51 protein-coding genes, 6 pseudogenes and 1 riboswitch (1 of these 58 running past the window's edge) are annotated in these 57,671 nt (G+C 40.3%); of the genes and pseudogenes, 30 read left to right on the forward strand and 27 right to left on the reverse strand.

Going from position 1 to position 57,671, the window contains the following annotated elements; genetic code table 11:
• Positions 1 to 158: 158 nt before the first annotated feature.
• From purC to FE392_RS12195, 3 genes are all read left to right on the forward strand, one after another.
• Positions 159 to 872: a phosphoribosylaminoimidazolesuccinocarboxamide synthase gene (gene purC / locus FE392_RS12185; protein ID WP_319930627.1), complete on the forward strand. Its 714-nt coding sequence runs from the start codon at positions 159 to 161 to the stop codon at positions 870 to 872.
• A gap of 1,038 nt (positions 873 to 1,910) precedes the next feature.
• A complete protein-coding gene (locus tag FE392_RS12190) occupies positions 1,911 to 2,363 on the forward strand; it encodes a DUF441 domain-containing protein (protein ID WP_319930500.1) in 453 nt (150 codons plus the stop codon).
• Positions 2,360 to 4,552, forward strand: a complete 2,193-nt coding sequence (locus FE392_RS12195) for a tRNA(Met) cytidine acetyltransferase TmcA (protein ID WP_319930501.1) — start codon at positions 2,360 to 2,362, stop codon at positions 4,550 to 4,552. Before FE392_RS12190 ends, FE392_RS12195 begins: the two co-directional genes overlap by 4 nt.
• On the opposite strand, the gene FE392_RS12200 is transcribed toward FE392_RS12195, so the two are convergent.
• The 5 genes from FE392_RS12200 to FE392_RS12220 form a co-directional block, all read right to left on the reverse strand.
• On the reverse strand, positions 4,497 to 4,691 hold the full coding sequence (locus FE392_RS12200; protein ID WP_319930628.1) for a YpfN family protein: 195 nt from the start codon (positions 4,689 to 4,691) through the stop codon (positions 4,497 to 4,499). The genes FE392_RS12195 and FE392_RS12200 overlap by 56 nt on opposite strands.
• 227 nt (positions 4,692 to 4,918) lie before the next feature.
• Entirely contained in the window at positions 4,919 to 5,587 is a 669-nt protein-coding gene (locus FE392_RS12205) for a M15 family metallopeptidase (RefSeq protein ID WP_319930502.1), read from the reverse strand.
• Positions 5,584 to 6,711: a succinyl-diaminopimelate desuccinylase gene (gene dapE / locus FE392_RS12210; protein WP_319930503.1), complete on the reverse strand. Its 1,128-nt coding sequence runs from the start codon at positions 6,709 to 6,711 to the stop codon at positions 5,584 to 5,586. Before dapE ends, FE392_RS12205 begins: the two co-directional genes overlap by 4 nt.
• Positions 6,712 to 6,725: 14 nt before the next feature.
• Positions 6,726 to 7,133, reverse strand: coding sequence for an ArsC family reductase (locus FE392_RS12215; RefSeq protein ID WP_319930504.1), 408 nt, complete (start codon positions 7,131 to 7,133; stop codon positions 6,726 to 6,728).
• Positions 7,134 to 7,509: 376 nt separating this feature from the next.
• Complete coding sequence (locus tag FE392_RS12220) at positions 7,510 to 8,145, reverse strand: response regulator (protein ID WP_092509195.1); 636 nt, start codon at positions 8,143 to 8,145, stop codon at positions 7,510 to 7,512.
• Between the two features lie 542 nt (positions 8,146 to 8,687).
• Between FE392_RS12220 and maeB the strand changes: the two genes are divergently transcribed.
• The 5 genes from maeB (at position 8,688) to FE392_RS12245 (ending at position 17,601) form a co-directional block, all read left to right on the forward strand.
• Entirely contained in the window at positions 8,688 to 10,967 is a 2,280-nt protein-coding gene (maeB, locus tag FE392_RS12225) for an NADP-dependent oxaloacetate-decarboxylating malate dehydrogenase (protein WP_319930505.1), read from the forward strand.
• Positions 10,968 to 11,119: 152 nt separating this feature from the next.
• Positions 11,120 to 12,037 (forward strand): ChaN family lipoprotein, encoded by a 918-nt coding sequence (locus FE392_RS12230; protein ID WP_319930506.1) that lies wholly within the window; start codon positions 11,120 to 11,122, stop codon positions 12,035 to 12,037.
• Positions 12,038 to 12,191: 154 nt separating this feature from the next.
• Positions 12,192 to 12,953 (forward strand): TonB family protein, encoded by a 762-nt coding sequence (locus tag FE392_RS12235; protein ID WP_319930507.1) that lies wholly within the window; start codon positions 12,192 to 12,194, stop codon positions 12,951 to 12,953.
• Between the two features lie 111 nt (positions 12,954 to 13,064).
• Complete coding sequence (locus FE392_RS12240) at positions 13,065 to 15,212, forward strand: S9 family peptidase (protein ID WP_319930508.1); 2,148 nt, start codon at positions 13,065 to 13,067, stop codon at positions 15,210 to 15,212.
• Between the two features lie 121 nt (positions 15,213 to 15,333).
• The gene (locus tag FE392_RS12245; protein WP_319930509.1) at positions 15,334 to 17,601 is read left to right on the forward strand and encodes a TonB-dependent receptor domain-containing protein; all 2,268 of its coding nucleotides are present in this window, start codon (positions 15,334 to 15,336) and stop codon (positions 17,599 to 17,601) included.
• A 54-nt stretch (positions 17,602 to 17,655) separates the two neighbouring features.
• On the opposite strand, the gene FE392_RS12250 is transcribed toward FE392_RS12245, so the two are convergent.
• The 4 genes from FE392_RS12250 to FE392_RS12265 all read right to left on the reverse strand — a co-directional run bounded on the left by FE392_RS12250 (position 17,656) and on the right by FE392_RS12265 (position 19,197).
• Positions 17,656 to 17,850 (reverse strand): hypothetical protein, encoded by a 195-nt coding sequence (locus FE392_RS12250; protein WP_319930510.1) that lies wholly within the window; start codon positions 17,848 to 17,850, stop codon positions 17,656 to 17,658.
• Positions 17,851 to 18,171: 321 nt separating this feature from the next.
• On the reverse strand, positions 18,172 to 18,396 hold the full coding sequence (locus tag FE392_RS12255) for a hypothetical protein (RefSeq protein ID WP_319930511.1): 225 nt from the start codon (positions 18,394 to 18,396) through the stop codon (positions 18,172 to 18,174).
• 265 nt (positions 18,397 to 18,661) lie between these two features.
• Complete coding sequence (locus FE392_RS12260) at positions 18,662 to 18,919, reverse strand: hypothetical protein (protein ID WP_319930512.1); 258 nt, start codon at positions 18,917 to 18,919, stop codon at positions 18,662 to 18,664.
• A gap of 68 nt (positions 18,920 to 18,987) precedes the next feature.
• Positions 18,988 to 19,197 (reverse strand): hypothetical protein, encoded by a 210-nt coding sequence (locus FE392_RS12265; protein ID WP_319930513.1) that lies wholly within the window; start codon positions 19,195 to 19,197, stop codon positions 18,988 to 18,990.
• 871 nt (positions 19,198 to 20,068) lie between these two features.
• Between FE392_RS12265 and FE392_RS12270 the strand changes: the two genes are divergently transcribed.
• The gene (locus FE392_RS12270) at positions 20,069 to 21,271 is read left to right on the forward strand and encodes a DUF1266 domain-containing protein (RefSeq protein ID WP_319930514.1); all 1,203 of its coding nucleotides are present in this window, start codon (positions 20,069 to 20,071) and stop codon (positions 21,269 to 21,271) included.
• Positions 21,272 to 21,327: 56 nt separating this feature from the next.
• Here the strand turns inward: FE392_RS12270 and xseA are convergent, their stop codons facing one another.
• On the reverse strand, positions 21,328 to 22,692 hold the full coding sequence (gene xseA / locus FE392_RS12275) for an exodeoxyribonuclease VII large subunit (RefSeq protein WP_319930515.1): 1,365 nt from the start codon (positions 22,690 to 22,692) through the stop codon (positions 21,328 to 21,330).
• A 173-nt stretch (positions 22,693 to 22,865) separates the two neighbouring features.
• On the opposite strand from xseA, the gene guaB reads away from it, so the two are divergent.
• From guaB to FE392_RS12295, 4 genes and pseudogenes are all read left to right on the forward strand, one after another.
• Positions 22,866 to 24,332, forward strand: coding sequence for an IMP dehydrogenase (gene guaB / locus FE392_RS12280; RefSeq protein WP_319930516.1), 1,467 nt, complete (start codon positions 22,866 to 22,868; stop codon positions 24,330 to 24,332).
• A gap of 77 nt (positions 24,333 to 24,409) precedes the next feature.
• Positions 24,410 to 25,987 (forward strand): glutamine-hydrolyzing GMP synthase, encoded by a 1,578-nt coding sequence (gene guaA / locus FE392_RS12285; RefSeq protein WP_319930517.1) that lies wholly within the window; start codon positions 24,410 to 24,412, stop codon positions 25,985 to 25,987.
• Between the two features lie 177 nt (positions 25,988 to 26,164).
• Positions 26,165 to 26,340, forward strand: a pseudogene (locus FE392_RS12290) (tyrosine-type recombinase/integrase); the annotation flags it as partial.
• Positions 26,341 to 26,631: 291 nt separating this feature from the next.
• Positions 26,632 to 27,110 (forward strand): annotated as a pseudogene (locus FE392_RS12295) (GNAT family N-acetyltransferase).
• 373 nt (positions 27,111 to 27,483) lie between these two features.
• On the opposite strand, the gene FE392_RS12300 reads toward FE392_RS12295, so the two are convergent.
• The 6 genes and pseudogenes from FE392_RS12300 to FE392_RS12325 all read right to left on the reverse strand — a co-directional run bounded on the left by FE392_RS12300 (position 27,484) and on the right by FE392_RS12325 (position 32,513).
• A complete protein-coding gene (locus tag FE392_RS12300; RefSeq protein WP_319930518.1) occupies positions 27,484 to 28,272 on the reverse strand; it encodes a sulfite exporter TauE/SafE family protein in 789 nt (262 codons plus the stop codon).
• Between the two features lie 3 nt (positions 28,273 to 28,275).
• Positions 28,276 to 28,815, reverse strand: coding sequence for a TauD/TfdA family dioxygenase (locus FE392_RS12305; protein ID WP_319930519.1), 540 nt, complete (start codon positions 28,813 to 28,815; stop codon positions 28,276 to 28,278).
• Positions 28,815 to 29,180 (reverse strand): hypothetical protein, encoded by a 366-nt coding sequence (locus FE392_RS12310; RefSeq protein WP_319930520.1) that lies wholly within the window; start codon positions 29,178 to 29,180, stop codon positions 28,815 to 28,817. Before FE392_RS12310 ends, FE392_RS12305 begins: the two co-directional genes overlap by 1 nt.
• 573 nt (positions 29,181 to 29,753) lie before the next feature.
• Positions 29,754 to 30,604: pseudogene (locus FE392_RS12315) on the reverse strand (IS5 family transposase).
• 63 nt (positions 30,605 to 30,667) lie between these two features.
• Positions 30,668 to 31,270 carry a hypothetical protein gene (locus FE392_RS12320; RefSeq protein WP_319930521.1) on the reverse strand — a complete coding sequence of 201 codons (603 nt, stop codon included), beginning with the start codon at positions 31,268 to 31,270 and terminating at the stop codon, positions 30,668 to 30,670.
• Positions 31,271 to 31,595: 325 nt separating this feature from the next.
• A complete protein-coding gene (locus FE392_RS12325) occupies positions 31,596 to 32,513 on the reverse strand; it encodes a hypothetical protein (protein WP_319930522.1) in 918 nt (305 codons plus the stop codon).
• Between the two features lie 421 nt (positions 32,514 to 32,934).
• Between FE392_RS12325 and FE392_RS12330 the strand changes: the two genes are divergently transcribed.
• The 6 genes and pseudogenes from FE392_RS12330 to FE392_RS21280 all read left to right on the forward strand — a co-directional run bounded on the left by FE392_RS12330 (position 32,935) and on the right by FE392_RS21280 (position 36,793).
• Positions 32,935 to 33,432, forward strand: coding sequence for a hypothetical protein (locus FE392_RS12330; RefSeq protein ID WP_319930523.1), 498 nt, complete (start codon positions 32,935 to 32,937; stop codon positions 33,430 to 33,432).
• A 378-nt stretch (positions 33,433 to 33,810) separates the two neighbouring features.
• On the forward strand, positions 33,811 to 35,196 hold the full coding sequence (uhpT, locus tag FE392_RS12335) for a hexose-6-phosphate:phosphate antiporter UhpT (protein ID WP_319930524.1): 1,386 nt from the start codon (positions 33,811 to 33,813) through the stop codon (positions 35,194 to 35,196).
• A gap of 130 nt (positions 35,197 to 35,326) precedes the next feature.
• A complete protein-coding gene (uhpA, locus tag FE392_RS12340; RefSeq protein WP_319930629.1) occupies positions 35,327 to 35,935 on the forward strand; it encodes a response regulator transcription factor UhpA in 609 nt (202 codons plus the stop codon).
• A 97-nt stretch (positions 35,936 to 36,032) separates the two neighbouring features.
• Positions 36,033 to 36,115 (forward strand): annotated as a pseudogene (locus FE392_RS12345) (DUF968 domain-containing protein); the annotation flags it as partial.
• Between the two features lie 16 nt (positions 36,116 to 36,131).
• Positions 36,132 to 36,287: pseudogene (locus tag FE392_RS12350) on the forward strand (site-specific DNA-methyltransferase); the annotation flags it as partial.
• A gap of 407 nt (positions 36,288 to 36,694) precedes the next feature.
• Positions 36,695 to 36,793 carry a Thoeris anti-defense Tad2 family protein gene (locus FE392_RS21280; protein WP_369292871.1) on the forward strand — a complete coding sequence of 33 codons (99 nt, stop codon included), beginning with the start codon at positions 36,695 to 36,697 and terminating at the stop codon, positions 36,791 to 36,793.
• A 97-nt stretch (positions 36,794 to 36,890) separates the two neighbouring features.
• On the opposite strand, the pseudogene FE392_RS12355 reads toward FE392_RS21280, so the two are convergent.
• Positions 36,891 to 37,049 (reverse strand): annotated as a pseudogene (locus FE392_RS12355) (IS256 family transposase); the annotation flags it as partial.
• Between the two features lie 140 nt (positions 37,050 to 37,189).
• Here FE392_RS12355 and FE392_RS12360 point away from each other — a divergent pair.
• The 6 genes from FE392_RS12360 (at position 37,190) to FE392_RS12385 (ending at position 43,227) form a co-directional block, all read left to right on the forward strand.
• Positions 37,190 to 37,771, forward strand: a complete 582-nt coding sequence (locus tag FE392_RS12360) for a TetR/AcrR family transcriptional regulator (RefSeq protein ID WP_319930525.1) — start codon at positions 37,190 to 37,192, stop codon at positions 37,769 to 37,771.
• 278 nt (positions 37,772 to 38,049) lie between these two features.
• Positions 38,050 to 39,219: an MFS transporter gene (locus FE392_RS12365; protein WP_319930526.1), complete on the forward strand. Its 1,170-nt coding sequence runs from the start codon at positions 38,050 to 38,052 to the stop codon at positions 39,217 to 39,219.
• Between the two features lie 54 nt (positions 39,220 to 39,273).
• The gene (locus tag FE392_RS12370; protein ID WP_319930527.1) at positions 39,274 to 39,534 is read left to right on the forward strand and encodes an SDR family NAD(P)-dependent oxidoreductase; all 261 of its coding nucleotides are present in this window, start codon (positions 39,274 to 39,276) and stop codon (positions 39,532 to 39,534) included.
• The gene (locus FE392_RS12375; RefSeq protein ID WP_319930528.1) at positions 39,515 to 40,213 is read left to right on the forward strand and encodes an SDR family NAD(P)-dependent oxidoreductase; all 699 of its coding nucleotides are present in this window, start codon (positions 39,515 to 39,517) and stop codon (positions 40,211 to 40,213) included. Before FE392_RS12370 ends, FE392_RS12375 begins: the two co-directional genes overlap by 20 nt.
• A 123-nt stretch (positions 40,214 to 40,336) precedes the next feature.
• Positions 40,337 to 41,890 (forward strand): signal transduction histidine-protein kinase/phosphatase UhpB, encoded by a 1,554-nt coding sequence (uhpB, locus tag FE392_RS12380; protein ID WP_319930529.1) that lies wholly within the window; start codon positions 40,337 to 40,339, stop codon positions 41,888 to 41,890.
• Positions 41,891 to 41,898: 8 nt separating this feature from the next.
• The gene (locus FE392_RS12385) at positions 41,899 to 43,227 is read left to right on the forward strand and encodes an MFS transporter (protein ID WP_319930530.1); all 1,329 of its coding nucleotides are present in this window, start codon (positions 41,899 to 41,901) and stop codon (positions 43,225 to 43,227) included.
• Between the two features lie 65 nt (positions 43,228 to 43,292).
• Here the strand turns inward: FE392_RS12385 and FE392_RS12390 are convergent, their stop codons facing one another.
• Complete coding sequence (locus FE392_RS12390) at positions 43,293 to 43,859, reverse strand: GNAT family N-acetyltransferase (RefSeq protein WP_319930531.1); 567 nt, start codon at positions 43,857 to 43,859, stop codon at positions 43,293 to 43,295.
• A 148-nt stretch (positions 43,860 to 44,007) separates the two neighbouring features.
• On the opposite strand from FE392_RS12390, the gene rlmA reads away from it, so the two are divergent.
• On the forward strand, positions 44,008 to 44,832 hold the full coding sequence (gene rlmA, locus FE392_RS12395) for a 23S rRNA (guanine(745)-N(1))-methyltransferase (RefSeq protein WP_319930532.1): 825 nt from the start codon (positions 44,008 to 44,010) through the stop codon (positions 44,830 to 44,832).
• 98 nt (positions 44,833 to 44,930) lie between these two features.
• On the opposite strand, the gene FE392_RS12400 is transcribed toward rlmA, so the two are convergent.
• On the reverse strand, positions 44,931 to 45,689 hold the full coding sequence (locus FE392_RS12400) for a hypothetical protein (protein WP_319930533.1): 759 nt from the start codon (positions 45,687 to 45,689) through the stop codon (positions 44,931 to 44,933).
• A gap of 323 nt (positions 45,690 to 46,012) precedes the next feature.
• Here FE392_RS12400 and gltS point away from each other — a divergent pair, with 323 nt between their 5' ends.
• From gltS to FE392_RS12420, 4 genes are all read left to right on the forward strand, one after another.
• The gene (gltS, locus tag FE392_RS12405) at positions 46,013 to 47,218 is read left to right on the forward strand and encodes a sodium/glutamate symporter (protein ID WP_319930534.1); all 1,206 of its coding nucleotides are present in this window, start codon (positions 46,013 to 46,015) and stop codon (positions 47,216 to 47,218) included.
• Between the two features lie 201 nt (positions 47,219 to 47,419).
• The gene (locus FE392_RS12410) at positions 47,420 to 48,325 is read left to right on the forward strand and encodes a LysR family transcriptional regulator (RefSeq protein WP_319930535.1); all 906 of its coding nucleotides are present in this window, start codon (positions 47,420 to 47,422) and stop codon (positions 48,323 to 48,325) included.
• Between the two features lie 56 nt (positions 48,326 to 48,381).
• The gene (locus FE392_RS12415; protein ID WP_319930536.1) at positions 48,382 to 49,623 is read left to right on the forward strand and encodes a D-amino acid dehydrogenase; all 1,242 of its coding nucleotides are present in this window, start codon (positions 48,382 to 48,384) and stop codon (positions 49,621 to 49,623) included.
• Positions 49,624 to 49,626: 3 nt separating this feature from the next.
• Positions 49,627 to 49,980 (forward strand): RidA family protein, encoded by a 354-nt coding sequence (locus FE392_RS12420; protein WP_319930630.1) that lies wholly within the window; start codon positions 49,627 to 49,629, stop codon positions 49,978 to 49,980.
• A 167-nt stretch (positions 49,981 to 50,147) separates the two neighbouring features.
• On the opposite strand, the gene mntP is transcribed toward FE392_RS12420, so the two are convergent.
• From mntP to pabB, 8 genes are all read right to left on the reverse strand, one after another.
• Positions 50,148 to 50,732, reverse strand: a complete 585-nt coding sequence (gene mntP, locus FE392_RS12425; RefSeq protein WP_319930537.1) for a manganese efflux pump MntP — start codon at positions 50,730 to 50,732, stop codon at positions 50,148 to 50,150.
• A gap of 112 nt (positions 50,733 to 50,844) precedes the next feature.
• Positions 50,845 to 50,987: riboswitch (yybP-ykoY riboswitch) on the reverse strand.
• A 77-nt stretch (positions 50,988 to 51,064) separates the two neighbouring features.
• Entirely contained in the window at positions 51,065 to 51,520 is a 456-nt protein-coding gene (locus FE392_RS12430; RefSeq protein WP_319930538.1) for a DUF986 family protein, read from the reverse strand.
• A 108-nt stretch (positions 51,521 to 51,628) separates the two neighbouring features.
• Entirely contained in the window at positions 51,629 to 52,477 is an 849-nt protein-coding gene (locus tag FE392_RS12435) for a PTS mannose transporter subunit IID (protein ID WP_319930539.1), read from the reverse strand.
• Between the two features lie 13 nt (positions 52,478 to 52,490).
• Positions 52,491 to 53,291, reverse strand: coding sequence for a PTS mannose/fructose/sorbose transporter subunit IIC (locus FE392_RS12440; RefSeq protein ID WP_319930540.1), 801 nt, complete (start codon positions 53,289 to 53,291; stop codon positions 52,491 to 52,493).
• A gap of 84 nt (positions 53,292 to 53,375) precedes the next feature.
• Entirely contained in the window at positions 53,376 to 54,341 is a 966-nt protein-coding gene (manX, locus tag FE392_RS12445) for a PTS mannose transporter subunit IIAB (RefSeq protein ID WP_319930541.1), read from the reverse strand.
• 559 nt (positions 54,342 to 54,900) lie between these two features.
• Complete coding sequence (locus FE392_RS12450; RefSeq protein WP_319930542.1) at positions 54,901 to 56,265, reverse strand: L-serine ammonia-lyase; 1,365 nt, start codon at positions 56,263 to 56,265, stop codon at positions 54,901 to 54,903.
• Between the two features lie 169 nt (positions 56,266 to 56,434).
• A complete protein-coding gene (locus FE392_RS12455) occupies positions 56,435 to 57,004 on the reverse strand; it encodes a CoA pyrophosphatase (RefSeq protein ID WP_319930543.1) in 570 nt (189 codons plus the stop codon).
• Positions 57,001 to 57,671: the 3' portion of an aminodeoxychorismate synthase component 1 gene (gene pabB / locus FE392_RS12460; RefSeq protein ID WP_319930544.1), read on the reverse strand. The gene runs 700 nt beyond the window's last position; only the last 671 of its 1,371 coding nucleotides appear in the window; its start codon lies beyond the right edge, outside the window — the gene reads right to left on this strand; the stop codon is at positions 57,001 to 57,003. The genes FE392_RS12455 and pabB overlap by 4 nt, the downstream gene beginning before the upstream one ends.

Consider the following 57,671-nt stretch of genomic DNA (forward strand, 5'->3'; position numbering starts at 1 on the left):
ATACCCAATGGATTTCAAGTTGCATCGCGGCGGCAAGGGAATTCATCCTCGGGAGCATAGATAACTATGTGACCGGAGTGAATAAGTGCAGCCAACAAAGAGGTAACTTGAAAGACGAAGGGTATACGTTTAAAGAAGTCACATTTCTGGAGAGTAAGATGCAGAAAAAAGCTGAGTTGTATCGTGGAAAGGCAAAAACAGTGTATTCCACTGAAAACCCTGACCTGCTTGTACTGGAATTCCGTAATGATACATCAGCATTGGATGGTGAACGCATTGAGCAGTTTGATCGCAAAGGGATGGTGAATAATAAATTCAATCATTTCATTATGAATAAACTGGAAGAAGCGGGCATTCCGACGCAAATGGAACAGCTATTGTCAGATAACGAATCTCTGGTGAAAAAACTTGATATGGTGCCAGTGGAGTGCGTTATTCGTAACCGTGCTGCCGGTTCTCTCGTTAAGCGGCTGGGAGTTGAGGAAGGTATGGTGTTGAACCCACCTTTGTTTGACTTGTTCCTGAAAGATGATGCTAAACACGATCCTATGGTTAATGAATCCTATTGTGAAACATTTGGCTGGGTCAACAAAGAGCATTTGGCCGAAATGAAACGCCTAAGCTACAAGGCCAATGAAGTGTTAAGTAAATTGTTTGATGATGCCGGTTTGATTTTGGTGGATTTCAAATTGGAATTTGGGCTGTTCAACGGGAAGGTCGTGCTGGGAGATGAGTTTTCACCGGATGGTAGCCGCTTGTGGGACAAACAGACGATGGACAAGATGGATAAAGATCGTTTCCGTCAGAGCCTCGGTGGTTTAATTGAAGCGTATGAAGAGGTTGCACACCGTATCGGCGTTATTTTGGATTAGTTACGCAAACGATTACCTAGGGGCATTTTTTAAATTTGTCCCTTCATATGGCAAGATGCTCCCACATTAAATAGAGCATCTTGTCCATATGTTGGTTATTGAATGAATATCAAAACCAGTATTTAATTTTTTCTCCCCAGCCTTCCCGGTTCATGCAATTGCGCATGTGTCTTCCTCTGGAATCCTGATTGACATCCATGGCATAACTTTCATTTGTCGGAAACGTTTGATCAAAATATCTCTCTTTCCCACATAGGTCGCTATTTGCGCAACGTTGTCTCATTGTATTGAAAACTGTTCGGGAAGCTACCTCATTTTTTACAGGAAATAATTTTAATGCTGATTCATGGCACATTTGTTTTGCTTTATTGAGTGAAGTAGCGTCACTCCTTATGGGCTCCCATTGCGTGGTGCACGCCGCCAATGAAGAACATACCATCATGGAAAATATTAGTTTTCTCATATCGTCTATATGAACGCATCCTGTTTGCAAGGTATTTCTTACAATCTTTCTGCATTCCTCCAGATAAAAGAGTTGATATTTATCAGTAAAATGCGGTTAAACCTGAAAGTTACTGACATTATTGAATTATCCGCTGGCCTACTTGCACCTTGAACGGGCATTGTAGTTATTTATCTTTGTTATTATTTAAATAAAGGGTATTAAAAAATGATAAAGTTTCACTATGTTACTTAGAAAATTTACTCATGTAACACAAAGTGTAACTCCACTTGAGTATTTTGGATTTCTTTTTATGAATTGTTGCTTTTTGGTTTAATTTAACTGATTTAGCTACGTGATTAATTATAGGATGGAAAATCCTTTTCTGCTGCAATGCCATCGGGAACTCATTGGGCAGGATATGTATTTATTAATATTATAAATTTCAGTGAGTAAGCATTAATTTAAGTTTTGGAAATAGGGTGGTTATGTTAAGTTTATTGTATAAATTTCAACATATTATTCTGCATGGTGACGGAGATTGTGTTGTATGATGCAAAGCATATCAAATGCTGTTGTGTAGGAAATAAAAATTAATGAGTCATATTGATCCAACTTTACTTATTTTGCTCGTATTGGCAGGGCTTGGGATTATCAGCCATAACATGACAGTTACACTGGCTATGTTATTTCTCTTGGTCGTTCGTATCACGCCATTGAATCAATTTTTTCCTTGGGTGGAAAAATATGGTTTGACGATAGGTGTTCTGGTTCTGACGATAGGTGTAATGTCACCGATCGCCAGCGGGAAAATCTCAGTACAAGAAATTTTAAACTCATTCCTGAATTGGAAATCATTGCTGGCAATTGCAGTTGGTGTTCTTGTGTCGTGGTTGGGGAGCCGAGGTGTCACTTTGATGTCTAATCAACCTTCAACTGTAGCGGGATTATTGGTCGGTACAATATTGGGGGTTGCTTTATTCAGAGGGGTTCCTGTCGGCCCATTGATCGCGGCGGGTATTTTATCAATGGTGATTGGTAAATCATGACGGTTTCGGTAAGCGTCTTAGGCAATGCATGGGGAAAGTTGCAGGCACAGATGCAGCAACAAGGGCAGCGCCGTTTGGTCGTATTGAGTGGTGAATCACAATGGAGTGCCTTGATAGTTTCCCAACTAAAAGAACAGTTTCAGGGAGACTGGTTAACAGTTTCATCGCATGAATCCGACGCCATTGAACCAAGCAAAGCCGTTAGTCTCCTTGGGCGTGAATTTTTGCATGGTGTTTTTGACGCGTCTCAGGGGTTTAATGCTGAGGCACTCGCGATACTGGCCGGTACGTTAAAGGCAGGAAGCTGGTTGATTATGCGCATTCCTGCCTGGGAACACTGGGCAGATAACCCGGATGAGGATAGTTCACGCTGGAATGAGTCACTAGGAACTATCTCCACACCTAATTTCGTGCATCACATTAAAAGCCAATTAATGAGTTATGAAGATGTTTTGTTATGGAAACAGGGGGGGCCTTTTCAAGTTTTACCATTGCCGCAATCGGAAAGATGGCAAATGCCGGATGGGGATCCCACGACTAGCCAGAAAGCCATTCTTGATGAATTATTGCAGGCTTCACAAGGTGTCTGGGTCGTTACCGCACCAAGAGGGCGAGGGAAATCTGCGTTGGCAGGAATGTTGGTAAGGCATTGGCAAGGTAAAGGTAAATGTTGGTTATGTGCACCAGCCAAAATTACAACGGAAGTTATTCGAAAGTACTCAGGCATTCCGGATACATTTGGTCAGGATATTGCGGAGCAGGAAACACCATTTTGGGCGGTAGACAATTTATTGAAATATTGCCGAGCTCCCGGTTTGCAATCAAATAATCATGGTCGAGAAAATAACCACGAAAACGTTGATTGGTTATTAATTGATGAAGCTGCTGCAATCCCAACGCCACAACTTGCGGAGCTGATCCGTTATTTCCCGCGAGTATTACTGACATCCACAGTTCAAGGTTATGAAGGTACGGGGCGTGGTTTCTTGTTGAAACTTTGTTCTGCGCTGCCAGAATGCCAGATTAGAGAATTGAAAACACCGATGCGTTGGGCTGAAAACGATCCATTGGAAACTTGGCTGGATAGTGCGTTGTTATTCGATGATAATCCGTGGCTTGCGGATCGGCCTGCTCACTTGCATTTTACTGAGGATGTGGTTTTTTCCGCTATCACGCAAGATATGTGGCTAAAACATCCCACATTATTGCGCCAGTTTTATGGGTTGTTGGCCAGCGCCCATTATCGAACCTCCCCCCTTGATTTACGCCGATTGCTGGATGGCAAAGGAATGAGTTTTCTGGCAGCCCAATTACACACTTCAAATGAGCAGCAAAATGCTCAACAACAATTGGTTGGGGCATTATGGATGGTAAATGAAGGCGGACTATCATCAACATTAGCCCATGAAATATGGGCTGGGCGGCGACGTCCCAGAGGAAATTTGGTTGCTCAATCTCTGGCGGCACACAGTGGCTTTCCTTGTGCGGCAACGCTGCGATCACAACGCATCAGCCGGGTTGCCGTACAAACACAATATCGCCGCCGTGGGATTGCCAATCATCTGATAACCCTGCAATGTCGGGAAGCCAATAAAAATAAGCTGGATTTCCTTTCTGTCAGTTTTGGTTATACCCAAGAACTCTGGTCTCTCTGGCAAAAATGCGGGTTCCGGTTGGTGAGAATGGGGACTCACCGTGAAGCGAGCAGCGGCTGCTACACGGCAATGGCTGTCTTACCGTTGAGTGACAAAGGCCATCAATTTGCCCAATCAGCGCAGCAACAATTATCTCGTGATGCAAAAGGGCTGGAATCATTACTCGGTTTTGCGCTTCCCGTTGAGTACATTAATGACGAGCGGCTTAACAGCAGTGATTGGCAGGAGTTATCTGGATTTGCATTCGCTCACCGGCCGTTGTCTGCATCCTATTTTTCATTACAGCGATTATTGCAGACAAGTGATTTAGCCTTGCCGGCATTGAGAAAATATTTCCATCAGCAGATAGATATTGAACAGTGCGCCCGCGAGTTATTATTGAACGGCCGCAAGGCGTTATTGAAACGGTGGCGGGAAGAGGTGGCTGACGCATTGGCAAGCATGGATAACATACTTGCCAATCAGTGGCGTCATTGGGTTATTTCTTACGATTCTGTTGAGGCCAGTCGTCCTCGTCATCCCATTGATCATTAAAATCCCGGTGCGGGGGTAATTCTGGTTTGTTATCCAAAAAAGTTTTTGGATTAACCCGGCTTAATGCTTTTACTGCATTAATAACAATGCCGATGAGTACTAGCAGAACGAGCCACCAATAATCTATCAACCAATGCATTTTACTCACCTTGAAATTATGTACATTACGGAGTGTGTCCGCGTTGGGGGTGCCAAGAGCCTTTTCCTTGGGGGTTCTTGTTCCCATTATCCATCACCTTTCAAGTTACAGTGCGTGATCGGCCTTACTTATCCCAACTACCGTTTTATAAACATCCGGTTAACAACCCTTGGCAGGTGCACTGCATTTTGAAATCCGTTGGATATAAAGCCTAATCAATTATAAGCCTAGCCAATAATTCTGATGTATTTATCAAATATATAGGATAGGTTGCTTCTCAACCAATTTATGCCGGCAATATCACGATCCTGCCAAACATCCAGCAACACTTGTTCATCAAATAAGCGCTCAGCTTCATGAGATATAGGCCAATAACTGATATGCCAAGGCTCATAAGCAACGCCCGCATCGTGTCGAGTAAACGGACGATAAAAATCATAATGAGACATGTTTTCCGTCAACCAATGAGTCAAAGGCTCAAAATAACCTCCGTTTTCATACTCCCAAGGCTCTAGCTGCAACTTTTTATCTTGCGGTAGCAGAAACGGATCATAGACATCCAGCTCTGTTCCCCAATGATGTCGGCTCGCCCCCGGCAGGGCAGACCAACGAAGAATTGCCTCACATAGCTCACCTTCGCTCATTTTTGAGATATCAAGTGGTTGGCTATTGTCATCCAGTACAGGGCGCTGGCCGCGAAACTTTTCATTCCAGATCGTTTGCTGGCGTGTGAAATCCCGAAACGAACTGGCGGGTTGTAGTTTAAATCCCGCCTGGGCAGCCTTGCGTTGCATGGCAAGAAACGCTTTAGTGGCATTGAACTGCAAGCGGTGATTGCCGGAAAGAGTGACCAGATGATCGGTGGACAGGCCAGTCAACATTTCAGGTGTCATCATTTGACCAATTGCTCCATGATACGTTGATAAATCAGGCTTAATTGCTGTAATTCAGCCACGTTGACGCACTCATTGACTTTATGGATTGTGGCATTAATTGGCCCCAATTCCACAACTTGTGCACCCATTTTGGCAATAAAGCGCCCGTCTGATGTACCGCCGCTGGTTGAAAGTTCGGGTTTGTACCCGCAATAATGTTCAATGGAATCCACGGTGGCATCGACAAGTTTGCCTTCACAAGTCAGGAAAGGTTGCCCGGACAGCCACCAATCAAGTTCGTATTTCAGCTTATGCTTATTCAGCATGTCTTCGACTTTCTGTCGGATCTCAGTGTCCGTCAGTTCCGTGCTGAAACGGAAATTAAATTGCACCCACAGCTTTCCTGGGATGATGTTATTGCTGCCGGTTCCTGCCTGAATATTGGCAATCTGCATACTTGTGGCAGGGAAAAACTCATTGCCTTCATCCCAGTGAGTATTGACCAGTTCTTGCAAAAAGGGCAGTGAACGGTGAATAGGGTTGTCTGCCAATTGAGGATAGGCAACATGCCCCTGAATGCCAAATATCGTCAGACTGGCTGTCAGAGAACCTCTCCGCCCATTCTTGATCATGTCCCCAAGCCGGTGTTGGCTGGAAGGCTCGCCCACCAGACAATAATCCAACCGTTCATTGCGGGCCATCAGTGTTTCGACGACTTTAACTGTACCGTTGATTGCCTTGGCTTCTTCATCGGAAGTGATTAAAAAGGCAAGGCGGCCTTTATGATCCGGATATTGCGCAACAAAACGCTCCGCCGCGACCACCATTGCGGCCAGAGAACTTTTCATATCTGCCGCACCACGGCCATACAGCATTCCGTCACGGATAGCTGGTTCAAAAGGTGGGGTTTGCCACTGTGACATATCGCCGGCAGGAACGACATCAGTGTGACCAGCAAGGGCAAAAGTTACCCCTGTACCACGATAAGCCCAGAAATTTTGGGTATCACCGAAAGGCATGCGTTCTATTGTGAAGCCAATATCTTGCAGGCGTTGAATGAGAATTTCCTGACAACCATGATCATCAGGGCTGACAGAAGGCTGCTTAATTAACTGCTGAGCCAAATCAATTACTGGGCAAACCATGGAGTGATCCTTATCTAGTCAAGCGAGAAAAATTGTTGATATTGTTCAGCCTTAAAGCCGAGTAGATACTTATCTGCGGATAATGCTGTTTTAGTTTTCTCTGAATGTGAGATCAAAAGCGGCCGTTTGATTATTGCAGGTTGTTCCAGCATCAATGCCTTGGCCGCTTCAGCATTATCAATGGCTGCCTTTTGCTCATCAGATAATTTGCGCCAAGTTGTACCACGGGTATTCAGCAGGGGTTCCCAGCCGATTTGTTCAACGAACGATTGGAGTAGCTCAGAGGACAGACCATCAACGCGATAGTCGTGAAACTGATAAGGGATCTCTTGGTCTTCTAGCCAGCGACGTGCTTTTTTTATGGTATCGCAGTTTTTTATGCCGTAAAGAATGAATGTCTTGTGAGAAGTGGTATCCGACATGATGAGATCCTTGGTCTTGTTTAACATATCCGACATAATGCGTGAAATTTCGTATTTTATCCAGATTGCATACTCTCTTGCACATACTTGCTGCGCGTATTTTCACCAATATTTTTCCATCAACATTTTTCAGTCAATATTCACGCCGCAGGCTTCAAATCATTTTCGATCTCGGAAGAGGATAGGGGGCATAAAAGAATAGGAGTGAATTAATTTGAATTAAAATAATAAACAAAATAAATAATATCTATATTCACTATATAGAAAACTAATTTATTTCAAATCAATTTGATATTTTCGGTAACTCACAATTTCCCTGCTGGCAAAACTTAGGGAAATTGTGTTTCATATTGAAGATGCAAAAGAAAATTCAAGGTCAGATTAAGGCTGCTTTTCTATGCTTCAAATAGATAATAGTGGCTTCGAGGCGGGAGCGGGATTTAAGTTTTTTCAATAAGTTACGGGTGTGAACTTTCACAGTTTCTTCAGAAATAAAAAGGAAGTCGGCAATTTCTTTGTTTGTCATGCCTTCTGAGATTTCTTTTAAGACATCCAATTCACGCTTAGTTAATTTTGATAATGGATCGACATAAAGATGGCGAGTGGATAAATATTGATGAACTTTTTCGCTGAACACTGCATGGCCATCAATTGCTTTTTTTATGTTGCTCAACAAAGGAGCAAGTTCAATGTCTTTTAATAAATAACCATTCGCACCTGCATCAACGGCATCATAAATATCACCGCGATGATCTGAATCTGAGAGTACAAGAATATAGGTATCAAGCCCTTTTCGGCGAAGTGACTTAATCGTATCAATTCCGGAAAGGCCGTGAATTTTCAGATCTATCAAAATAATGTCAGGCTTTATCTGGCAGGCGATATTTATTGCATCTTCACCATTGTCAGTTTCGGCTGTTACAATGAGTTCCCGTTCCAATTCGATCAAATCTTTTAAGCCATGACGAATGATAGGATGATCATCTACTATCATAACTGAATGATTATGCATATTCTTTCTCCCATATAGAAATGCAGCTTTTTTGTTTGATAAAACATAAAAGACAGGATTCTGCTTTATGTTAAATTGCTGTGTGATTTTTATGGATTATATTGAATCATCATTATTGAGATTCTGAAAATATATCCTGATATAAAAATAGAAATATCGCAAACAGGTTTATCCATTCAGATGAAATAAAATTCACTTTCATTAGAAAATGCGTTTCCCTAATTGCTAATAATTTTCTAAATAAATTTTTGGGATATTTTATAGATTAATTTTTGTTTTTGTAAACTTATTTTAAATATTAATTTTAAATCGACCATTTAATTAATTCATCAAGTTATTAATTGGAAGCCAAATACCTCTCTATAGGTATTATTAGGATAATATCCATATAATATTGGTTAATACAAAACCATGGTTTGCCGTTTTTTTGTTCTCTGATTTTGATGATTATGAACAAAATGCTGTTAACATCATGATTTAACCTTCCGTAACTATTATACTGGACGGATTTTGACTTCGACAGATGTGTAAAGGATCAGATAATGGATGAAAAATTAAAACAAAGTGCTCTTGATTTCCATGAATTTCCACAGCCAGGAAAAATCACAGTTACTCCGACCAAGCCACTCACGACACAACGTGATTTGGCGTTAGCATATTCGCCGGGTGTTGCCGCTCCATGTCTTGAGATAGCAGAAGATCCTTTGGCTGCTTATAAATATACAGCTCGTGGCAATCTTGTTGCGGTAATTTCCAATGGTACTGCTGTACTGGGGCTGGGCAACATTGGCGCTTTGGCCGGCAAGCCCGTTATGGAAGGCAAGGGAGTTTTGTTCAAGAAATTTTCTGGCATTGATGTTTTTGACATTGAAGTGGATGAAACTAACCCGGATAAATTAATTGATATCATTGCTGCGTTGGAACCCACTTTTGGTGGTATCAACCTTGAAGATATCAAAGCACCTGAGTGTTTCTATATTGAACAGAAACTCCGTGAGCGCATGAAAATCCCTGTATTCCATGATGACCAGCACGGTACGGCAATTATCTGTACCGCAGCCGTTCTGAATGGATTGCGGGTTGTTAATAAAGATATCAGCAAAGTACGCATGGTTGTCTCGGGAGCCGGGGCTGCTTCGATTGCGTGCATGAACTTGCTGGTGGCGTTGGGCCTGAAGCGTGAAAATATTGTCGTATGTGACTCGAAAGGCGTTATCTATCGTGGTCGCGAAGAGAATATGGAAAAAACCAAGGCGGATTATGCCATTGAAGATAACGGCAGCCGCACATTGGCGGATGTGATCCCGAATGCTGATATTTTCCTTGGCTGTTCTGGGCCGGGCGTTCTGACACAAGACATGGTGAAAACCATGGCACCATCCCCACTTATCATGGCACTGGCCAACCCTGAACCAGAAATCCTGCCGCCATTGGCAAAAGCTGTGCGCCCTGATGCAATTATTTGTACCGGTCGTTCTGATTTCCCGAATCAGGTCAATAACGTTCTCTGCTTCCCATTCATTTTCCGTGGCGCCTTGGATGTCGGGGCAACAACCATTAACGAAGAAATGAAACTTGCCTGTGTTCGCGCAATTGCAGATTTGGCACTGGCAGAGCAAAGTCAGGAAGTCGCTTCCGCCTATGGCGATCAAGACTTGTTCTTTGGCCCTGATTACATTATCCCGAAACCATTTGATCCTCGCCTGATTGTTAAAATCGCACCTGCCGTGGCAAAAGCGGCGATGGACTCCGGCGTGGCAACACGCCCTATTGCTGATTTCGGCGTATATATAGAGAAACTCAATGAGTTTGTTTATAAAACGAACTTGTTTATGAAACCTATTTTCTCTCAAGCGAAAAAAGAGAAAAAACGCATCGTACTGGCGGAAGGGGAAGATATTCGCGTACTGCATGCTACGCAAGAACTGGTTTCCCTTGGTCTGGCATTCCCGATTTTGATTGGTCGCCCAAGCGTCATTGAAATGCGGATCAAAAAACAAGGCCTGCATATTGAAGCCGGTAAGGATTTTGAAGTCGTAAACAATGAAAATGACCCACGCTTCAAAGAGTATTGGCAAGAATACTACCAAATCATGAAGCGCCGTGGTGTTTCGCCAGAGCAGGCACGTCGTGCAGTGATTGGCAATCCAACACTCATTGGGGCAATCATGGTACACCGTGGTGAAGCAGATGGCCTGATTTGCGGTACGGTAGGCAGTTACAATGAACATTACCAAATCGTGAAAGAAGTCTTTGGTTTCCGTCAGGGCGTACACACCGCAGGTGCGATGAATGCCTTGCTGCTGCCGATGGGAAATACATTTATTGCCGATACCTACGTCAATGAAAATCCAAGTCCGGAAGAATTGGCTGAAATTACGCTGATGGCGGCTGAAACCGTTCGTCGTTTTGGTATTGAACCTAAAGTGGCCTTGCTGTCACGTTCAAGTTTTGGCTCTTCAGATTGTGAATCTGCGCAAAAAATGCGTAAGACATTGGAGTTGGTTCAGCAAATGGCCCCAACACTTGAAATTGATGGCGAAATGCACGGAGATGCCGCGTTAGTGGAAAGTATTCGTCGTGACATCATGCCGGATAGCCCATTAAAAGGCTCTGCGAATTTGTTGATCATGCCAAATATGGAAGCAGCCCGCATTAGCTATAACTTATTGCGTGTGACCAGTTCAGACGGAGTCACGGTTGGGCCAGTTTTGATGGGGGTGTCTAAACCTGTCCATATTCTGACCCCGATTGCTTCTGTGCGCCGTATCGTGAACATGGTGGCATTGGCGGCAGTTGAAGCACAAACAAACCCACTATAACCCACAATTCTAATATTCTCGGTCTCAGTTATGAAACCGAGAATGATTTGTGTGATACCCCGCCAATACTTCCCTTGACGGGGTATTTTTATTTGTAAATAATTCTCATTATCTATAATATGCGGCAAATTTTATTTTGATAATGAATAACTATGAAAAAATTTACCCGCATAAAATCGACATTTTTAATTTGTTCTCTTTTGGCTGGCAGTTTTGTACTCAACGGTTGTGCCGGCGCCCCCGGTAATGCAAAAAAAACCTCTCAGGTAGTATTTCAAACCCTTCCTGCTGAATTAACCCAATCGGGTGCTGTAGTGGAGATGAAAACAGGGAAAGCAATTACACCTGACGAGTTACTTGAGCGTTTGGCTGCTTATCCTCGCGTTGTGGTGGGGGAAAAACACGATAACCCTTACCATCATCAAATAGAGTTATGGTTGGTGCAACAACTGGAACAGAAACGCCCTCATGGTTCTGTATTACTGGAAATGATTAACCCAGATCAGCAAGAAAAAGTGAATAAAGTGAAAAGTTGGTTGCAGGGTGATCCGCTTGTCAGGAGTGAGCGAATTCAACAGCTACTGGCTTGGCAACAGGGGTGGCCTTGGGAATGGTATGGTGATTTGACGATGGCACTGATGAAAGCACCTTATCCATTACTGGCTGCCAATATGGATCGCAGTGAAATTAACCAGGCTTATAAAGAGCACAAAATAGGGGATAAAACATCATTAGTACCTGATGATGTTAAAAAATTGATTGAAGCGACCATCAAGAATTCTCATGGCGAAGACATAGAGGAACAGCAACTCTCCGCCATGACGAAAATCCAACAAATGCGCGACCGCCGCATGGCTGAACAACTCATCAAAGCACCGTCACCGGCCTTGCTATTTGCGGGGGGATATCATGCTGCGAAAGCCATGGGTGTGCCTCAACATGTGAAGCAGATCGCATCAAACGAAAAAATAATTGTTCTGATGATTGCAGAGCAAGGCGTTTCTTTGAACAGTGAGTATGCAGATTTTGTCTGGTTTACACCAAAAATGAGTGAAAAAGTAACCAAATAATATTAGTTATCACATGGATGTGCATAAGTAATAAATAAAAATAGTTTTCATTTATATATACAATTGATTATCATTCAGACCCATTTATTATTGACAAAATGTGCTACAAGAAATGTTAACGTACACCACGTATCAAAATGTTCACACGGGTCACGTGACAAAATCCTTACTCGCTGCGATCGCACTCCATGCCGTGATAGTTGGCTGGTTGGTTTACAAACCTGCGGATGTTGATATTGAGGAGTTTCTGCCTCCACCTGCGGTTATGGTTGAATTGTCAATGCAGACGGAAGCAATACATAAGATACAAAATCAACCCGTTGGTGTTGAGCAGATAATGTCTACCACCAGTAAGCAGCAGGAAAGCAAGGTTGATGAAGTTAACATGCCAAAACTGGATGTAAACGAGGATGCGCTTCTTTTGGTGAATAAACAGAAGAAAAAGCAGAAAGAGCGGGATGCTCCTAAAAAAACACAACCTGTTGAGCGCGCAAAAGCAAAAGAGCAAGAAAATGACAAGTCGCAAGCTAATGCGGCACCAACGACCAGTAATGCAACCGCAAGCAACGTCACTACCCGTACAGCAGCTGCTTATGAAAGTAGTTCGGATACAGTTGCTGATGCCAAGGCAGTATGGCAGGCAGAGGTTACCGGGCATTTGAATCGTTATAAAAAATACCCGCAGGACGCGAAAAGAAGAAATAGAACAGGGCGCCCTGTAGTGAAATTTACTGTTAATCAACAGGGAGTTGTCCTTGATAGTAATTTAATACGCCCTTCTGGGACTAACTCTCTCGACAGAGAAGCTAGAATGGTATTGGAAAGGGCGCAACCTTTACCTGCGCCTCCTGAGGTTATTTTAACGAATGGCAGGATTACCGTTGAACTGCCGATAGACTTTTATTTATCCCAATAAAAATACAGGATTGATGGCATGTCTGAGGATAAAAAAGCTTTTTCGACAAATATCAAAAAGTCATATATAAAAAAGACAGTACGTGAAAAAAATATAGTACGCAGTAAAAGAATGATACTTAGTTTTTTGCTGGGTGGTAGTTTGTTGAGTACGGGTCTATTAAGTACGAGCTTTGCCACTATCGCAATGGAGGAAAATATGGTTCCACCTACGGCCAAAAAACAGCCACATCAAATGGAAATGCACGGAGATTCCCGCGTCGATAATTATTATTGGATGCGTGATGATAATCGTCAGGACGAAAACGTCATCAATTACCTGAAAGCTGAAAATCAGTACACCGAGCAGATGCTTGAATCAGGCAAAGAACTGCGTGAAACTCTGTATAAAGAAATGACTGATAGAATGAATAAAGAAGATCAGTCTGTTCCTTATACTTATAATGGTTATATTTATCGTACTGTCTATGAGGCAGGAAAAGATTTTCCTATCTACCAACGGAAACCTGTCGATAATTCGACAGACTGGTTGGTCATGGTTGACGGTAACGAGCGGGCAAAGGGCCATAAGTTTTATCAAATCGGCGGATTTACCGTTTCGTTAGATAATAAACGCATCGCGATAGCGGAAGACACGCAGGGGCGCCGCAACTACCACATCTCATTTAAAAATTTTGCTGACACTGATTGGCAGAATAGTGTGATCGAAAACACCTCTGGCAACATTTTGTGGGCTAACGATGGCAAAACCCTGTTTTACGTGCGCAGGGATCCACAAACTTTATTGCCTTATCAATTGTTCCGCCATCAATACGGCACCGATACCAAACAGGATAAAAAAGTTTATCAAGAAGAAGATGATCGTTTTTATTTGTCGATCGGGATAAGTACTTCGCATGATTATATCTTAGTGTCGAGCACCAGTTATTCTAGCGGGGAATATCGGCTGATTGATGCGAATAATCCACAAGCGGAACCACAGGTTTTCTCTGCCCGTCAGGCGGGGCGCGAATACGACCTCGATCATTTCCGTGGTCAGTTCTATATCCGTTCTAACCATGAAAGCCCACTGTTTGGTTTATACCGCACAGCGACTATCAATAAATCATGGGAAACAGTGATTGCACCGCAGGAAAATACCGATCTGGAAGACTTCGTGCTATTCAATAATTGGCTGGTTGTAGAAGAACGTACGAAAGGGCTATCGTCAATTCGCCAAATTGACTGGAAAACCAAACAAGAAAAGCGCGTCCAATTTGATGATCCTGCTTATATGGCGTCATTGAGCTATAACCCAGAGCCGGATACCAATTTATTGCGCTATAGCTATTCCTCCCTGACAACACCAAGTTCAGTATTCCAGTGGAATATGCAAACAGGTGAGCGTGAATTGCTGAAACAGCAGGAAGTTAAAGGATTCAACAAAGAGAACTATGAAAGCCAGCGCATTTGGGTAACTGCCCGAGATGGGAAGGAAGTTCCGGTTTCTTTGGTATATCGCAAATCCTTATTTAAAAAAGGTGAGAACCCAATTCTGATTTATGGTTATGGTGCTTATGGCATCAGTATGGATCCCTATTTCAGTTCAGCGCTTCTGAGCTTATTAGATCGCGGTTTCGTGTACGCATTGGTACACGTCCGTGGCGGTGGGGATTTAGGCAAGAATTGGTATCTACAAGGTAAAATCGAAAACAAAATGAACAGTTTTAACGATTTTATTGATGCGACCAAAAAACTGATTGCTGATGGCTATGGTAACAGCAAGCGTGTTTATGCGGAAGGTGGCAGCGCGGGCGGTTTATTAATGGGCGCTGTGATTAATCAGGCTCCAGAATTATATCGTGGCGTAATCGCGAAAGTCCCATTTGTGGATGCATTAACCACAATGCTTGATTCCTCCATTCCATTGACAACGGGGGAATATGAAGAGTGGGGCAATCCAAATAATAAAGAAGATTATTACCGCATTAAATCCTATAGCCCTTATGACAATATCGAACATAAGCGTTATCCGCATTTGCTGGTGACGACAGGCTTGCATGATTCTCAAGTTCAATATTGGGAACCAGCAAAATGGGTAGCAAAATTAAGAGAAATGAAACAAGGCGATAGTCTCTTATTATTGGAGACAAATATGGATACAGGTCACGGTGGAAAACCAGGGCGCTTTAATCGTATTAACGATATCGCTTTTGATTATAGTTTCTTATTAATGTTGGATGACGCGAAAACTTATTTCCCAGAATTAAAAGACGAATAAAAATCATTATTTAATAATCCATAACACTGGTAAAAATTATCAGTGTTATGGATGCTTTACACACAAATTTGCGAAGCAATGTGAACAACAATAAATATTAGATCTATTTAGGGTAAGGTTAATGAAAATTGTAGCTAGAATAGCTGGAGTCAGCGCTGTGCTGATGGGCCTCCAGGGAATCGCTTATGCTGAAAATACGGACGACAATAAAAAAGAAAAAGTCGTGCGGTTCAGCAGCTTGAAAGTTTCAGGTGCGCAGGATAATAAAAATTCTCCACAGATTGAGGCAATGGAAAAACCGGGTTCTTATAGCTCTGTGGGTGAAGATAATAAGTTAGAGTCCATGGATAGCGTATTGCGCAGTTTGCCGGGAACGTATACACAAATGGATGCCAGTCAGGGGCAAGGGGTTGTCAGTGTCAATATTCGTGGCTTGAGTGGTTTTGGTCGCGTCAATATGATGGTTGACGGTATTAGCCAAAGCTTTTATGGTTCGGCAACGAGTGAGGTTTCGCACGGAACACAGCCTTATAGCCAGTTTGGGGCATTAGTTGATCCAAACTTTATTGTTCGTGTTGATATTGCTCGTGGTCAAGCTGATGATTCAGATTCTGTCAATGCCTTGGTTGGAAGTGCTAATTTCCGCACCATTGGTGTTGATGATGTGGTATTCGAAGGCAATAGCCTAGGTGTTCGTACTAAATGGACATATGGTAATAATGGCATTGGCCGAAGTGGTATGATGGCTGTTGCAGGAAAAACACAAGCATTCAGTCCAGAAGGTTCTTTAGGAGCTATCTTTGCTGTTAGCGGGCATAATATTGAAGCTCACTATAGAAATGCTGAAGGTATAAGCAGTGAGGAATTTGGTACAAGCGAAACATTCAAACAAAAGCCAAATTCTCAATTAATGAAAATAAATATTAAACCCAATGATTTCCATGACTTAGAATTAAGTAGCCGTTTTTATCATAATAAATTCAATAAGCGCCATATTGATAATTATGATTATTATTTGAAATATAACTACACTCCATTTACTGAACTGGTCGATGCTAAAATAATGCTAAGTACCAGTAATGGAAGGCAAAAATATCTTCCTAGGACGATGGGTGTATTAGGGGAAAGCGAATCAAATGGAAAATCAAATTCTATTGATATAAAAAATACCAGTCGGTTCAATTATGGAAATACTGATTTTTCGTTCACTCTAGGTAGTAAGTGGATGCATACAGAGTATCGGAAAAGTATAGATGTAAGTACTGGTGATATAATTAGAGATAAACAGATTGCAGAAAATAATATGTTTTCTCCAAGTGGTAAACAAGATATTGGCAGCATTTATAGTAAATTGAAGATTGAACGTGATATTTACACCGCTGATTTAGGATTAAACTATCTGAATTACAGTGTGAAAGGGAAAAAACCAGCTTGTGAAGATCGAGTGGAGTGTTTTCCTCAGGGCGAGGCTCAGTTAAATCTTAAAGAAAATGGGTTCAATCCAAACATCTTATTGTCAGCAGAAATTATCCCTGAGTTTCAACCTTTTGCAAGCTATTCGCATTCAATGAGAGCTCCCAATGCTCAGGAAATTTTCACCACCATGGATGGCGGTGCTTCTATTAATCCTTTCTTGAAAGGTGAAAATGCGGATACTTATCAAATTGGTTTTAATAGTTATCGTCCGAACTTAATTGTAGATGGTGATACATTTCGTCTAAAAGCAGCGTTCTTCCATACTAAAATTAAAAATTATATTAGTAGTGAACCGTATATGCTTTGCCTTAACAGGAAATTATGCATACTAGATGGAAATTTAACCAACGAAGAAGAAAAATCACTCAATGAAAATGTTGCAGGTTCTCTTCATACCAATAGTTTGACACCAGTGACTATGAAAGGTTATGAAATCTCTGCTAATTATGATGTAGGTATGTTTTATAGTTCATTAGCATATAGCCAACAAAAAACTCAGCAACCAACATCAATAACGACACACATGTTCGGCGGAAGCCCTGCATCCCAATTACCAGAGAGTTATTTGACATTGGATACAGGTGTTCGCATTTTAGATGAAAAAATTAGATTAGGGGCTATTGTAAAATATACAGGAAAATCTTATCACATGAACCCTGCTGGCGATGTGGATGAAAACAAGAGAGTAAAAATGGATGAATCAGACAAGGTTCCTACAATTATTGATTTGTATAGTGACTATCAAATCAATAAAAATGTATTCCTAAAATTTTCAATACAAAATCTGACTAATCGAAATTACTCTGAAGCGCTTAATAGAATGAATTCGTCACCTCTTATGCAAGAACAAGAGTCTAAAACACAAACAGCACGCGGCAGAACCTACGTTATGGGCGCTGAGATTCGTTTCTAATAGAATAAAAATATTCAAAAATAGCGGTAATCATTTACCGCTATTTTTATAATGTTATTGAGTCATTTTACTTTCAAAATAAAGATTAATAGCTGTTGCAATCGAACTTATCATTAGTCTAATTTCTCGAGTATTATCATAAGAAATAATTCCAAACTTATTCAAGGCACTAGCGATATTTTTTAATGTATTGGATATAGCATTTACTATATCCTCCAGAAATTTCCAAAAATCATCAGTTAATAACATGCTGTTTCTTGACTTTATTATTCCATTCATAATCTACTCGCAATTTTATTTTTAGAGAATATAAATCCATCATATGGCATATGGTGAAATAGGCATCTGTTTAAAAAATATTTTAGTTAAATTTTCAAACCACATGATGTTATCAGCATATTTTTATGTGACGAGACCCTAAAAACTTAAACAGTTCGTGGTGAATTCATATATGATGGATGTAGAGATTCGTTTTTAATAGGATAAAAATCACTACAAAATAGCGGCAATATCTTACCGCTATTTTTACCAAGTTTAATACATAAAAATATATTTTTATGTATTTTAAATCTATTTTGTTATTTTACTTTCTAAATAGCTCTTAATAGCTCCGGCTATAGCGGATAATAATGAATTAGCTGGATACCTAAAGCCTTCAGAAAGATATCCTTTTCTAATTAATAGATTAATAATTTTTGTTATTTTATCGAATATGATATCTACTATTATTTCCATGGTTGTCCAAAAATTATTAGGTAGTAATAGATTGCTTTCTGATTTTGTTGTTTCGTTCATAATTTTCTCGCAATTTAATTTTGGGTAAATTCAGATGAGTTAATTGTATGTTTGATGGTAAGAAATACTCTATTATTTTAAATAACAATCTAGAGTGATTAATGATTTGTTTTTTGTTTTGTACACATTTTATTTCAAGGCATATTCACTATCTCCCCGCGTAGCGGGGGAGATAATGAATTATTTTTTATTCCAAGCACAAATTGAAATTTAAAGAATGTATAGAATGATTACTATAGAAAAATAGTATCAGTATTGAGTTTTTTTAGTCTGTGCTTTTGCTAAAGTCTAGTTGTTGACATAAATTAATTAAAATATCTGCAACAGCTACGCCGGTTCCTATACCAAAATGTACCCACCCTGCAATAACAAGTGTACTTTTTGCTGTGTTTTTATCGAAATCTTTTACTGCTGCTGTAACTCCATTATTCATTGTTTGGACTCCAGAAAATATTTTCCTCAACGATGTCCAGAATTCTTCGGGATACTTTTCTTTTTTAGGTTCTTGTGCTAATTTACTCATGTTTTTCTCTCTATTTATAATAAATTTCATGATTTATAAAATCATAGTCTGTTAATTGAATGTTTTTATTATTTCTCTTGCTTTTTAATGGCAGAGCTAATTCCATCGAAGCCTTCTTTGAGTATGGAGTTTATAGTTTTTTCTAAATCCTCGTCTATTACTCCACCATATCTTAATGCATTTACTATATTTGAGGAAACTTCTGACAGCCCAGAATTGATGTTATCTAGGTCCATCCAAAAATTTTTGGAAAGTTCTGCTATGCTTTTTTCAGCCATAATATACTCGCTATTTAATGTTGTGTGATGTCATTATATAATTCCATGAGAAATTATAATTCAAAATATCAATTGATGATCATTGGTAGCTATAAATAAAATCAGGAGTGTTTTTTTGTTCTATTAATTTAAATTATTTATTCTGATGTTCGTAATTGAATTGGTATTATAATAAGGCGTGTGCTGTGTGCTTAAATAATAAAAATTAATTACATAAAAAACCTCACAAATAATCAGAAAAAGGTTTCTTTGCCAGAAATTCTTTATTAATAGTAAGTCAACATCCTTACTATCAAGTCTAGAATAAAATCATCATTCATCAACCAATAAAATGAAAAAAATTGGAAGAAAAGTATAAGGCTTAACTTAACCTTTTTATTTTAAACTAAATAAAATATCTACTGAAGGTGATTGATAACAAGGTTGGCTCTGTTAATAATTTCACTCACAGCTAGATACCTAATCCTTTATTCGAATAATGAATAAGAATTTGATCGACAATTAATTAAGAAAACGTTACCTGTGACTGGAGTTGCCAATACCATATCGCTTGACTGCTAAAATATAAATTAGCCTACTGAAAAACAATGTAGAAAAGGAAATCTAGGAGCATGTGAGAAGGCTCTCAGTGCCAGAACTAAAAGTGCTTTTTGGGGTGAAATCAAACTCCCTTCACTGAAAGTGAAATTTTTACGAGTGCATGAACTTATTAGAATTGAACAGATATTGGCGAATAAAACTAATTAACGGGCACTGTTCACACAATGAAAAAAATTATTTATGAGTAAAATAGTGCTTGTCATTAGAATAACTTACTTCATTAAGATAATGGCAATGTTAATTTCGACTACCTATTCAGGATATTACGCTCATGTCAGATAAGTTAATAGATACGTGGATTGAATTTCATAATGCAACAGATCAAGACCAAAAAACGCAACTCTTTATTGAATTTTTTAATCTATTCCACTCATCCGATTTTTGGCTTGCCACTTCCGTTGCAGACAACAGTGATGACTATACCTTTTCGATAAAGGAAGATCCTGAATTCCATTTCAGGCCGTATATCATTGCTTATCTCTCTGAAGAAAATCCTGCGTCATGGAATGGTGCTGAATCTACGGGCAATAATCCTGAAAATTTTCATCAGTTCCGTGCTGAACATTTGTACTATCTTGTTGGCGAATTCCAATGTGACCTTGTGATTTATAATGGTCATAATTATGTCATCTTCGATCAAAACACACTGACAAATATAAAGAATTCAGCGCAAGGTGAAAACGAACCCTATATTCCTGAAAATTCTCAGCCTCTTACCACTTCTGATTGGGGCATGATATTAGGCGCACCTTATGCCTGTTTTGATGGATGGAGCTGCAATGATTATTCTCAAGCAGAAGATGATGGAGGCTTAGCATCAGCCTGGGGTATTGAAAACCGCGATGATCTGGTTTACCAGCTATTTACTCTGCTGGTGAGGGGACATGCTGTCGATTACTACAATATGCGAGATGAACTGAATAAATTATCAAAACCGGAATTCGATGAAATCCTGGCGGGTATTCAGAAGAGTGATATGAGTGAATCCGATAAACAAGAAACTCTTTGGCGTTATACCATGATGTATAACAATGAGAACGATATTCAGCATATCCAATATTTAGCGTGGGATTATGTCCGTTTCAGCATGTTGTGTCTGAATGGCTGCAAATTGCAATACATCTCAGAGCAGGAAGCGAAAAACTGGACGCTCATGCTCGCCCCATTGCTACGGATGGTTTATAGCGGCTGGGATAACCTCTGGTATCACTTTGCGCTTACACGCTGGTTTTGGGCATCAACGGATGGGGATTGGGCTGAGTGTCAGCCTGAATATGTCAATATTATCCGTGCATTGCTGAATGACGAAAATAGTCCAACCAGCGCTATCGATTGGAATAGCGATTTGCCTCCCATCGAAACCCATTCATTTGCCCAAGCGCTGACTGAAGTGTTGGCAAAACAAAATCCCGATATTGATTTTAATGAAGTACATGAAGCCATTAGGTCACAAGTTAGAGCTGATGAATCATAAGGTATAAAAAATGTGCTCAAGTTGTAAGATTTGAGCACTTTAATATTGATAACGGATTAATTTAATTTTTTCTTACGGTTTTTCTTCACCTGAGTCACCTGACTCTCAACCCAGCCATCTTGCAACCGTGTTTTCAGCGTATCCCCAGTTTTCACCTGTTTAACTTGTTTTAACAATGTTCCATCAGGCGCTTCACTGATACTGTAACCACGACTCAACGTTGCCAGCGGGCTGACTGCTTCCATCCGTGAACAGGCCACAGCAAATTTCTCCCGGTAACGGCCTAATTGCCGTTCAACAGCTTGTTTCAATCGAAAATCAAGTTGTTGGATGGACTGATTGTGGTGGCGGATTTTTCGCTCCGGGTGCGTTTGCACTAGGCGCTGGCTAATTCTCTCATGTGAATTAGCATGCTGTTTTAGGCAACGTGAAAAGGCATCAATCAGTTTTTGGCGTAATCCAGCCAAATGGTTTTGCTGGCGTGCCAATTGCAAATCAGGGCGTTGCTGTCTGAGTCTATGCTGCAATACATTGAACTCACGCTGTTTCTGGGCGAAGAAATAATCCATCGCCATTTCGAACCGTTGCTGCAGAGATTGTACTTGTCTCAATAATTCGATTTGATTACGGCTAACCAGTTCTGCTGCCGCAGAAGGCGTTGGGGCACGTAAATCAGCGACAAAATCCGCAATGGTGACATCCGTTTCATGCCCGACAGCACTGACAACAGGAATATGACTTTGGAATATTGCCCGTGCAACGCGTTCGTCATTGAAGCACCATAAGTCTTCCAGTGATCCTCCTCCACGTCCGACAATCAGGACATCACACTCTTGCCGTGCATTTGCCAGCTCAATTGCCCGGATAATCTGCAATGGCGCTTCGGCACCCTGAACTGCGGTGGGGTAAATGATAATGGGCAGGGAAGGATCACGGCGCTTCAAAATATTGAGAATATCGTGCAAGGCAGCGCCACTGGCGGAAGTGATGACACCAAGCCGTTTTGCAGGCGAGAGCAGTGGTTTTTTATGAATTTGATCAAACAAACCTTCAGCAGTGAGTTTTTGTTTCAATACTTCAAATTGTTGTTGCAACAACCCATCACCGGCAGGTTGAATGCTTTCCACGATTAACTGGTAGTCACCGCGAGGCTCATACAGGGTAATTTGTGCCCGAACCAATACCTGTTGACCATTTTGCGGTCGAAATGTTGCCTTTAGATTTTGGCCACGAAACATGGCAGCACGAATTTGTGCCCGTTCATCTTTTAAGGTGAAATACCAATGTCCTGATGATGGCTGAGAAAAATTGGACATTTCGGCAGAAAGCCAAATCCTGCCCATTTCCAGCTCCAATAGCTGGCGAACCGTCTGATTAAGGCGGCTAACAGAAAAAATTCCGGTATTGGTAGGTAGTGACATGTGAGCTAGATCAAATTTTAAAACAAGGACTTAATTAACCGATATTAATCTTCCTGTATGACTAATCAAGAATTTTTTTTAAAAAATGCTGGAGGCAACCGATTTCGGCCTGTATAATGCCGCGGCAATATTTTATCCCTCTTATTGCCCCATTGCTTGGTGAGATATTGCCCATGTTACGTATTAAAAAAGAAGCATTAACATTTGATGATGTTCTGTTGGTTCCTGCCCATTCTACAGTCCTGCCTAACACAGCGGATCTGTCTACTCAATTAACTTCTACTATTCGTCTGAACGTTCCTATGCTTTCAGCAGCCATGGATACCGTGACGGAATCTTCACTGGCAATCGCACTGGCTCAGGAAGGGGGCATTGGCTTCATTCATAAGAATATGTCAATCGAACGTCAGGCTGAAGAAGTCAGCCGCGTGAAGAAACACGAAAGCGGTGTTGTCACTGATCCTGTCACTGTAACACCACAAACGACTCTGCGTGAAGTTCATGAACTGACTGAACGTAATGGTTTTGCTGGTTATCCGGTTGTAACAGAAGCGAATGAACTGGTTGGCATTATTACCGGTCGTGATGTGCGTTTCGTTACCGATCTGGATCAGCCAGTGACTGCGGTGATGACACCGAAAGAGCGCCTGGTGACAGTAAAAGAAGGCGAAGCCCGTGAAGTTGTCTTGCAGAAAATGCACGAACAACGTGTCGAAAAGGCGCTGGTTGTTGATGATAACTTCCACCTGCTTGGCATGATTACGGTAAAAGATTTCCAGAAAGCAGAGCGTAAACCAAACGCGTGTAAAGATGAACAGGGTCGTCTGCGTGTTGGTGCTGCGGTTGGTGCAGGCGCTGGCAACGAAGAACGAGTTGATGCGCTGGTCGCTGCGGGTGTGGACGTGTTGTTGATCGACTCTTCCCACGGTCATTCTGAAGGTGTTTTGCAACGCATTCGTGAAACCCGCGCTAAATATCCTAATCTGCAAATCATCGGTGGTAACGTCGCAACTGGCGAAGGTGCCAAAGCGCTGGTCGCCGCAGGTGTGAACGCAGTGAAAGTGGGCATTGGTCCTGGTTCCATTTGTACAACCCGTATTGTAACGGGTGTAGGGGTTCCTCAAATCACGGCTATCGCAGATGCGGTTGAAGCGCTGGAAGGCACTGGCATTCCTGTTATTGCTGATGGCGGCATCCGTTTCTCCGGTGACATAGCCAAAGCGATCGCGGCGGGCGCGGCATGTGTCATGGTCGGTTCAATGCTGGCGGGCACCGAAGAATCTCCGGGAGAAATCGAACTGTATCAAGGCCGTTCGTTCAAATCTTACCGTGGAATGGGCTCTCTGGGCGCGATGTCCAAAGGCTCTTCTGACCGTTACTTCCAGACTGACAATGCTGCTGACAAGCTGGTTCCTGAAGGTATTGAAGGCCGTGTGGCTTATAAAGGCCTGCTGAAAAGCATTGTTCACCAACAGATGGGTGGCCTGCGTTCCTGCATGGGCCTGACTGGTTGTGCAACCATTGACGAACTGAGAACTAAAGCAGAATTTGTTCGTATCAGTGGTGCTGGTATTCAGGAAAGCCACGTTCATGACGTGACTATTACCAAAGAATCACCAAACTACCGTTTAGGTCTGTAATTTATCTAGAGTGGCCCGTAATCGGGCCACTGATTTTTTATCTTTCAATTGCCACTTGTTTTGGGAATTCACCTCAAATGACAACTAATATCCATAAACATCGCATTCTGATCCTTGATTTTGGCTCGCAATATACACAGCTTATTGCCCGCCGTATTCGTGAAATTGGTGTTTATTGTGAACTTTGGACATGGAATGTAACCGAAGAGCAAATCCGCGAATTCAATCCAAACGGAATCATCCTTTCTGGTGGCCCAGAAAGTACCACTGAAAACAATAGTCCTCGCGCTCCAGAATATGTCTTTAACGCAGGTGTACCTGTGTTGGGGGTTTGTTATGGCATGCAAACCATGTCCATGCAATTGGGCGGTCAGGTTTCCGGTTCCAACGAGCGTGAATTTGGTTATGCGCAGGTTGAAATCAAAAATGACTGTGATTTATTCCGTGATATTCAAGATGCTCTGAGCGAAGACGGCAAACCTTTGTTGGATGTATGGATGAGTCATGGCGATAAAGTTACCGCTATTCCTGATGATTTCATCACAGTTGCCAGCACCGACACTTGCCCGTTTGCCATTATGGCAAATGATGAAAAGCGTTTTTATGGTGTGCAATTCCACCCGGAAGTAACTCATACTCATCAGGGCTTGAGCATCCTGAAACGCTTTGTGTTGGATATTTGTCAGTGTGAAGCGTTGTGGACACCGGCTTCTATTATTGACGATATTGTAGAACGTCTGCGTGCGCAAATTGGCGATGATCAGGTGATTCTGGCACTGTCTGGTGGCGTGGATTCCTCTGTTACGGCATTGTTGTTGAACCGTGCTATCGGCAAGCGTCTGACCTGTGTCTTTGTAGATAACGGCTTGCTGCGTTTGAACGAGGCGGATCAGGTCATGGAGATGTTTGAAGGTAAATTTGACCTGAACATTATCCATGTTAAAGCTGAAGATCGCTTCCTGTCTGCGTTGGCCGGAATTGATGAGCCAGAAGCTAAGCGTAAAACTATTGGCCACGTCTTTATTGACGTATTTGATGAAGAAGCATCAAAACAGACTCAGATTAAATGGTTGGCACAGGGTACGATCTACCCGGATGTGATCGAATCTGCGGCATCTGCAACGGGTAACGCGCATGTCATCAAATCTCACCACAACGTAGGTGGCCTGCCAGAAGATATGAAACTGGGTCTGGTTGAACCGTTGAAAGAGCTGTTCAAAGACGAAGTTCGCCGTATCGGTCTGGAACTGGGTCTGCCTTATGACATGTTGTATCGCCATCCATTCCCAGGCCCGGGCCTTGGTGTTCGCGTATTGGGCGAAGTGAAAAAAGAATATTGTGACCTGCTGCGTCGCGCTGATGCTATCTTCATCGAAGAACTGCATAAAGCGGATCTGTATAACAAAGTCAGCCAGGCATTCACCGTATTCCTGCCGGTTCGTTCAGTGGGCGTTATGGGCGATGGCCGTAAGTATGACTGGGTTGTTTCTTTGCGTGCGGTAGAAACCATTGACTTTATGACTGCTCATTGGGCGCATCTGCCATATGATTTCTTGGGTCGTGTATCAAACAGGATCATTAATGAAGTCGCTGGTATTTCGCGGGTAGTCTATGACATAAGCGGCAAGCCACCAGCAACAATTGAATGGGAATAATCCCGTGTCCGGTATAGACCGGCATTAAAGAGCATTAAAACACCTTAAGCCCGCATAAATGCGGGCTTTTTTCATTCTTGTGTCCCGTCTTGAATAAGATTGGCACTTTCCTTTGCCTATTGAAGGGGGTGTTATGAAATCAGAAAGTAAACTCATTCAGCGTGATTAGAATCATGAGATCGGGCATTGACGCCCGATGAAATCGGCTTGATATCCAGTATATGAAGCACATTGGCACGCCTCCCATTCGGGCAGCTGCTAAATTGTTGTTGCTGACAATGATGCGCAAGAGCGAACGGACCAATGCAACGTGGAGAGAAATTAATTTAACCGAAGCGTTCTGGATAATCCCTATTTGGTGTTTTTGCCTCGGCAGGCATGAGGGCGTTTTCATTGCCGTGCGAATACTTGTCGTTTAAAGTTGCTGCTTTGTACGTGTTTCTGCTCTCAATTCATAAAGGATGGTTGTATTTTATTCTGTTGGTTAACGTACAGGCAGGTTTGCTCGCGATTTCGGTATCAACAAAAATGCCGTCGATGATATAACCAAGAGATACCGTCCGATATGTGAACAACAATCTTCGATTGTGACAAACCATGCAACGCAACTGCATCTCCCATACTTTTTAATAAAGGCTCAATCAATGATTTCGTTAAGACCAATGCAGGAAGATGAGTTTTTAAATTTTCTCGAATATTTTATTCCTGACTATGCATCCGAGATCGCCTCTAACTACCGGCTTTCCGATAATGAAGCGATTGCACAAGCGCAGCTAGAAATAGAATCGACTTACCTGACGGCATTAATACGGACGGTCACGTCTTGCTGTGCATAGTCGATCCGACTGAAAGCTCTGAAAAAGTTATCGGGTACTTATGGTACGAGCAGGATCCGGAGATGCACATTGCATTCATTAGCGATTTTTACATCTTTTCTGCATATCAGGGGCAAGGTCTTGGTAAACGGGCTTTAGAGGTTCTTGAAAACGAGCTAAAAGGCAAAGGTTTTCAACAAATAAAGCTGAGAGTGGCTGACAATAATAAACGAGCCAGACATGTTTATGAAGTCATGGGCTTTCAAGTTACCGGAATCAATATGAGTAAACCGCTCATTTCTCGGTAAACTTAGGGTGTCATTCAGTTCGAATACTAAAATATAGATATGAAATTTTAGGGGGCCTAGATAGCCGATGCAATCTAGGAAATCCCATTTTAAAGTTTGTAACTTATTGATTTAATGTTTTTTTTACGATGGGTAATTATTTTTATTAATTTTTCACATTAGCCATGAAAAGTATTTTTATTTGATTTGTTAGATGAGCATAATATTTCACGATCATGGGCTAAGTAGGGGAAGATCTTCATATGTATATAGTTATTATCTTATCAACAGCATTGATAAGGATAGTTTGCCAATATTTTTTTAGATTTTAATGTACTAGATCGGTTTGTTGCCCAAGCGATAATAATTAAAGAGGCTTTCGCCCCTTTAATTATTACTTCAATCCAGTTAGCACCAATGTTATCATCATAATTATTACTGTTATTATTAATACTTTTTTTACTATTTCACCATTTGTTTTGATTGCGTGGATACTACCTATATGATTGCCTAATAAGCTCGCAATTATCATTGGAATACCTATAACAAATGCCATATTCCCAGATATTGCAAATGCAATAAATGCACCTATGTTTGAGGAGAAGTTAAAGATTTTTGAAGTGGCAGATGCTTTAAGTAAATCTAAATTGTTAATTAAATAAAGGCATATTATAAAAATACTACCCGTTCCCGGTCCAAAAAATCCATCATAAAAACCCACAATAAAACAAGTCATAAAAACGATAAAGACAGATTTTTTAACTTGAGATTTAATTTCGTTTTTTGAAGATAGTTTTCCTTTAAAAAAGGCAGCTAACAAACCTAACGGAAGCATTCCTATTATTATATAAGTAATAATGTGGCTTGGGAGATAAATTACAGCTCTGGCTCCTATATATGCGCCTAAAAGAGAAGATATTATCCCTGCGGGAATAATGCTCCATATAATGGATTTATTTTTCAGGAAATTTTTAATTGCAGCTATTGTACCAACAGTACTGACTAGTTTTTCTTGCCCCAAAGCAAGATGTGGAGGAAGTCCTACTAGCATAAATGATGGTATTAATATGAGCCCTGCACCACCTGCAATGGAATCGATATACCCCGCCACAAATGAAGCAATTACTAAAATAAATATCCCCAAATAGAGATACTCAGAAATTAAACTATTTTCAATAAACATTTATTATCCTATAACTTTCAAATGATGATTGCATTTTTCACTAAGAAAGAATGACTTTTCTGGTTTGTTGTAAAGAGAGAATAGTCTTAATAACCATCTATCATTACCATCAAAACGAGGTTGAAATGCATTTCTTGTATGAAATATTCTTTGGTTATTAAATATGATAACCTGCCCTGGATTTAATGATAAGTTAATCCATTTTTGTTTATCCATTGAAGATATTCTTAATTTATCCAGTGCTTCTTTATTTTCTTTCCTTTCTGAAAAAACATTATGATAATCAAATCTAGAATAATATTTACCGTTATATTCATTTATTAATGGTAAATTATTTACTATCTGCGAGTTGCCTTCAAATGAATCAGGCCTTTTCACTGTATAATTATCTTCTTTTAAGAAATTTATATCCTTTTGTGATAGATCTGTTAGGACATCATCAAGTTTTATAATGCTTGTGAAAACATTGTCTTCTTTTTTAAGACATAATAATGATAAGGTTTCTGGGCATGGTGTGTTCTTAATAGAATCACCTTTTATCATTAGATCTGGATTATCGACATGTGGGAAAAAATCATGAAAATAGCCATGTGAGCTAACTTGATTTTTTGCACTTTTTTGGGGACAACGTTTCTTATTAGTCTTCCATTATTTTCTCCTTGATAAACAACGGGATACAAACCAATTTCAATATTGAGTTTAATAAGAGAAAGGATTGATTTTTTAATTTCCTCTTCTTCGATATATCCTGTTTTTGTTGGTGTTTCAGGTAAAAATTCATCAACCTCGATATCACCAATAAAATAATCATATTCATTCAATTTATTTTTGTTCATTGAGCATGAGATAGAGTTATTTTTATTTTCCAGTTGATCTATTGATAAACTATATAGTTCATTGTTATCCATTCGCAGTTACCTTTATCACTATCATTAAATATGTTCATAATAAAAAATTAACATTGCAATAATAACTGTACCACCATTTAACTTTCATTAAAATGTTTTTACAATTAAATTTATTTAATGAAAATGCCATGGTAAAATTAATTGAATAACTCATTAAAAACAATCAGTTATTAAATGATTTGTTTATTTTGTGTTGGTGTTTTTTATTTTTATTCAAAATACATAAAAATAAATCATTATATTTGTGAATGTATTTGATTGTAAATCATGCTTCATATGTTCATAAATAATTTCACAAAATTACAGGAAAATGGAAAAATATTACGGCTGAAAGAAAGGACATGCAGTAAGTGCTTTGAGGAGTTTTTGTATTTTTAGACGTGGCAGGAAGATCATATTTTGGGATGATAATATTTTTTATGCTCAAGGAAAAATTAATAGAATGAATAATGAAAAGCAATTTAGGCAATATAATATATAGGCTCGAATGACTGCTTCATAATAGATAATTGATGAATTGTTTGCCGTACACATGTTAGGGCTTTCAGTTCATGGATAGTTAGGCTGTGTCCCTTACTTATTTAACCTCCTGTAAAAAAGCCGAATGTAGCCTAATTTCGCCATCGATAAATAATTTTATGCTGTTTTTTCATAACGGGTGGCAATACGTCGATTGCCTTTAAGAAAACAGAAGCAGCGTTCCACAACGTTGCGGTCACGATAAGCCTGTTTATCAAATTGCGCCCGGTCATTTAAGTTGCCTTTTTCATGGTTTTTATAAGGAATGACGCGTCTAATTCCCAATTTACGCAGATAACTGCGGAGTTTCGTTTCCCACTCGAATATCGAATAGCCCTTATTTACCAATATCGCTTTGCCACGCCGTTTCATGAAACCATTTTTGCGTTGTATACCCACACCATCAAGCAAAGGGATAGTAGATTGGCTTTCATGAGCCTGTCCAGCCGTCAACATGATGTTGAGGAGGGGCCAGTAGCCAAGTGGATTTTGGTGTCATAATCACCGCGTGAGCGACTCAGCGCATGGTCGCCAGCGATATCAGGGTGTTTTTTTCGCGCCAACTACATCTTTATTGGCGTGAATATTGCTGCTATCCAGACAAATTTCAGACCAGTCAATTAAGCCTTTTTCATCGAGAATGGATAATAATCGATCAAAGACTTTGTTGATAATTCCTGATTTTAACCAGCGGTTGAACTGATTATAAACCGTTTTCCAGGGGCTATAATGTTAAGGTAAATCGCGCCATGGAGCCCCTGAACAGAGAACCCCAAATATCCCGTCCATCACACGTCGGTGTTCAACATGGGGACGTCTTGCATGCTCTGAATACATGGGTGATAAATACGATTCTATCAATATCCATACATCCATACGTCATCAAGAATATCATAACGAGCCATTATCTTTTTTCAATGATGAACCTAATTGGATGATAATGCTATCAATTTATATTAAGGGACAACCTAGCATATCTTAATGAGATGCTTTTGTGCCAATGATTTTGTTTCTATATTTATTATTGTTGATGGTTTTCGAGATATTTTTATAACATCCAGAATGTTAAAGTATTTAATTGAATCGGGTGGGAATAGCTTTTCATTGACTCGCTTAGCAGTAGCTTCATCAACAAATTCAACATTACAATTAAGTCCTTGATAAGCATGTAAAATGTTATTAAAATCATTTGTTTCATCCGTTTTTTCAAGAGTTCCCACATAGTATATGCAACCAGTAGAGGCTAGCATGCTCATTACATTTTCAACTGCTCTTTTATCTATTAATAAAAGGTTCTCGAAATAAATTTTATTAAATTTACCCTTTTTTGTGATAAGTTCTAGGCGGGAAATTGAGACTTTTCTCATATCAAATAGATAGTGCGGTTCTATATTTGCATCGATATCAATTGTTATATATTCATCCTTGCTATGATTGTGCGGGAATATACCACTTTGGTCTAATTTTTTAGTAATATTATCCATGTCTGTCATCCCATATTTTTTGCCACAGCCGATAATCAAATTACGGCGATTAATTTTCTCTGCTAAATGACGGCGATTGATTTTCATTGTTGCAATCTCCAAATGGTGTTAGGAAAAAAATAATATTTGTTGACTTTCTTCAATAAATCAAACACCGAACTTATGAAATTTTACTTTGTTTATTGATTGTTTAGGGATTTTGATTTTTAATGGATCCCAACCAACTTTTTTTAAGTTGAAATGATTAAGGAACAAGAATTTTTTACTGATATTATCCTTTGAAATAGTCTGCAACCATTCCTATGTTTGGAGTGGTTTGCAGACAATTTCAAGAAGAAGAAGGCGTTTTTTTGATTTTTTAAATAAAATCTCAGTGATAATAAAAAATGAAACTAATTTAGAAACTAACTGATCAATCAGGATCATATTTAGTTATTATTTTCGTCCCGTAAGTTTCTTGAGTGAAAAATAACTTTGTTTCTCCACCTGCAAAAAATTGAGTCACAATAAGCCTTCTTTCATTTTCCCAATTGAAATTAACACTTATGCATTCAATCTCACACTTGAATTCTAGATTTTTATTTTCAATTATTTTTTCTGGCAACGTTTCATTGTTAATATTAAATTTTTCTCTATATTTTAAGTAGGAATTTACGATATTCATTCCTCTAAAAAAGCATCCTGTCATAGATTCATATCCCAGAAGTTCTTCTGGCTGGATTTCTATATTTTTGCATAAAGTATCACCATGCTCCATATTATTATAGTTATCTTTCACTAAGGCATTAAAGGATCTCATAGTCATATTTTGAGCTTCTGAATTGGATTTAAATACATCTTGCTCACTGCGCTCATCTGGTAAAGCAAAATAAAAAATTGCTCTATCATTATTGATGAACATAATTGTATCATCAATAATGTTAAACTCTGAAAACTCAGATTCACATGAGTCGTCATTATCTAACGTGAGCACTGTATAGGTAGTACTATCTATATTTATAGAGTATTTGGCTAAGAAATGACGATAAAAATCAACTGTTTTATCACTCATCCAAATCTCTATTGGCGTTTTCTTTTTAGCAATGTATTTATATTTGCATGCATTTGTAATGTTTACATACCCATCAGTAAAGAAAATATTTTTCCCTAAAAATGTTTTCTTTACTTTTTCTAATTCGGAAGAAGAATTGTAATCTGTTATTACATTTGAGAAGTAGGGGCCTTTCCATGTAATATACCTAAATTCATGTTCCAAATTCACTTCATGCGCAAAAGATTTAAAGAAGCTTAATAATAACGAGAGTGTAATAAATACTGTGATTTTATACATTGCTTTTCCTTGAAAAATTGATTTTTATTCTAATAGCAAAACTAATTATTTTATACTTACTCAATGGCATAAATTTGGAAATATTACTTAATTTATCCTCAATTTCTTAATTTTATTATTTTTAATAATTTTTACTTAAACTTAAAAGTTTTAGTGCTTCATTTTCAAATTTACTTCTGTTCACTTTTTATCCCCAAAAATACATAGCTTTATAATTTATTTGTCTTTTTCTCATATTTTATCGGATTATGCTATTTTTCTTTAATTCCTTGGAATTACCAAATAACTGATGAGATTAAAATTTCAACGTACCAACTTTTAACCTCTTGTTGTTCATTTTGATACTTTTTCATCCCTAGAATCCTCTGCCAAAAGCTCGTCTATAATTTATTCACCTTCAACGTTAAACAAGGAAAACCTGATGACTATGTTGAAACAGAGGCAACTTATGATTATTCGTGCACTGAATGATCAAAATCACCAGATGCAACCTATTAGTGAAGAAAAATTTCGGTTCCTTGGGGGCACGTTTGGGCGGGATCAATTGGCTGATGACATTAATTATTTAATAAAAATAGGATTAGTTAACCATGATGCCATGTATTTTGATATTGATGGCGGTTATAGCTTTAATCTGGATGCGATGGTGCTTACTGCCGCGGGGGCTGATTATGTCAATATGGATGAAATCGGTCATGAAACTGGTGCTATAACCATTAAAATTCATAAGGATAGGCTTGAGCAATTTGGAACGGTAATTAATGAAACCAATTTGTCAGATACTGAAAAGAAAAAAATCTTACAATTGATAAATGAACAAGGCATTGAATCAATTGTCGGTCAATGTGTTGATACTGTATTTTCCAATGCCAAATTAGCGGCTCCGGTTTTGTCTGAAGTGGCTAAAAAAGTATTGTAGTGTTGAACAATCTTGCTCAAAGCATGCGTTATGCTTGGATACGATTTTTAAGGCAAGCGATACCGAGGTGAAAAATGTCTTCTGTCTACGTCTAGTTTTGTTAGCGTCGATAGTATGCCAGAGTATTGCTTGCTGTTTCTATAGGCTGGGTATTGTTACATAGTGTGATTCTTTTCACGCTTTGCATTCGAATGGCACAAAACTAAGAAATATTCCTAGATCAATTAAGAACCAGGCTCAAGCCAATCCTCTCTCTATTTCCTACACTGCCTAGTAATAAAAATACTTACGAATACTTTCGCTATCTTGCGATCTGCCTTTTTTATTTTTCACCTGCTTCAAAAGGCCTGTCTTCTCGTGATTATCTAAGGATTTCACATGTTTAAAATTCTAGAACAAATTCGTAAACCTACGCTGGATCTTCCAGTGGAAGTACGTCGGAAAATGTGGTTCAAACCTTTTATCCAGTCGTATCTGGTCGTTTTTATTGGCTATATGGCAATGTATCTGGTGCGTAAAAACTTCAACATAGCCCAGAACGATATGATCTCGACTTATGGTTTGTCGATGACTCAGTTGGGGTTAATTGGGTTGGGTTTTTCTATCACTTACGGAATTGGTAAAACCGTTGTTGCCTATTATGCAGATGGCAGAAATACCAAGCAATTCCTGCCATTTATGCTGATTTTATCCGGCATTGCCATGTTGGGTTTCAGTATGAGCATGGGGAACTCCAGTATCAGTGTATTCCTGATGGTGGCCTGTTATGCGCTGAGCGGCTTTTTCCAAAGCATCGGCGGGCCGGCCAGCTATTCCACCATTACGAAATGGACACCGCGCAATAAACGTGGCACTTACCTCGGGCTATGGAATATGTCCCATAACGTTGGTGGGGCAGGTGCGGCAGGGGTCGCTCTCTTTGGTGCGAACTATTTCTTTGATGGGCATGTGGTAGGAATGTTTATTTTTCCTTCTATTATTGCCTTGATTATCGGCTTTATTGGATTGCGTTATGGTAGCGACTCGCCTGAAAGCTATGGTTTGGGTAAAGTCGAAGAGTTGTTTAATGAACCTGTCAGTGAAGAAGATAGTGCGACAGAAGAAAATCAAATGACCAAGAAAGACATCTTTGTTGAATATGTCTTGAAAAATAAAGTCATTTGGTTACTTTGCTTTGCCAATATTTTTCTGTATATCGTGCGTATTGGTATCGACCAATGGTCAACGGTATATGCGTATCAAGAGCTGGGGCAGTCAAAAGAAACGGCGATTACTGGCTTTACGATGTTCGAAATTGGTGCACTGGTGGGAACCTTGATGTGGGGATATTTGTCAGATTTGGCAAATGGTCGCCGGGCATTGGTTGCTTGTATTTCATTGGCATTGATTATTGTCTGCCTTGAGTTCTATCAGAATGCAACCAGTGAATTCATGTACTTAGGATCTTTGTTTGTGCTTGGTTTCTTGGTTTTTGGCCCACAATTATTGATTGGTGTGGCTGCCGTTGGCTTTGTACCGAAAAAAGCGATCAGTGTCGCAGATGGTGTTAAGGGAACATTCGCTTATTTAATTGGTGATAGTTTTGCCAAGCTTGGTTTGGGCATGATTGCTGATGGCGTACCAATTTTTGGTTTGACTGGCTGGAAAGGAACGTTTGTTGCCCTTGATGTTTCAGCTTTCGTTTGTCTTATTCTGCTTGCTTTTGTTGCGATTGCAGAAGAGAGAAAGATCCGAAAACAGAAAAATGTATTAGTGAAGATTTAACAATAAACTGATGCTGTTGGGTGTTCCTCAGCAGCATCAATGAGCCGCTTCTGTCTCCATCTCCCATCTCTTGCGAAGCCCTGTCAATAAGAGTAATTTAGTCCTTTCTTCCCATTCGATAAAAATAATGATGATTAAAGTAGCATTAGTTGATGATCATGTGATCGTGCGTTCAGGATTTGCCCAACTTCTGAATTTAGAGCCGGATATTGAAGTCGTGGGGGAATTTGGTTCATGTGCTGAGGCCAGACAAGGATTGCCGGGATCTGGTGCAACTGTTTGTATTCTTGATATCTCGATGAAAGATGAAAGTGGGTTGTCACTATTGCAAGATCTTCCTTCGGGCATTACCTGCATTATGCTGAGCGTGCATGATTCCGCCACTATGGTAGAAAACGCGTTGAAAGCAGGGGCTCGTGGTTATTTGAGTAAACGTTGCAGCCCAGATGAGTTGCTTCAGGCAGTACGCACAACGGCAAACAATGGTTGTTATCTCACCCCCGATATTGTGCACAAGCTGACATCATCAAAAAACAATCCAGTATCATTGGATCATCTGACTAAACGTGAGCGGCAAGTGAGCGAAATGCTTGCCAGCGGCATGGATGTCAAAGCTGTGGCGGCTGAATTGGGCTTGAGTCATAAAACTGTACATGTTCATCGTGCCAATGCGATGAGCAAATTAGGGGTAACGAATAACGTTGGTTTGGCAAATTATTTTACTGCTGGTGAGCTTTGATGTGTTGAGAGCTGCAAGATTTGTATGCTCAGTATGAATGGAGTTGCACTCTGCCGCCAATAGCCCCCAGTCCTGCATAGCCTGCCAGCGCCCGGTGGATATTCGCACCATATTATCGGGCATGGTCAGAAAGGAATGGGGACTAAGACGTATGACCTATTTTACCTGCCACTGTGTCGAACATGTACATTGTTAGCGTGAACGGTACAACGTATTAAACCATATTATCTGGGCGAAACCGTCCGTCCCGTGGCGAAGTCAGAATAATGAAAGCCTGCGAATATATTTCCCGGCAACGAAACGCATTATTTTTGCCGAACGTTATCAAGGGCCATATCATCCGAAAGGCGATATCGTGATCGATCCCTTTATGGGGTTTCGAGACAACACTGAAAGCGGCGTTAAAATTAAATCACCGCGTTTTGGGTATTGAACTGGAAGAGGAACGGTTTAAACAGACTGAATGAGAGATAAGTGAAATATTTTCTGTCAGCAGTAAGCTTTGACTTTACAACTTAAAAGATGGGCTGCGATATAGATTCATTAGGTTTAATGGTTAATTGTAGGGCATTAAAACGTATTAATATCTACAGCACGTACTGTATTAAAATAAGAACCTAGCTTAAATATTATTAATTGGCTAATTAGAAGTAGGATGAAAAGAATCTTTTTAACGAATAATAAAGTGAGGGATTTATGCCTGACGTTAATAAGCCAGAAAATAACGATAAAAAATGAACAGGCACGAGGTTAATCTATATAGAAGAGTATGATGAAGACGAATGGGTGTCATGGTTTCCTAATCAAAAAGACATGGTGGCGTGCGATTGGGAGATATATGTCACTGATAAAAAATAAATAAATTTATTTCATTTATTTGTTAAGGCCGCTTATTGTGGCCTTTTCCAAATTTGCCGAGGGCGTTCAGTATTTTGTGTCACGATAATTTAGCCGTTTATAACGTTATCACATCATCCAGACGCCCTTCAAAGTAAATACACAGTTGAGACAGCGTCAGGTTCCAGCTTTGAATTGGCATCGTCCACTTTTCCTGGGCATTGAGAAGCCCCAGATAAAGCAGTTTGAGCAAATTGTTTTCATTCAGGAACACGCCAGTATTAATCCAACACAACCAACCACTTTAATAACCAGAAGAAATATGTATATGTCTTTTAAGTTGCAGCACGATTATTGACTGATCGGTACAATATGTATATAACATAAATATAGATTGTGTTAATTTTTGAGGAAAGTATGAGCGGGAGACCAAGAGAATTTGATGATGAAACAGTAATAGAGGCCGCGATGCAAGTTTTCTGGTCAAACGGATATGAAGGAAGCTCCGCACAGAAACTTTGTGAGAAAACAGGGCTTGGAAAGGGTAGTTTATATAATGCATATGGTAGTAAACAGAAGCTTTATGAGAAGGCTTTATTGAGATATCAGCAGCTTGGTCTGGAAATGCAATTGGAAATATTAAATGGACCAGGATCTGCAAAAGAGAGGCTACGCGCTCTTTTGTTATGGGGTATAGAAGGCGATCTCAATGATAAAGAGCGCCGTAGTTGCATGGCTCTGTTTGCGGTAATGGAAAGAGGCAGTAAAGACCCTGCTATCGGCAAAATAACTCAGGCCTATATAAAAAGACTTGAGCATGCTTTGCACAGTGTTTTTTTGTCTGGTAAAGACAGTGGCGAAATAACAAATGAACAATCGGTCTCTGAGTTAGCCAGGGCATTCTTGAGTAGCTATTACGGACTAAGAATAATAGGCCAATCAATCAGGGATCGCTCTTTCTTGCTTGACATAATGGAGGGAACCTTGGCCAAAATATAAAAAACTTAAATATTTGCCCGATTTTGTACCGATCGTTAAAGTTTTATAGGAGAAAAACGTGTTTTTTTGCCTGGTAAATATAATGGCGAAATAACAAATGAACAATCGGCCTCTGAGTTAATCAGGACATTCTTGAGTAGCTATTACGGACTAAGAATAATAGGCCAATCAATCAGGAATCGCTCTTTCTTGCTTGACATAATGGAAGGGGCTTTAGAAAAAATATTAAACATTTACCCTATTTTGTACCGATCGTTAAAATTTTATAGGAGAAAACTATGCCTCTTGTTGTGTATATCTTGGGGGTAACAATATTTTCAATAACCACATCCGAATTTATGGTTGCTGGCATGATGCCATCGCTAACAGAAGCGTTGGGGATTTCCGTGGCTCAAGTCGGCTACTTAATATCTTTATACGCGACAGGCATGGTCATAGGTGGCCCCGTATTGACGACTATTTTGCTTAAACTGAGAGTCTCAAATAAAAATGCGTTGCTTTGGTTGCTGGTTTTTTATGCTATCGCTCAATCTTGTGCCGCTTCATCTGACACCTATGAAGTAATGTCAATGGCGCGTATCGCTACAGGCGTAGCTGGTGCTGCATGTTTTGGTATGGCACTCGCTATTTGCGGAGATGTCGTTGATAGCAATTCAAGAGGTCGAGCGGCCTCAATTGTTGTCGCCGGGATGATGCTTGCCACGGTTCTTGGGGTCCCAATTGCCACCATGGTCGATCAATATATCAATTGGCGTGCCAGCTTTTGGTTAGTGGTTATTTTAACTTTGTTGAGTGCATTGCTCATAACGGCACTAGTCCCCAAAGCCAAGAAAGATGAAGAAGTCAGTCTTACAACCGAGTTGGAAGAGTTTGGAAATAAGCACCTCTGGGCAGCATATGCAACTAGCGGTCTCATAATTGGAGCCACATTTGCAGCATTTAGCTATTTTGCTCCAATACTGATTCAGGTATCTGGTTTTTCTACTTCCTCAATTCCATGGATTATCGGGGCATATGGCATTGCAAACGTCATTGGCAACTCAATTGCCGGTCGATTCGCTGATCGGCACACGATGTCAATCCTATTTTTTGGACTGATTTTTTTAGGGATCGCACTCGCTTTACTTGCATCCTGGATGACCAACCAGACTCTAACCTTAATCCTTGTTCTAGTTATTGGATTTGTCGGAATTCCTATGAATCCAGCGATGATCGCCAGGGTTATGAAGACAGCAAAACATGCAGGCCCACTCGTCAACACCGTACACACATCAATCATTAATATAGGGCTTGGCGTTGGGTCATGGCTGGGTGGTTTTGGGATTGTTGCCGGGCATGGACTCACCTCTCCGTTATGGGTTGGTGTTGGGCTGGCTGTTTTAGGACTCTTGAGCCTACTCCCATATTTCAATCGTACTAAACAGGCTCTTGTTTTCGGTGGTCAATGATATTTTCGGCAAATATCAATAACTGATTAATTTAACGTTTCAAGAAAGGTTAATATGACAGTTCACACTTCAAAAAAATTAACAGGCAAGGTTGCTTTGGTAACAGGCGGTTCCAGAGGAATTGGCTGCGCAATTGTGGAAAAACTCGCACTTGATGGAGTTTCATTTATTGGTATTCATTACGCTGGACAAGCCGAAGCAGCAGAAGAGGCTGTCAGAAAAGCTCAAAGTTTTGGCTCTCAGGCAGTGGCGCTAAGCAGACTTCTCGAAAGATGGCAGAAATGCAAGTGTCGAATTGTGGGACTATTTCCATGAAGTGCTTAAATCCAATGGGTACAGCCACTTTGATATTCTGATTAATTGTGCCGGCATCGCTCCTTTGGCAACCCTATCTGAAACCAATGAAGATCTATACAGGGAAGTGTTTTCTATAAATCTGGATGCTACGTTTTTCTTAATCCAATCTGCCTCCCCTTATATTCGAGATGGAGGGAGAATAATAAATTTATCCTCCACGCTAACAAGGATTGCGGCCCCTACAAGAGCGATCTACGCAGCGTCTAAAGGTGCTATTAATGCACTTACACTAGCTCTTGCCCCAGAATATGGGGCAAGAAATATAACTGTAAATGCTATTGCTCCCGGAGTAGTGGATACGGACATGAATGCTGGATGGCTCAACGATAAAGATGCGCGTAATCAAGCGGAAAGCCTTTCATTTTTCAACCGTGTTGGCACGCCTAACGATGTAGCATCACTTGTATCATTATTCGAAGGAATCCCATTCTGCTCCAATTCAGCCACCCTCATAACAGCTCTACGTTTCTACATGGAAAATACGATTCTTCCTATAACTATATTTACCGCCAAATTTGACACCAACGGTGCAACAATAGCGGGCAAGTGCTGCCTGCGTGTGGTCGCTTTTCTATGTTATAGTAGGCTATGTGCAATGCTCTTCAGCTCAAATTTTCACGATTTAAAGGGAGCCTGATAATCCCAAAATAGTCTGACTCCCTCAAAAGCACGAAAATGAGCAAAACAAAAATCCAAATAATTCCGTGCAATAGTCAGGTGTGGTGGAGAGCTAGCGTGTTATCTGGGAATTTTTCTTTTTATGCGCCGTTATCTACTTAATTCTTTCTGTGGTTGGTTGTTGTTTTCTTGCTGGTGGTTTTGTTTATGGGTAATTGCCTATTATTTTCTCAATGATTCCGAACTGGCTATCTTATTTTTTCCCTTTGCTTTACGTCTTGGTATTGCATTGCATATTCCAAAGATCTATTGGCCGACGATTTACGGGGCTGAATGTGGGCTAACCATCTGTTTGGCATTATTAATGGGGCAACCACAATGGTTGACGGTATTAGCCGCCAGTATTGCCAGTCTGCCCATTGTATGGTTTGCCAGCCATTATTATTGTGGTGCGCAATGGCAGCGATTTGCTGTCATGATGGGCGTTATTTTGGCAAGTGCCATGATTAATGTTGTGGCAGTCAGTAATCATAATACAACCCTGCTCATTGCATTTTTAGTGAGTCTAACTGGCGGTGTTATGGTGGTTCCCCTGTGCTATCTAGTGTGGCACTACTTATTCCAGAATATTTGGCATCCTTTAACTGCCAACCTTGTAGCATATCGGGTTCACTTTCGTCTCCGCCATATTTTTCTCTATATTTTACTGTTTTTGCTTAATATTTTTCTTCAAGTCGGATATCCCAATGAACTGCGCTATTTTGCGCCGTTTTGCCTGGCTATCCCCATTATTTTGCTGGCTTTTCGCTATGGCTGGCATGGTGCTGTGCTCGGCACGTTGCTAAATAGTATTGCCTTGATTGCGGCTCGCAGCGGCGTTTCAAATATGGAGATAACAGATTTATTGTTGTCACTTTTGGTTCAGACAATAACCGGGATCATGCTTGGCATGGCTGTTCAGCGCCAACGGGATCTCAATACGCAGTTAAAGCGTCAGCTATACCGTAATCACAGTTTATCCCGCCAATTGGTGAAAGCCGAAGAATCCGTGAGGCGAGAAATTGCCCGGGAATTGCATGATGAAATTGGTCAAAATATTACGGCTATCCGAACGCAGGCTAATATTATTCAACGCGTAGAGGCTGCACCAATAACGTCCAATTGTGCAAAAACCATCGAATCATTATCCCTTAATGTTTATGATACGACGAAAGGCTTGCTTAGCCGGCTGCGCCCGAAACTTCTTGATGATCTTGGCCTGAAAGAAGCCATCGAACAATTACTGCGGGATATGGAATTTGAAGCTCAGAGGATCTCGGTGGAAATATTTTGGGCAGATAATTCGGCTGTGATAATTGAACAATTGAGTGATACTACCAAAATAACGTTATATCGCCTTTGTCAGGAAGCACTGAATAATGCCTTGAAATATTCTCAGGCAGATCATATTGAATTGCATTTTTCTGTTAAGGGAATGATTCATTTGTCGATTAAAGATAATGGCATTGGCTGTAAGGCTGAAGATCATATGAAGGGATTTGGCTTGCGTGGTATGCGAGAGCGTGTACAGGCTCTCGGTGGCAAGTTCTTGGTTGATAATGGAAAAAAACATAACGAAAAAACGGATAACGAAAAACGACAGTATGATTTGGCTAATGCCGGAACCTATTTATCGATCATTTTGCCCAAACTTTAAGACGAACCATGACATTTTTTCCTCAATCTAAATCAGCTTATCATCGCCATTTATCTGATGGAGAAATTAAAGAGCAATATCGTTACTGGCGTTTGCATATCATGCTTAGCCTCTATATCGGATATGCGCTGTTTTACTTTACCCGCAAAAGTTTTAACTATGCGATGCCAGCCATGATAACCGATCTTGGCCTTGATAAAGGTAATATTGGCCTTATCGGGACTTTATTTTATATCACTTACGGTTGTTCTAAATTTCTCTCCGGCATCATTTCAGATAGCTCTAATCCCCGTTATTTTATGGGCATTGGCTTAATTGCCACTGGAGTTATTAATATTTTCTTCGGATTATCCAGCTCAATCGCGATGTTTACCTTTCTTTGGGTATTAAATGCGTGGTTTCAGGGATGGGGATCACCGTCATGTGCCAAATTGCTCACCTCTTGGTATTCCCGTTCAGAGCGCGGATTTTGGTGGTCATTGTGGAATACTTCGCACCATGTCGGGAGTGCTTTGGTTGCATTGCTGGTGAGTTTTTTAACACTGCACTTTAGCTGGCGTGAAGGATTTATTGTGCCAGGTTGTCTGGGGATTTTAGCGGGGCTGTTTTTATGCTACCGACTGCGCGATAAACCCGCCACGATGGGATTGCCGACGATTGGTCAATATCGTAATGATAATCTGGAGAAGATGCAGGAAAGTGAAGGGCAGGGGTTAACAACCAAAGAAATTTTGAAAATTTATGTTTTCCGCAATAAGTATATTTGGCTGCTTTCTTTGAGTTATGTACTGGTTTATATCGTCCGCACAGTCATTAACGATTGGGGCAATCTTTATCTGACGGAATATCATCATTATGATTTGGTAAGTGCCAACGCAGTATTATCTCTTTTTGAGGTTGGCGGGTTTATGGGGTCTTTGGTGGCAGGTTGGGGATCAGACAGATTGTTTGGCGGTAACCGGGGGCCAATGAACCTAATCTTCGCCATGGGAATTTTTTTGTCAGTGGCCGCATTATGGTTGATGCCGGTCACTGATCTGGTTTTTCAATCAATCGGTTTTTTCACGATAGGCTTTTTTGTTTTTGGCCCGCAGTTGTTGATTGGTATGGCAGTCGCGGAATGCTCACATAAAGATGCGGCGGGAGCGGCTACCGGGTTTGTCGGTCTGTTTGCCTATACTGGCGCGGCTCTTGCGGGTTACCCGGTTGCCATTATTTTGAATAATTACCATTGGACAGGGTTGTTTATTGCGATTTCTATCTGCTCAGTCATGATTGGGTTATTGTTGCTCCCATTCCTGCAAGCTCAGTTTCCTAAAGAGAGAATGCAGGATTAATGGGTAAATTGCCTGTTTATGTGGGAGTAAGAGCATCGGGTTTGATAATGATAAAGAAATTGTTTTCATAGAGTTGTATTTTGGCTTAAATTTCGCTTAAGCCATTCCTCTTTGGTGATTTCCCATGTTTCACTATCATACGTTCCTGAAACGTATTCTTTTTCTTCTACTTTTATTATTCTGGCTCCCTGAATCAATGATATTTTCCTGGAGCCTTGATTAATACAGGCTTTTGGCGTTCTGAGAACTGGCATATTGAGAGTGTTGAACCAATAATCAGTAACTTTCTCACAGGCTTCGCGCATAAACCCTTGGCCTTGGTATTCTAACGATAACCAGAAACCGCGGTTGTTATTTGGCTTATCATACAACCCAATGATACCAATGAACTCGTCAGGATTATTTTTCAATCGCATAGACCAGATCCAGGCTTTTCCTGATTGCATGGCGGGGTAAGCTACATTATTGACAAAATGCTCAGCACCATCAGCAGGATAAGGCCAAGGAACAGCGTTGCTATCCAGATATTTGACAATTTCCCAATGAGGGAATTTTTGCTGGATGTGAGGCGCATCGTCATAAGCGAGTTTTTTAAGTAGAAGTCGTTTGGTTTCTAAATTCTCAAAATGCATTTTATTCTCACTTTATTGGTTATTTTTTAATACGAAAATAAGCTGGAAACAGAAAGGGAGTCAATTCAATTTTGGCAAATAATGGGATAAGGCAGGTTTCAAAAACATGGTATAGTATGCCCCTGTTTTTCCTATCCAGCGGTATGTTATGTCTTATCAATGTCCTTTATGCCACTCTCCATTATCGTTTACTCACAATCAATGGTGTTGCAACAATAATCACCAATTTGATCGTGCAAAAGAAGGGTATGTCAATTTGTTGCCCGTTCAACACAAACGCTCAAAAGAGCCGGGTGATAGTGCGGAGATGATGCAAGCAAGAAGGGCGTTTCTGCATTCTGGCCATTATCGTGCTCTACAACAAAAATCCATTGATTTACTTAACGAATATTTGCCAAAAAATGCTGAGGTGCTACTGGATATTGGTTGTGGTGAAGGTTATTACACCGCAGCAATACAGGAACAGTTAAGTCTTCAGCGAAATTTGGCAGTCTATGGTTTAGACGTGGCAAAAGTAGCTGTTCGTTATGCGGCTAAACGGTATTCCAAGGTCAATTTTTGTGTGGCATCCAGTCACCGATTGCCATTTGCAGATAGCTCTCTGGATGGTATTTTGCGAATTTATGCGCCTTGCAAAGCAACGGAATTGGCCCGAGTGGTGAAACCTCATGGCATTGTTTTAACTGTGACCCCCGGCCCACGGCATTTATATCAATTAAAGGAATTGATATATCAAGAAGTGCATTTGCACCCTGAAAATCAGGAACAATGGGAAGGGTTTGAATTGATTTCAGCAGAGACACTGTCTTATCCCATGTTATTGGATGGTGAACAAGCCTATAATTTATTGCAGATGACACCTTTTGCGTGGCGTGCGTCAGAAGAAATTAAAGCTAAGTTGCTAACGGAAACACAATTTAATTGTGAAGCAGATTTTATGTTGAAGATATATCAACGTATAGGGGAATCATAATTATAGAAAGGGCGTTTTGTGTGTATTAATAATTTAGCTTACATAGGTAACAGGGTGATAATAAATACGCACAAAACGTTATTGGTATATTTTTATAATTACATCTTATTTAGAATATGGTTTATATGCTTATCACCTTCTTCACTGAAATCCGGAAGATATGCGTTCATTATTCTTACTCGATGACTGCTTTTCAAATAAGCGTACATACTATTAATAGCAATTTCAACTTTATTTATTTCAAACCCACTTGAACTTATTTCCTCCAGTTTTCCACCAGTATTTGGATCAAATGCAAATAAACTTCCTTTATTCCAAAAAACAAGGCCAACATGATTTAAATACTTTTTATTCGGTGATGAGTATAGTGTAGCCATATCATGATGATAGAGTGAATCGAGGTGGATTTCTGCGGTTTCTTGGTAAGTCATAGTGGCTAATAATAAAAGGGCGCAGCCTTCTTCAGGAAATACATTTTTTATAAATCCATAGCCTCGTAACGGGTTATTTTGTGTCTTTTTTTGTATAAAAATCATATCAATATTAAAGTGAAATTGTTCCCTAGATAATGCATTCACTCCACTTTGACAGATTATTTCTGAATGTTTTTTTGCTATATCGAATATTCTTTGTATTGATGGATATTTAAATTTTTTGGTATCCATAAAATAACCCATAAAATTTTGCGATAAATTGCAATCGGATTGATAAATTTCATCCATTATTTTTTTTAATAAATATATAGAAATTGCACTGCAAAAACCAGCATTAGGGCCAAAAGAGCAATTGTTAATAATCTCATTGTTTCTTAATTTTTCAATATAATGGTTTTGGCTAAAGAAGAAATAATTACTCATAATCCGATTTCTCTCTAATTCACTAATTCAGTATATTTTTGATAAAATTTCAGATGTTTATTCATCTTAGTTAATAAAATAAAATTTACCTACTGCATTTTAGGTGATTTTTTAATGCCTTCTTTTTTTATTCTTTGTGTTTTTTAAATCGTTTTATCAATCTGATTTTTCCCAATGATTTCTAAAAAAATAAGGTTAACTAAAAGTTATAGGTCCCTAATAAAAACTCATTGTTAAATAAAGCTTTACCAAAGTAACTTGATTCTTTACTGCTGTTAAACAGCAATAGTGAAGGTTCTGGTCAACTGACGTGAGGTGAAATAATGATTTTAGATGCCAGTTATACGTTATTAGTGGCATGTTTAGCGTTGCTAATTGGTATGTTTGTAGTGAAGTATACTCCTTTCTTGCAAAAAAACCATATTCCAGAAGCCGTTATTGGTGGGTTTATTGTTGCGATTATTCTATTAATTGTTGATAAGATAATAGGGTATACATTTATATTTGATACGTCATTACAAAAATTATTAATGATTAGCTTCTTTTCTTCTATTGGGTTAAGTTCTGATTTTTCTCGTTTGATAAAAGGGGGAAAACCACTTGTATTATTGACTATCGCCGTCACAATTCTGATTGCCATCCAAAATGCTGTCGGTATAAGTATGGCTGTAATGATGAATGAAAGTCCGTTTATTGGTTTAATTGCAGGTTCTATCACATTAACGGGAGGTCACGGTAATGCCGGTGCGTGGGGGCCTATTTTAGCCGACAAATATGGTGTGACAGGCGCAGTTGAGTTAGCCATGGCCTGTGCGACCATGGGATTGGTGTTAGGGGGCTTAATCGGTGGGCCTGTTGCAAGGCACCTATTGAAAAAAGTCGCAATACCCAAAGCAACGGAGCAAGAACGCGATACGGTTGTTGAGGTTTTTGAACAACCCAATGTTAAAAGAAAAATTAATGCCAATAATGTGATAGAAACCATCTCAATGATGATCATCTGCATTGTTGTGGGCGGTTATGTTAGTGCTTTATTTAAAGATACCATCTTTCAAATGCCAACTTTCGTATGGTGTTTATTTATCGGGATCATTATTCGCAATGTATTGACGCATGTATTTAAACACGAAGTTTTTGAGCCAACGGTGGATGTTTTAGGAAGCGTAGCCTTATCACTCTTTCTGGCGATGGCATTAATGTCATTGAAGTTTGGTCAACTGGCCAGCATGGCGGGCCCAGTGTTAATCATCATTGCTGTACAGGCCGTTGTTATGGTGTTATTTGCTTGCTTTGTGACATTCAAAATGATGGGCAAAGATTATGATGCGGTCGTTATTAGTGCGGGGCATTGTGGTTTTGGCATGGGGGCTACGCCAACCGCGATTGCGAATATGCAAACGGTAACTAAAACATTTGCACCGTCACATAAAGCTTTTCTTATTGTACCCATGGTTGGTGCCTTTATTGTTGATATTTCAAACAGTATTCTAATTAAAATCTTTATCGAAATTAGCACTTATTTTACTTAGTCTTATCGCTATATCTGATCAGTGGCTTGCTCATTTAACAAAATTTATGAGAAAGCCACTGAATTTTATCTATTTATTTCTTTAAAGATTCGTCACAAATCGTCTTTTTGTAAACTATTTGGTGACTGAGTTATCTGATTGTTATCATTTTTTTAGGTAAAATGCTTTCTAAAAAGAATAACAACTTGCAGACTACTAAAAATGAAATTAAGGCATCTCGATATTTTTTATGCTGTTATGACTTGCGGTTCATTAACCCGCGCGGCGGAAGTTTTACACATATCCCAACCTGCTGCCAGTAAGGCGCTTAAGCTTGCTGAGCAACAATTAGGTCTTGCTTTATTTCAACGTATTAGAGGGAAATTATTACCCACGGATGAAGCATTGCTTCTGTTTGATGAGGCAAAAGATATTTACCGAAATTTAGATCGGCTAAGAATTCTTGCGCAAAATTTAGCTAAGAACCCGCAAGGGAAACTGGCAATTGGTTGCTTGCCTAGCTTAGGCTTGAATTTAGTGCCGGAAGTCACCGCACAGTTCATTAAAAAACATCCGAATATAAAATTAACCATTGGTACACATCATACGGTCGATATTTTACAATTATTAACGCAACAAGATTTAGATATCGGCATTGGTTTCAATTTGGCGATTGAAGGTGGTATTACGGTTCTGCCAATCGCCGAAATTCCGCTTGTGTATATCGATAACAAAAAAAAGCAATCTCCTGTTTCATTAGCTGATATTGATAGAGAGCGTTGGATTCATCCTGGTTCAGATTCTCTTGTGCAATTATTGCAACGACACCATGAACTTCCGGCGTCCAATATCAGTGTTCATACTAACCATATGGCTGCGGAGTTTGTGCAGGCAGGGTTAGGATGCAGTATCACGGATATCTTTTCCGCTGAACATACCTTGCCTGAATTCATGATCTACCCCTTAAAAGAAGACTTACGTTTAGCTGTTTCCGTTTTTCATCGGGCTGACAAACCCTTAACTAAGGCAGCTCAAAACTATGTCAATACGTTGTCACTGACACTCAAGAAGAGGAATAAGCTAGTTAACCAAAAGTTATACTTTGGCAATGAAAACTCAATTGATTAGTTAACCTATTCGCCGTTAAATAGTGACTCTCCAGTTATTATTGGTTGCGGATAATTATGAAAAAACATGTGGTGGTTATTGGTGCCGGTGTGATTGGGTTAAGCACAGCATATGCTTTAATTAAAGCGGGCCAAATCGTCACTCTGTTAGAATCTGAATCAGAAGTTGGGATGCAAACCAGCTTTGCTAATGGTGGGCAGCTGAGTTATCGCTATGTTACCCCTCTTGCGGATGCAGGAGTGCCATTGCAGGGTTTGCTCTGGATGGGAAAAGATGATTCGCCGCTGAACTTAAATATTCAATTTTCTTTACACCAGTGGTCTTGGTTAGCGCAATTTACTTTGGCCTGTAATCGAAAAACCAATAAGGTTAATGGAGCTCACTTACTGCGGCTTTCTTTATTAAGTCAAAAAATCATGGAAACATGGCGTACGAATGGTGATATTGATGACTTTTTATGGGAAAAATCAGGGAAGTTAGTGATTCATCGCGATAAAAAAAGTTTTCAAAAAGCGAGTGAAACGGTCGACGGTCAATTTCAGCAAATTTTGAACGCACAAGAAACGGTTTCTTTAGAACCTTCATTAAAAAATATTCAATCACAGTTAGTTGGTGCCATTTATTCACCAGACGATGAAAATGCGGACTGCTATTTATTTTGCAAAAGGCTGCTGCAATATTTATTGACACAATCGAAATTTAATTTACGTTTACAACATTCAGCTAAATCATTTATTAAAAAAAATAATCGCATTATTGGGGTTGCCACTCACCAGGGAACCATTTTTGCCGATGATGTTATCATTTGTGCCGGTAATAAAAGTAGAGAACTATTACAGACATTGGGTATAAATGTGCCTATTTTGGGACTGAAGGGTTATAGCTTAAGCGTACCTTATCCACAAAAATCACAGAATTTACCGAAAATAAATGTCACCGATTATGGCAATAAAATTGTTTATGCTAAGTTAGGTCAACAATTACGTATCGCCGCAATGGTTGATATTGGTTATGATAAATTAGGGGTACGTAATAACAGAATAACGGCACTAAAAAATATTATTCAGAAAACGTTTCCAGAACTCCCGAATATGGATGATGCAGAAACATGGAGCGGCTTACGTCCATCAACACCAAAAGGCCTACCAATTTTAGGTAAAGCAGATTATGCCAATTTGTGGTTAAATATTGGGCATGGGAGTTTAGGCTTCACATTAGCCGCAGGAAGTGCTGCAATTCTTAGCCAATTAATTACAGAACAGACTTCACCGATTTCTTTAGCTGGATTAACAAGGTAAGCCATAATGATAAAACGAAATAACCCCAAACCACGTTTAGCTGACAGTGTTGAATATGCCGGATTAATCTACCTATCAGGCCAAATCCCAAATGATTTTTCAGGTGATATTACCCAACAGACCCAAGAAGTGCTCGCGAAAATCGATGCGTTGCTAGCCGCTGGAAATAGCAATAAAACACGCATTCTTTCTGCCCAAGTTTGGCTCAAAGACATAAAGCGTGATTTTGAAGCATTTAATGAAGTCTGGGTGTCTTGGATGCCGACTGAAAATAGTCCTGCTCGCGCAGCCGTTGAAGCCAATATGGCACGCGAACAGGTATTGGTCGAAATTATGGTAACGGCCGCGCAACTTTAAATATTGGCAATTTGACAAAGAAGTGGGGCTGATTAAATTCACCCTTGCGTTATTTGGTTTTTAAGAACTGCACCCCGTTTGTCTCATTTTTCGGGGGCAGTTCACTCAGTCTATTTTCTGTAACTGTTTTATTGAGTTATGTTGTATGGGCCGCTTTTTTAAGCCGGTTACTCTGCATACATAAATAACTTAAGGTGTTCGAATAAGATATTAAACCCAATAATAATTAATATTATTCCACCTGCCAATTCTGCTTTTTTGCCCAAAAGAGGGCCAATGTAACGACCAATCAGCATTCCCAATGTGGCCATAATTGTCGTCATCAGGCCAATTGCCATTGCAGTGTGCACAATATTGACTTGCAGGAAGGCTAAACTGACTCCCATGACCATTGCATCGAGGCTGGTGGCGATGGCTGTGAAGATTAATGTCATTGAACTATGACGCTGAGATGTGTTTTTGGGAGTAGATTCAGATTCTTGCCTGAAACTTTCAAAGATCATTCTGGAACCAAGAATGAGCAGCAGTGAGAAGGCTACCCAGTGATCCCATTCCATAATGTATTGGCTGGCATAGAGACCCAATGACCATCCAATTAAAGGTGTGACGGCTTCCACTGAGCCAAAAATAATGCCTGTACGAATGGCTTCACGGAAACGGGGACGTTTAAGGGCGGCTCCTTTCCCTATCGCTGCGGCAAATGCATCCATGGAAAGTGCGAGTGAAAGAATTAGCATGGTGTAAAAATTCATTAAAACGGCCTCGGTTGGGGAATTCCATACACACACAACTCACCCCCAACCTAACGGTGTTGTTATGTGCCTATGGTCTTGCCAACCGAGCGGAGTCTATCTATTTGTTATTGCTTAAATTATTTAGACTTAGCATATGACAAATATATTTGAGACTCTTCAGGCATTCGTACCACGTTTTATTTTAAACGAGTATGTTGATACGAATTTTCCAGATATTTTCCAGAACAGGCTACTCCCCAATGACTGAAGCGGACAATATCATATTCAGAATAAAAGGCAAAAAATATTTCCCCCTTTATTTTACAATATTTCGGTAATGATTATCATTATTATTTTCTTACGAGAAATTGATAAATTTTTTCTAAATCATCTAAGTTTGTCACTGAGATATATATTTTATTCTGTCCTAATTCCATCATAAGAATGCCATCTTCAGAGAGATTCATTGATTTAATATCGTCATAAGAAAAAAACCGATTGGAATAATAAAAGCCTGATTGTTTGAATATTAATTTGGGGGAGCGAATATAACCCAGATATAATGTTATTAAGATGATAAATGACAATAAATATGTGGTGAACTGGCTGCCATGTGACGAAATATTATTATAAATAACAATTGCAATCAAAATGATGAATATTATGGCATCAATGCGCTGCTTTCTTTTTAATTTTATGTTTAATAGCGTTTTTCCCTTGAGCCGGGCGGTGATAAATTCATCATAAATTGAAAAAGCGAGCATTAACGCAATCAAAATCAGCAAGAGGGCATCATTCAGGCTCATTTGTCATTCCTATTTCTCACAGTGCATAGACATTTTATCTTGTTTTATAATAAAGAAATGGGGAAGCAAAACCTCCCCATTTCTTAAAACGATGTAGAAAAACTGGTTTTAGCCAAGGAAACCAAAGCGGAAACCGACGATCCCTAAAATGAAGAATCCAACGATTATCCATAGCGGGTTAACTTTTTTCCGCAATAGCCACATACAGCCAAATGTGAGCAACAATGGCATTAAACCGGGCATTAACTGATCCAGAATAGTCTGGACGGTCGTCACCTTAACGACACCCGTGGTTGGGTCCGGCACTTCAGAAACAACCAGCGGAATATTGACTTTTGTCCATTTATTCACCAGTGCACCCATGACAAATAAGCCGAGGATCGAGGCTCCTTCTGTCATTTTTTGCAGGAAACCGCCACCCATATCCTTAACGATATCCAGACCTTTTTTATAGCCATAGGTGACACCAAAGTAACGGGTGATCAACCGCACCAGATTGAACAGAACGAAAAACAGGATAGGCCCAAGCATGCTGCCGCTCATGGCAATTCCGGCGCCAAGGGCGGCAAATACCGGACGAACCGTTCCCCAGAAAATGGGGTCGCCGACACCGGCCAGAGGCCCCATTAAACCAACTTTGATACCGTTGATGGCACCGTCATCAATGTCAGCGCCGTTGGCACGTTGCTCTTCCATCGCCATCGTGACACCAAGAATGGGCGCGGCAACATATGGGTGAGTGTTGAAGAATTCCATGTGGCGTTTGATAGCCTGCTTTCTTTCTTCTGAATTTTCAGGATATAAGCGGCGGATAGCCGGAACCATTGAAAAACAGAAGCCGAGAGCCTGCATACGTTCAAAGTTCCATGAACCCTGAAATAAGTTAGAGCGGAGGACAACACCACGAATATCACTTTTTGTCAGTTTTTTCTGACCTATATTTGTTGTCTCTGACATGTTGTTTATCCTCTTAATCTAATTCGTTATCAAGGTCGTTTGAGGTATTGCCGGCAGAGGCGGCAGCCTGAGATTGGTTGTATTTAGGGCTAAGCTGGATATACAGGATAGCCATGACTACACCAATGACACCTAATGCAACAAGGTTGAAATCAGTAAAGGCAGCGGTAACGAAGCCAAGGTAGAAGAATGGCATCAGGTAACCGGCACGCATCATGTTAATTACCATTGCATAACCAACAACCACAATCATGCCACCTGCAATATTCAATCCGCTGGTCACGACTTGTGGGATGGAATTCAACATGTGCTGAACTTCAGATGTTCCGACTGATATAGCGACAACCAGGGCAGGGATAGCGATTCGCATCGCCTGTAACATCAACGCTGAAATATGAAGCACAGTAATTGCACGAAGATTGCCGTTTTCTGCCGCCTTATCACCAGCATGCTGGAAACCAACGGTCAGGGTACGAACGATAATGGTCAACACCTGTCCAGCGGCAGCCAGAGGAATGGCCAACGCAATCCCTGCACCCACATCTTGCCCGCCGGCAATAACCAGAATGGTTGAAATAATGGAGGCCAGTGCCGCATCGGGAGCGACTGCCGCACCGATGTTCATCCATCCAAGCGCGATCATTTCCAACGTACCACCGATGATGATACCGGTTTTCATATCACCAAGAACCAAGCCAACTAATGTACAGGCAACCAAGGGGCGGTGAAATTGAAACTCATCGAGAATAGAACCCATACCTGCAATACAGGCAACGATGAATATCAACACAAGTTGAACAACGGTAATTTCCATTGTTTTTCTCCTATAACCAAATGTAATTTGGTAAGAATTTTGTTATTGAGTAATGGTTAATAAAATGACATCTGTTTTTGTTTTTTAAGCTTTTTTGAGCAGATCCATCATATTCAAGCGAGTATCGCTGGCGACTTTGCGAGCTTCCAATTCGATGCCACGGGCGTTCAGTTTTTCAAAGGCGTCAATATCATCTTTGTCAACGGAAATGGCATTGTTGATTTGGGTTCTTCCCTGACGGAAAGCCATGCCACCGATATTGATAGACTCCAGTGTGACCCCGCCTTCTACAATGCGCAGTACATCGGTTGGATTTGTGAACAGTAACATGACGCGTTCACCCGCATATTTAGGGTTGTTGTAAACGCGAACACATTTTGCAACATCAATAACGTGTGCACTGACTCCCGGAGGAGCGACTTGTTTCAATAGAGTAGAGCGCACAGTATCTTGGGCAACTTCATCACTGACCACAATAATGCGTTTGACGTTAGTTTCTTTAGTCCAGCGGGTAGCGACTTGACCGTGAATGAGACGATCGTCAATTCGTGCAAGGGCTATTTTCATGTGGCCGCCCTCGGTAGGGGCAGAAACAGGTGCAACAGTAGGTGTTGCAGGTTTGGTTGGTTCAGGTTTTGCCGGTTCTTCAGCTGATTCTGTTTTCAGGGCGCGGATCCCTTCTTTACCCGTTTCCAATGCGACTGCAACCAACTCTTCCATGGATGGGTCGTCATCACGGCACATAAAGGCTTCGACCAACATCGGAATGTTAACACCGGTGATAATTTCGTAATTATCTTTATCAACCGCGATGCGGTTTGCGGCATTGAACGGGCTGCCGCCCCAAGTATCGACAAAAAACAAAACTCCTTGCGTTGTATCAAGCGATTCCAGTTTTTTGTTGTACTTATCAAATAACGTATCAGCATTTTCACCGGGTACGAAGTCGATATAGGAAACGTTTTCTTGTTCACCAATCAACATCTCCGTGGTATGAAGCAATTGCTCTGCCGCGGACCCATGTGTGCCAATCATAATGGCTATACTCACTTATTTTCCCCTTCTGTAACAATTGAACTCAGATTTACAGCAAGCTCACACGCAATATTTCTAATGTATGACAACTTCTATCAATAACAATTGCTTTCTATCAATAATCATTGATAGTTGAATAGATAAAATTGCATCAATAATCTATCTCAATATTTCATTTCTCATGGAGTTATATTTCGTTACATAAGAAAATATGTCGTTAGATTATCATTTGATGCTTTTAAGAAAATTGCTATCAGTCAGAAAAATTAAGATAGGCTATTTTTATAGCTCAAAAAGAGATTTTATACTTTCTATATGGAATTTAATGAAATTATATATCGTTTATTCGATTTGTTTGGATGTTAGTTCTGTTTCCGGTAACATTTTATTAATCTTTGCGTAAAATTTTTGCGATGTTTTTATGTCAAAATGTAAAATAAACTACTTTAGTGATCCGTTTCAGCTAAAAAAATATCCCTGCCAAATGACAGGGATATGATTTTATATAAGCACTGAATTTAGTAAGAAATAGGTAGAAAAATGACTCATTGTTATATGAATGAGCGATTATACATTAATCACACTGAACTTTTATTGCCAAACCACCGCGTGAAGTTTCACGGTATTTTGCGTTCATGTCTTTACCTGTCTCGTACATAGTTTCAATAACTTTATCGAGTGAAACACGTGGCTCGCTGGTACGGCGCAATGCCATGCGAGCTGCGTTGATTGCTTTGACAGATGCAATCGCGTTGCGCTCAATACATGGAACCTGCACCTGGCCTGCCACTGGGTCACAGGTCAGGCCGAGGTTATGTTCCATGCCAATTTCTGCTGCTATACAAACCTGCTCTGGGCTTGCGCCAAGTAATTCAGCAAGGCCGGCTGCTGCCATTGAACAGGCAACTCCCACTTCACCCTGACAACCTACTTCGGCACCAGATATAGATGCATTCATTTTGTACAGAATACCGACAGCACCAGAAGCCAGGAAATAACGGGTATACAGTTCTGGGGTGACCGGCTCAATGCAGTGGTTGTAATAAGCCAATACAGCCGGCACGATGCCACATGCGCCGTTGGTTGGAGCTGTTACAACCCGACCGCCTGCGGCATTTTCTTCATTAACAGCCAATGCAAACATATTGACCAGATCAACAACATTCATTGGGTCATTGGACAGACTATTGGATGAGGTCAACATGCGGTGCAGCGCTGCCGCACGGCGAGGAACACGCAATGGCCCCGGCAAGACACCTTCTGTATTCAGACCACGGTCAATACAGGCTTGCATGGTTGACCAGACATCTTCGAAATACGCAGCAATTTCGTCTTGGCTGTGTAAATCCAATTCATTTTTCATCATCAAGCCAGAAACGGACAAGCCTGTTTTTTTACAGTTCATCAGCAGCTCGGAAGCAGAACTGTATGGATAAGAAACAGGTTTGGTGTCTTGAGATGGTTTGCCAAAATGTTCTTCATCAACAATAAAACCACCGCCGATAGAGTAGTAGGTTTTACTGTAAACTTTTTCGTCACCTGCAAACGCATGGATTTGCATGCCATTTTCGTGCAGTGACAGGTTATCGCTACGGAAGTTCATGCCTCCATCGCGAGGGAAATCGACTACGTGTAAACCATTTGCCAGAGGCAAACGTTGAGTATGCTCAACATCACGAATAAAACCTGGAATTGAATCAATATCAACAGTTGCTGGCATGTTACCTGCCAGACCCATGATGATAGCGATATCTGTATGGTGGCCTTTCCCGGTTAATGAAAGTGAGCCGTATACATCAACAGCTACACGCGTGATAGAGGACATTACTCCTTGGTGTACAAGATCATCGACAAATTGTTTGCCTGCTTTCATAGGGCCAACAGTATGAGAGCTGGATGGGCCAATACCCACCTTAAACATGTCGAAAACGCTAATCACGCCAGACTCCTTTAAGAAGAAAGAGATATAGTTATTTATATTAAAGCGCGCTACTTTACTGTTATTTAGTAGTGTTGATAAAGGAGTTTACAGTTTTTTTTTAATTATAATAGCAATTGATATGATTATGGATAAATAATATACAGATTTATCACATTTTATATCCGATTTAGCATATTTTTTGAACTTGTCGTGCTAGCTGGTAAATGATCCCAGCAGTCAATCCCCAAATCATCTGTTCCTGATACCAATAAAAGTAAACCCTGTGCGACCGTTCGCGGCGCTTTATATCCAAGTATCTGTAATGGGTAATAGAAAGCACATCAAATAACGGAACTTCAAACATGTTGGCGACTTCGGCTGGGTTTGTCCGCAAAGAGAGCGAAGGGGGGATCAAGCCGATGACAGGTGTAACGCGATAACCCCCGCTGCTATCCAAGGGAAGTAATTGCCCCAGTATTTGTACTTCATTTTGTGGAATATTGACTTCCTCTTCTGCCTCACGCAATGCTGTGATAATCAATGAAGGATCTTCAGGGTCTGCGGCTCCGCCCGGAAAGGCGATTTGGCCTGCATGGGAGCGGAGATTCTGGGAACGTTGAGTCAATAAAAGTGTTGGCTCTGGCTTGCATATAATCGGCAGCAATACTGCGGCATTACGCTGATTGCGCGCCAAATGTGCTGGCTGCGCAGGAAGTTGTAATTGAAACCGATGAATGAAGTCAGAAAGTGATGTCATGGTATATCAAGTTCCCCTAATTGCGGCAAAATCCGCCCTAACTTATCAAATGTTTCCTGATATTCTTTCTCAGCAATGCTATCTGCAACGATACCACCCCCAGCCCAACAGTAAATTTTTCCTTTTTCTGTCAGTAAGGTACGAATAGTGATATTGCTATCCATTGTACCGCAGAAACTGATATAGCCGATAGCACCACAATACCCATGTCTGCGATGTGGTTCCAATTCTTCAATGATTTCCATGGCCCTGATTTTAGGCGCGCCAGTAATTGAGCCACCGGGAAAACAGGCACGTAGCAAATCCGTGGCGTGGTAGTCATCAGGCAAAGTTGCTGTAATGGTGCTGACCAAATGGTGTACGGCGGGAAAAGGTTCCACGACAAATAATTCAGGAACTTTGACGGAACCGGGTTTAGCAACTCGGCCGATATCATTTCTTAACAAATCAACAATCATTAAGTTTTCAGCGCGGTCTTTCCGGGAACTGGCTAATTTTTCCGCCTGTAATTGATCTTCTAAAGGATCTTGTCGGCGCGGCAATGTCCCCTTAATCGGACGAGTCTGGATTTGCTTATCTTCCAGCAAAATAAAGCGTTCAGGTGAAACACTGATAACACAATGCTCAGGTAAGCGAATAAAAGCAGAAAAGGGCGCCCGATTGCTTT

It is taken from the genome of Xenorhabdus santafensis (genome assembly GCF_033949405.1).
GTDB classification, from domain to species: Bacteria; Pseudomonadota; Gammaproteobacteria; order Enterobacterales; family Enterobacteriaceae; genus Xenorhabdus; species Xenorhabdus santafensis.

Bases quoted from the DNA above. Each gene is read 5' to 3' on its own strand.
- purC (WP_319930627.1), top strand. From the start codon at position 159: ATGCAGAAAAAAGCTGAGTTGTATCGTGGAAAGGCAAAAACAGTGTAT.
- FE392_RS12190 (WP_319930500.1), top strand. From the start codon at position 1,911: ATGAGTCATATTGATCCAACTTTACTTATTTTGCTCGTATTGGCAGGG.
- FE392_RS12195 (WP_319930501.1), top strand. From the start codon at position 2,360: ATGACGGTTTCGGTAAGCGTCTTAGGCAATGCATGGGGAAAGTTGCAG.
- FE392_RS12200 (WP_319930628.1), bottom strand. From the start codon at position 4,691: ATGCATTGGTTGATAGATTATTGGTGGCTCGTTCTGCTAGTACTCATC.
- FE392_RS12205 (WP_319930502.1), bottom strand. From the start codon at position 5,587: ATGATGACACCTGAAATGTTGACTGGCCTGTCCACCGATCATCTGGTC.
- dapE (WP_319930503.1), bottom strand. From the start codon at position 6,711: ATGGTTTGCCCAGTAATTGATTTGGCTCAGCAGTTAATTAAGCAGCCT.
- FE392_RS12215 (WP_319930504.1), bottom strand. From the start codon at position 7,133: ATGTCGGATACCACTTCTCACAAGACATTCATTCTTTACGGCATAAAA.
- FE392_RS12220 (WP_092509195.1), bottom strand. From the start codon at position 8,145: ATGCATAATCATTCAGTTATGATAGTAGATGATCATCCTATCATTCGT.
- maeB (WP_319930505.1), top strand. From the start codon at position 8,688: ATGGATGAAAAATTAAAACAAAGTGCTCTTGATTTCCATGAATTTCCA.
- FE392_RS12230 (WP_319930506.1), top strand. From the start codon at position 11,120: ATGAAAAAATTTACCCGCATAAAATCGACATTTTTAATTTGTTCTCTT.
- FE392_RS12240 (WP_319930508.1), top strand. From the start codon at position 13,065: ATGATACTTAGTTTTTTGCTGGGTGGTAGTTTGTTGAGTACGGGTCTA.
- FE392_RS12245 (WP_319930509.1), top strand. From the start codon at position 15,334: ATGAAAATTGTAGCTAGAATAGCTGGAGTCAGCGCTGTGCTGATGGGC.
- FE392_RS12250 (WP_319930510.1), bottom strand. From the start codon at position 17,850: ATGTTATTAACTGATGATTTTTGGAAATTTCTGGAGGATATAGTAAAT.
- FE392_RS12255 (WP_319930511.1), bottom strand. From the start codon at position 18,396: ATGAACGAAACAACAAAATCAGAAAGCAATCTATTACTACCTAATAAT.
- FE392_RS12260 (WP_319930512.1), bottom strand. From the start codon at position 18,919: ATGAGTAAATTAGCACAAGAACCTAAAAAAGAAAAGTATCCCGAAGAA.
- FE392_RS12265 (WP_319930513.1), bottom strand. From the start codon at position 19,197: ATGGCTGAAAAAAGCATAGCAGAACTTTCCAAAAATTTTTGGATGGAC.
- FE392_RS12270 (WP_319930514.1), top strand. From the start codon at position 20,069: ATGTCAGATAAGTTAATAGATACGTGGATTGAATTTCATAATGCAACA.
- xseA (WP_319930515.1), bottom strand. From the start codon at position 22,692: ATGTCACTACCTACCAATACCGGAATTTTTTCTGTTAGCCGCCTTAAT.
- guaB (WP_319930516.1), top strand. From the start codon at position 22,866: ATGTTACGTATTAAAAAAGAAGCATTAACATTTGATGATGTTCTGTTG.
- guaA (WP_319930517.1), top strand. From the start codon at position 24,410: ATGACAACTAATATCCATAAACATCGCATTCTGATCCTTGATTTTGGC.
- FE392_RS12300 (WP_319930518.1), bottom strand. From the start codon at position 28,272: ATGTTTATTGAAAATAGTTTAATTTCTGAGTATCTCTATTTGGGGATA.
- FE392_RS12305 (WP_319930519.1), bottom strand. From the start codon at position 28,815: ATGATAAAAGGTGATTCTATTAAGAACACACCATGCCCAGAAACCTTA.
- FE392_RS12310 (WP_319930520.1), bottom strand. From the start codon at position 29,180: ATGGATAACAATGAACTATATAGTTTATCAATAGATCAACTGGAAAAT.
- FE392_RS12320 (WP_319930521.1), bottom strand. From the start codon at position 31,270: ATGAAAATCAATCGCCGTCATTTAGCAGAGAAAATTAATCGCCGTAAT.
- FE392_RS12325 (WP_319930522.1), bottom strand. From the start codon at position 32,513: ATGTATAAAATCACAGTATTTATTACACTCTCGTTATTATTAAGCTTC.
- FE392_RS12330 (WP_319930523.1), top strand. From the start codon at position 32,935: ATGACTATGTTGAAACAGAGGCAACTTATGATTATTCGTGCACTGAAT.
- uhpT (WP_319930524.1), top strand. From the start codon at position 33,811: ATGTTTAAAATTCTAGAACAAATTCGTAAACCTACGCTGGATCTTCCA.
- uhpA (WP_319930629.1), top strand. From the start codon at position 35,327: ATGATTAAAGTAGCATTAGTTGATGATCATGTGATCGTGCGTTCAGGA.
- FE392_RS12360 (WP_319930525.1), top strand. From the start codon at position 37,190: ATGAGCGGGAGACCAAGAGAATTTGATGATGAAACAGTAATAGAGGCC.
- FE392_RS12365 (WP_319930526.1), top strand. From the start codon at position 38,050: ATGCCTCTTGTTGTGTATATCTTGGGGGTAACAATATTTTCAATAACC.
- FE392_RS12370 (WP_319930527.1), top strand. From the start codon at position 39,274: ATGACAGTTCACACTTCAAAAAAATTAACAGGCAAGGTTGCTTTGGTA.
- uhpB (WP_319930529.1), top strand. From the start codon at position 40,337: ATGCGCCGTTATCTACTTAATTCTTTCTGTGGTTGGTTGTTGTTTTCT.
- FE392_RS12385 (WP_319930530.1), top strand. From the start codon at position 41,899: ATGACATTTTTTCCTCAATCTAAATCAGCTTATCATCGCCATTTATCT.
- FE392_RS12390 (WP_319930531.1), bottom strand. From the start codon at position 43,859: ATGCATTTTGAGAATTTAGAAACCAAACGACTTCTACTTAAAAAACTC.
- rlmA (WP_319930532.1), top strand. From the start codon at position 44,008: ATGTCTTATCAATGTCCTTTATGCCACTCTCCATTATCGTTTACTCAC.
- FE392_RS12400 (WP_319930533.1), bottom strand. From the start codon at position 45,689: ATGAGTAATTATTTCTTCTTTAGCCAAAACCATTATATTGAAAAATTA.
- gltS (WP_319930534.1), top strand. From the start codon at position 46,013: ATGATTTTAGATGCCAGTTATACGTTATTAGTGGCATGTTTAGCGTTG.
- FE392_RS12410 (WP_319930535.1), top strand. From the start codon at position 47,420: ATGAAATTAAGGCATCTCGATATTTTTTATGCTGTTATGACTTGCGGT.
- FE392_RS12415 (WP_319930536.1), top strand. From the start codon at position 48,382: ATGAAAAAACATGTGGTGGTTATTGGTGCCGGTGTGATTGGGTTAAGC.
- mntP (WP_319930537.1), bottom strand. From the start codon at position 50,732: ATGAATTTTTACACCATGCTAATTCTTTCACTCGCACTTTCCATGGAT.
- FE392_RS12430 (WP_319930538.1), bottom strand. From the start codon at position 51,520: ATGAGCCTGAATGATGCCCTCTTGCTGATTTTGATTGCGTTAATGCTC.
- FE392_RS12435 (WP_319930539.1), bottom strand. From the start codon at position 52,477: ATGTCAGAGACAACAAATATAGGTCAGAAAAAACTGACAAAAAGTGAT.
- FE392_RS12440 (WP_319930540.1), bottom strand. From the start codon at position 53,291: ATGGAAATTACCGTTGTTCAACTTGTGTTGATATTCATCGTTGCCTGT.
- FE392_RS12455 (WP_319930543.1), bottom strand. From the start codon at position 57,004: ATGACATCACTTTCTGACTTCATTCATCGGTTTCAATTACAACTTCCT.